Genomic DNA, 55811 nt, shown 5'->3' with positions numbered 1-55811 from the left:
CTCCACATCACCCGTAGGTAGGCGATCGCCTGGTACTCTAGCTAGTTGGCATGATTCTGGCTTACCCCCGCTGTCTCAGGAAGAACGAGAGCATTTACAGACCCGTGCGGCAATCCCCTATCGCGATCCTCAATTATCTGATTCAGCAGAGATAATTTGTCAAAGACGAGGGCAAGAACAACAAACCAGTTGCTTAGAACCCACTTCCCGCTGGCGCAAGCGAAGAAGTAGAGACGTTTAGCAAGTCAGTGACCAACTACCAACTACCAATTACCAATTACCAACTACCAACTACCACTCCCTAACTTGATAAAATCTAGACTATAAACCATAGTTAAAGTTAATTGTGACTGTTAAGCCAGAGTGGTTACGGGTAAAAGCGCCGCAGTGGCAGCGCGTCGGTAAAGTTAAAGACATTTTGCGGGATTTAGCCCTCAATACTGTCTGCGAAGAAGCCTCATGTCCTAATATTGGCGAGTGTTTCAATGCAGGTACGGCAACATTTTTGATTATGGGACCAGCTTGTACCCGTGCTTGTCCTTACTGCGATATTGATTTTGAGAAAAAACCTAAACCCCTAGACCCCACAGAACCACAACGCCTAGCTGAAGCAGTTCGGCGGCTGCGGCTCAATCATGTCGTGATCACTTCCGTAAATAGAGACGATTTATCGGATGGGGGTGCATCTCAGTTCGTCGGCTGTATTCAAGCGATTCGTGAGGTATCGCCCCAAACTACGATTGAGGTCTTGATTCCCGATTTATGTGCGAATTGGGAAGCTTTGGCGACGATTTTACAGGCGCAACCAGAAGTCTTAAATCACAATACAGAAACCGTTCCCCGCCTGTATCGGCGAGTACGTCCCCAAGGAGACTACGATCGCTCCTTAGAATTGTTAGAGCGATCGCGTACTTTAGCTCCTTCTGTCTACACCAAATCTGGTTTGATGGTAGGACTGGGAGAAACCGATGCTGAAATTCGCCAAGTGATGCAAGATCTACGGGCTGTAAATTGCGATATTCTCACACTAGGACAATATCTTCAACCCAGCCAAAAGCATTTAAAAATAGATAGTTTTATTGCTCCAGAACAATTTGATGCTTGGCGAGAGTATGGTGAATCGTTGGGTTTCCTGCAAGTGGTTTCTTCACCCCTCACCCGTAGTTCTTATCACGCCGAACAAGTACGGGAGTTGATGCAGCGTTATCCTCGCTAAAAAACGGATCGCTTAGTGATATTGCGAAGAATTGAGTCAGGTGGCGATCGCTTGGTTGGCTTCTAGGATTAATCCATTAACCAGATTCTAAGAGCTTTTACTCTCAGCAGTAGCAGCAATAATTAGAGAACTGGTAACCGATCGCCGATCTAACGCTATGGCTAGAATCCGAAGTCAAAAGAAGCCTCTCGCCCTAATTGCCATTATTATCTATAAAAGCTTAACTGCTTTGATACTAGCGATCGCTTCTATCGCCATCTTTTTAGCTTTAGACAAGTACCAAAGTTTATTGACGTTTGCCGATGATTATATTTTGACAGGCAAGAGGGAGATCGTTAAGTTTCTCTTAGAAAAACTCCTCGCTCTCAATCCTAAAACTTTAGAGTTTAGCGGTGTTGTCACGGGAGTATACGCCATAGTGACTATAATTGAAGCAGTTGGCTTATGGTACGAAAAAGCTTGGGCAACGATTTTAGTCCTGATATTAGTTGGAATTAGCTTGCCAGTAGAAATCTTTGAACTTATTCGAGGTGTATCTGCCATTAAACTTATAGTTTTTGCGATTAATGTAGCTTTATTTTGGTATTTACTACGCGAATTCTTGGATCGCAAACACGATCGTTATTTGTAGGGGCGCATGACAGGCACTTCTACCAATAAAAACCAGAAATAAAAAACCCTCCCGTCGTGGTGCGGAAGGGTTGCCTTGAAGTGTGGTGTGAGGAGCAGACATAGAGTCTACTTACAAACATACTAATGAGTGAATGTGACACAAAAGTGACAGGTAGATAGCGATCGCATGGAAAAAAATTATGACATCTATAGGGGCAAGCTGGGTTAAATTGGCAAGCGATTAATGTCCTTATTACAACCAATAACAACCATAGCAGAACCCTTCTCTAAGCGTTTTCTAGGATCGGGGTTGATTTCAAATTTGCCATCATGACTCACCGCTAGCAAGTTTAAACCATAGCGGTTGCGAATTTGTAGATCGCCGATTGTTTTGCCATGAAATTCGTCAGGTACGATGACTTCAACGATGCTATTATCTGGATCGAGATCGAAGCGATCGAGAATAGCTGGTTTGGTGAGCGATCGCGCTAACTCGCATCCTGCTTCATACTCAGGAAAGACAACGTGATCCGCGCCAACGCGATGTAACAATTTGCAATGAACTGCTGAAGATGCTTTTGCCACAATATGCGGTACGCCACCTTCTTTCAAGTTCAGCGTCGTAATAATACTTTCTTGTATATAGTTACCAATTGCAACAATGACCGTATCAAACTCGTAAATTCCCGCTTCTTTTAACGCTACAGAGTCAGTAGAATCAAGTTGTACGGCGTGAGCTGCAATATGTTCGCTCATGACCTGATTGACGTTTTTCTCATCAATGTCCGTAGCTAATACCTCATAACCCAACCGATGTAAAGTAGAGCAGACAGCACGCCCAAACCGTCCTAAACCAATGACCGCAAATTGGTGGTTATCTTTGCGGAGACTGCGAAAAAAACCTAAAGACGACAGATTCACACGCTTATACCTTTGCTTCAATCGGCTTTACTTCTTCTGTGAAGTAAAGTTGCTAAATCGTTCCAATTCAAATATATACCTTTACAACTCAAAAACAGCAGGTTTGCCTAGATCTTCCGATATAACTTGTTTCTAGCGATTTAACCTACAAGTAAATTTTCTTCGGGATAGTGGATAGCAGTAGGGCGAGGATCTCCTAGTACGGCTCCTATGAGTAACAAAATACCTACCCGTCCGATAAACATGGTGGCGATTAAGACTAACTTAGCCGCCGCAGAAATGTTAGCAGTAATTCCCGTCGAAAGTCCTACAGTACCAAAAGCAGAAACGACTTCAAACAAGATTTGAATAAAATCTATGTTCGGGTCAGTCAAGGAAATTAAAATAGTCGCTAATATTACAGTGGCGATCGAACCAACTAGTACGCCAACAGCTTTTAAAATCAGGTTAAGTGGAATTTGACGCTCGTAGAGTAGCACGTCCTCTTTCCCTTGTAGAATTGCCTTGGTACAACTAGTTAGCACTCGCAAAGTTGTCGTTTTTATACCTCCACCCGTACCACCTGGACTTGCACCAACAAACATAAAAGCAATAGTAAGAAATAAGCCAGCATTAGTCATTTTGCCAATATCAATTGTGTTAAATCCAGCCGTTCTCGGAGTCACAGACTGAAACCAAGCAGCTAATATTTTATTTTGCCAACTGAGATTACCAAAAGTATTAGGGTTTCTTGACTCGATTAAAAAGAAAGCAAGTGTACCTCCGATCAATAAAACCAAACTCGTGCTAATTGCCACTTTCAGATCGAGGGAAAACACAACTCTTTCTGGCTTATGTTGGAGGCGATCGCGCAGATAGATATAAAGTTGAAAAAGGACTCCATAACCAATACCGCCAAAGATAATCAATCCCGTGACGACTAAATTTAATAAAATTGACGATTGAAAACCGATAAAACTATCTTTGAATAAACTGAAACCAGCATTATTCCAAGAATTCACGCTGTGAAAAATAGATAGCCACAGGGCGCGATCGAGTCCATATTGAGGTGTAAAAACTGGTAGAAGTAGAAAAACTCCCGTAATTTCAAAAATCAACGTTACGCCAATAATCGAACGGATTAAATCGGCACTATTAGATAAACCTGTTCGGTCGAGTGCTTGTTGGATTGCGACTTTATCGCGCAGCCCAAATTTCACTCCAATCAAAACTAACAAAAAAGTGGTAGCTGTCATGTAACCCAAACCACCAATTTGTACCAAAGCAACTAAAACTACCTGTCCAAAAAACGAGAAATAAGTCCCCACATCTACTACAGATAGCCCAGTGACACAAACAGCAGAAGTAGACGTAAACAGCGCCACAATTGGGTTAGTCCAATCACCGCTACTAGAAGAAAAAGGCATCATCAATAGCAGAGTTCCAACAGCGATCACCGCTAAAAATCCTAAAGAAATAGTTCGAGGAACAGTCATTATTTTTGGTAAGTGGTAATTAGTAATTGTTAGTTAGTAGTTAGCAAGAGGAATTAATTCCGAATTCCGAATTCCGAATTCCGAATTCTTTATGGTAGGCTAATTGCGGGTTGCGTTAATACTGAGTTGTGATGAGTGCAACACTTTACGAGCGGATTGGGCAATTTTACGATTCCTCCTCTAGTTTGTGGGAACAGATGTGGGGGGAACACATGCATCATGGCTACTATGGCACAGATGGAAAACAGAGAAAAGAGCGGCGACAGGCACAAATCGATTTGATTGAAGAACTGCTGCAATGGGCAGACGTAGAGCAAGCACAGCATATCCTCGATGTCGGCTGCGGTATAGGTGGTAGTTCGCTGTATCTTGCCCAAAAATACAATGCCCAAGCCACGGGGATTACTCTCAGTCCATTTCAAGCGAATAGAGCGACTCAACGCGCTCAAACTATGGGTTTGAGTCAAAAAACCGAATTTTTAGTTGCAAATGCTCAGAATATGCCTTTTACAGACAACAGCTTTGACTTTGTGTGGGCATTAGAAAGCGGCGAACATATGCCCGATAAAGTTAAGTTCATGCAAGAGTGCTACCGCGTGCTGCAACCTGGGGGAAAACTGATAATGGTAACTTGGTGTCATCGCCCTACGGATGCTAAGTCAGGAGGCATTCTGACAGCAGACGAGCAAAAACATCTAAACGAGATTTACGAGGTATATCATTTACCTTACACGATCGCCTTACCGGAATATGAAGCGATCGCCCGCAATCTTAATTTAAACAGCATCCGTACCGCAGATTGGTCAACTGCCGTAGCGCCATTTTGGGATGTAGTCATCGATTCTGCTCTTAATCCCACGGCAATATTAGGTTTAATTTTATCTGGGTGGGAAACAATTCAAGCAGCACTATCTCTGGGGTTGATGCAGCGGGGCTACCAGCGTGGTTTAATTCGATTTGGCTTGTTATGTGGGATTAAGTAATGAAACGTACCGTCAAGACGCAGAGAACGCCGAAAGTAAAGCGATTAAATTTGGCTGAGTGGCTTTACGCTTTTTGGAAGTTCTCGCGTCCCCACACAATTATCGGTACGAGTTTAAGCGTCTTAGGAATGTATTTAATTGCCTTTGATGCGCAGATCGATCTTTCCCCACACCCGACTTTTGTACGGGCGGGTTTTGCCGATAGTTCTCTTATCGAACGCATAATTCAACTCTCGACTCCTGTACGGGCGGGTTTTGCCGATAGTTCTCTTATCGAACGCATAATTCATTGGCTAAACCCGCCCCTACACCCCTTCTTATTGGCGTGGATTGCTTGTCTGTGCGGTAATATTTACATTGTTGGCTTGAATCAACTAGAAGATGTTGAAATTGACAAAATTAATAAACCCCATTTACCAATAGCATCTGGTGAGTTTTCACGGCGTACAGGTCAAATTTTAATAGCCATAACGGGAATTTTGGCGCTGGTATTAGCTGGGACTGCTGGATGGTATTTATTTGGCATGGTAGCAATAAGTTTAGCAATTGGAACAGCTTATTCTTTACCACCAATCCGTTTAAAAAGATTTCCTTTTTGGGCAGCTTTATGCATTTTTTCTGTTAGAGGAGCAATAGTTAATTTAGGATTATTTCTACATTTCAACTGGTTATGGCAAGGAATTTTAGGAATTCCTAGCTCGGTTTGGACGCTAACTTTATTTATTGTGGTATTTACCTTTGCGATCGCAATTTTTAAGGACATTCCCGATTTGGAAGGCGATCGCCAGTATCACATCACAACTTTCACCATCGCTTTAGGGAAAGAAAAAGTTTTTAACCTAGCACTTTGGGTAATAGCTACATGTTATGTAGGTATAATAATTGCAGACATTCGAGGACTTCCCTCAGTTAACTCAACTTTTCTCATCAGTACCCACTTATTACTCTTAGCTTTGCTATGGTGGCGCAGCCGTCAAGTAAACTTACAAGATAAAAGCGCGATCGCCAGTTGCTATCAATTCATTTGGAAGCTATTTTTTTTAGAATATCTGCTGTTTCCAGTAGCTTGTTTGTTGGGAAGCTAATCGGTAATTGGTAATTGGTGGTTGATAACTGGTCGCTGGTCGCTGGTCACCGATCGCTGTTTGCTGCTTCTTTCCTGGGGAGGATGGAAATGGTACTCTGTTTATATAGGGTCTAAACAGTAGTATTAGCAATTTGAGGAAATTATGACTATGCAAATATTAATGCAAGCAGCAGCAGATGCGGCAGTAAATCAGCCCCACTTTCCAATCTCTGCAACTCTAGTATATGTAGTTGGTTTTATTGCTGCTGCGACAATTGGTTCAGTTGCTTGGTACAATTCCAAGCGTCCTGTAGGTTGGGAAGATAAAGAGCGTCCCGGCGTAGTACCAGAAGTGAAAAAAGAAGAAACTCCAGGAGTTGGCGAACCAAAGTAACAATGAAGTCAGAAGTCAGTGTAGAGACGTTACATGTAACGTCTGTTATCAGTTATTAGCGATTGGTGACTGGTGGGGAGTAAATTGATGAAAAATTCAGCCGCTAACCACTAATTACTAGCCACTAGCTAAGCACCACTCACTCATGACAAATGACCAATGACTAATGACTAATTTTGAGTCTCTACCCAACGACGGTAGAGATTTTGGATTGCGTGAATTGCGGAATTGTGGATGGAATGATGCTCTGTTTCTTCTGAATAAGAAGACTCTATTTTGTTAAGCAATTGAGCTTCTTCTAGGGCAACATTGCCATCACTATAAATTAAGCCGCCAATAGCTTCAATCAAACTTTGGTAAGCTGTTTCATTAGGGCGATCGCCTAAATATGCTTGAATCCATTCATAACATTCTGTAGGCTGTACTGTTCGGAGTTCGTTGAGTAAAGGTCGAATCTCTGGATCGTCAGCCAAATTTTTTGCTTGAGCGACTTGCTGAAGATATTTCCTTTCCTCCGGTTGAATTTTGCCGTCCAACCAAGCAGCACCGATCAAGATTTTCATTAAACTTTTGGTATTAGAATTATTAGTCATTTTTGGTAATTGGTATTGGTTGACAGTTGACAGTTGTTGCTCCTCTGCTCCCTCAGCTCCCCCAGCAGGGCGACTCTCCCTCAGCTCTCGTCCCCCTGCTCCCTGCTCCCTGCCCTCTGCTCCCTTCTCTTCAATCGAACCATAAAAAAGCCATCCATTTGATGCTGATGGGGGAATAACTTCAGCCAGCCAGCGGCGGTGAAAAATGGAGTTGCAGGAGAATTGGGTGGAAGAGGATCGATTTGCCATTGGGGATGGCTTGATAAAAACCATTCCACTGCTCTTTCATTTTCTAAAGGATGAAGAGTGCAAGTGGCGTAGACAAGAATACCATCAGGTTTAACCCAGGTAGCCGTGCGATCGAGTAGTTCTTTTTGTAGGTTAGCAAGTTCTTGTACCGATGCGGGTGTTTGTCGCCAACGAGCATCGGCGTGGCGGTGCAAAGTTCCCAATCCAGAACAGGGAGCATCGAGCAACACGCGATCGGCTATATTCGTAAATTGAGGCAAAGAACGGCTATCGCCGGGACAAATTTTTATCGATCGCAATTGTAAGCGTTCGGCATTTGTTTTAAGTTTATTCAAACGAGATGTCGTGCGATCGCAAGCCCAAATTGTCCCACGATCTTGCATTAATTCGGCTATGTGAGTTGTCTTACCTCCAGGTGCAGCACAAGCATCAATGACAACTTCTCCTGCTTGCGGATCGAGTACGTGACTCACAAGTTGAGCGCTACTATCTTGTACAGTCCACCATCCCGCACTAAATCCAGGTAAGTTCTGAATTGCACCAATACTTCCAGTCAACCTCAAAGCTTGGGGTAGATGAGGAAGCCGAGTGACAGACATCCCTGCTGCTTGCAACTGCGTTTCTACTTCTTCGATAGAAGTTTGTAAAGTATTAACTCGTAGATCGATCGCTGGCGGTTGATTAAACCATTCGCACAGTTGTTCTGTTTCTACCAAACCCAACTGTTCCAACCACAATTCAATCATCCAATTAGGGTAACTGTGTAGAATTCCCAGTCTTTCAACTGGATCTTCTGGTAATGGGTAATAGGTAGTTGGTAGTTGGTAGTTGGTAGTTGGTTGTTTTTCCCCCTTATCCCCCTTGTCTCTCCCCTCTCCCTTGTCCCCCGACTCCCGACTCCCGTACGGACGGGTTTGGAAACCCGCCCCTACCGACTCCCGAATAAATTGACGCAAAATCCCATTGACAAACCCCTTCAATCCAGATAAACCATTAGTTTTCGCCAATTCTACTGTCGTGTTGACAGCAGCAGAGGAGGGAATTTGAGTGAGGTAGCACAGCTGGTATAAGCCGAGATGGAGGATAGTGCGTAAGTCAGGGGGTTGCTGGTGAGATTTTTTTTTGGCTAAGCGATCGATTAAAGCATCGAGCGATCGCATTCTCCTAACGCTACCGTAAACTAATTCTGTTACCAAACGGCGATCGATGGCGGTTAAATTCGATTGACTGAGTACCCGATCTAAAGCGACATCTGCATAAGCATCGCGATGTACTGCCTTGAGAGCGATAAAAGCTAGTTGGCGAGGATTTTCCATGCCCGATTGTAAGTTGGATCGATCGAATACACCAACTCATTTAAGTATAGATACTAGTATGCAGCGACTTGGCGATCGGAGAAAAATTTACTGCTTTCTTCCTTTAGTCAACCCGCAGCACGATTTTACCCCGCGTCCGTCCGCTTTGGCTTAACTGGTGTGCTTGTGCGGCTTCGCTCAAGGGTAGTACGGTTTCGACATACGGTTTAACTTGCCCTGAGTCGATGAAAGTGGTAATTTCATCTAATTGCGCCGCATTTGGTTGTACGTGGGTAATCGCAACTCGCACGCTGGCACTTTCTTGTGATGAGCCGACAATTGAAACGAGTATCCCATCTGGTTTGAGAACTTTGAGCGATCGCGATCGCGTTTCACCACCAATTGTATCTAGAACCACATCGAGATCGCGCACGACATCTTCAAAAGGTGTTGCCTGATAATCTATTGCTTCGTCTACTCCCAATTTGCGGATCAATTCAGTATTACGAGCAGAAGCCGTACCAATAACACGCGCACCCTTGGCTTTTGCTAATTGCACGGCGATCGATCCGACTCCACCAGATGCAGCATGAATCAGAATTTTTTGTCCTGCCTCTAAGTACGCCGTATCAAACATTGCCTGCCAGGATGTCAGCGCTGCCACTGGTAAAGCTGCTGCTTGAATAAAGTCGATACTTTCGGGTTTTAGCGTGACTTCCGATTCTTTAGCAGCGATGTATTCAGCATACGTACCTTCCCGCCGCAAGCTAGCGTAGCCGTACACTTCATCTCCTGGCTTCAGTCGCTGCACGGCATCACCGACAGACTCCACAACTCCCGCAACATCAGCACCGAGAATATGGGGTAAATTGAAGGTTTTGCCCACATATCCCTCGCGAATCTTCCAATCTACAGGATTTACTCCTGCTGCATAAATCCGAATTAAAACTTCATCTGCTGCGGGTAGAGGTAGCGGTGCGTCTTCGTACTTCAAGACATCTGCGCCACCATAAGCGTGCATCCGAATTGCTTTCATGAATTGTATGGGTATGGAGTGGATATAGAAGTTAACCTCCAATCGCGCCGACAGCTGCCCCTTCATAAGCCGTATTCACGGCTACGTCTTTCCAAGCCTCCATCTCTGCCTTGACTGATTCTAGTTTTGTTTCAATTGCACCCACGGCATCTGCACCTAAAGCGAGTCGTAAAGGTGGGTTATCGCTATTTACGGCTTGAATCATTGCCTCGGCTGCTTTGACGGGATCGCCCGGTTGCTTGCCATCCATATCTTGCAGCCACTGACGGAAACCACCAACTATAGGTTCGTAGTCTGCGATTTGCGTATCAGCTAGGACGAGCGATCGCCCGTTAAAATCCGTCCTAAACGCCCCTGGTTCGACGATGATAATTTTAATCCCTAACGACTCTACTTCCTTGACAAGTGCTTCAGACAAGGCTTCTAGAGCAAACTTAGTCGCACAGTAAATTCCAGCACCAGGAAAAGACACAAAACCACCCACCGAAGAAAGGTTGAGAATGTATCCACTGCGGTGCTGTCGCATTGAGGGTAGCACTGCTCGCATCATGTTCAGCGCCCCAAAAACATTCGTTTCAAACTGGCGGCGAGTTGCTTCATCGCTGAGTTCTTCCAACGCCCCCATCGTACCGTAGCCAGCATTATTTACCAGTACGTCAATGCATCCGAATTTAGCGATCGCCGTTTCTACTGCTGCCTTGACTTGTTCTGGCTGAGTCACGTCTAGCTGCACTGCTAGAGCGCGATCGGGATATTTTGTCTGAATATCTTCAACATTTTGGGGATTTCGTGCTGTTACCACGACTTTCTCACCCCGATCTAATACTGCTTGAGCGATCGCTCTCCCGAAACCACTGGAACTACCTGTAATCAACCACACACGAGAATTTTGCACAGATGTCATAAAACTTTCCAATTGCTGAATTGGTTTACTCTATTGCGCGATCGAATTGTTAGTTGTACGTTTTGGTTTGAAATTTTTAACCAAACTCAATTTGGTGCGATACAGCTAGCTGAGAACAAGAAAAGTATCGCTTAATTCTTACACTCGCTACTTTCTTAATTTCTGCTTTGTATTTTCAACGAGCGATAGTTCCTCATGCATATTTCAAGGTAGAACAATGAGAGCTATATTGTCAACTCAATTGCCGACCTATCGATCGTCAACTCGATTAAATCATGTATTGATAAATCCCAATTAAGTTTCCATCAGGATCGCGTAGATAAGCAGTTTTGAGATCGTAACTAGGATTAGCCATTGGCTCTCTAGTCAATTTAATTCCCTTTTGTTTTAATTCGTGACAAACTGTTTCTACATCGGCAACTACAAAAACTAATACGGCGCGATCTTGGCATTCTGCATGAAGTGGGAGGCGATCGCTACCGATTATTCCTGCCATTTCTTGCCGCTGCGATATTGCTAATTTCATATCTCCAGCCGCAAACTCAGCATATCCTTCCTGACTCGCATCTACTATTACCTTAAATTCCAAAATATCCCGATAGAAAGCAAAGCAAGCTTTCAAATCGGTAACTAAAAGTCTAGTGTAAGAATTACGAACTTGCATGATTTAGTTATCAGTTGTCAGTTATCAGTTGTCAGTGTATGGACGTTACATCTAACGTCTATTCAAAGTTATCAGTATCAGATGTTAGCCGTTATACGAAGTTTTGACTTTTAACTTTTGACTTTTGACTTTTGTTCCTTGGGTTCGGTAAAAACAACTCAGTTACAGCAATCCTCAATCGATCGCACCTTCGGTTACAGTCAGCTTTTTACACTGATAACTGTCAACTGTCAACCAACTACCAATTGACGCGCCTCTATCGGTTCTCCTGTCAAACTGAAAGCCCGTACTTCGGTAATTTTGACTGTAACTAAATTCCCTTTAAGCTGGATAATATCGCCATCAAAGAACGTCAAACGATTTCCTCGCGTCCTCCCCATCACTTGCTGGGGGTTTTTGGGGTTTTGGTCTTCGACTAAAACTTCCTCAACTCTACCTAAATAACGTTGCGATCGCGCTTGAGCTGTGGTGGCGACTAAATGATTTAATCTTTGTAGGCGATCGCTCTTGACTTCTTCACTTAATTGTGCATCCCACAAAGCAGCGGGAGTTCCGGGACGCGGAGAATAAGCAGCTGTATTCAAATGGTCGAAACTAATATCTGCCACTAATTTGAGCGTGTTTTCAAACTGCGCCTCAGTTTCTCCAGGAAAGCCGACAATCGCATCAGCACTAATTGAAGCATCGGGCATCAATTGCCGAATTTTATCGATAATCCGCCGATATTTTTCGTGAGTGTACCCCCGTGACATCCTTTTGAGGACTTCATTATCTCCCGATTGGAAGGGAATATGAAAATGTTCGCATACTTTGGGTAACTCCGCACAAGCACGAATTAATCGTTCGGTGAAATAACGCGGGTGGCTGGTAGCAAAACGGAGGCGATCGACCCCTGGTACGTCGTGGACGTAGTAGAGTAAATCTGTCAGCGTGTGTAAGTGTCTGCCTTCTGGGGTTGTTCCTGGTAAGTCGCGCCCATAAGCATCGATATTTTGACCGAGTAAGGTAATTTCTTTATATCCCTGCTTGCCCAACTCTACCATCTCGGCTTTAATCGCCTCCGGCGTGCGAGACTGTTCTACACCACGCACGTTGGGAACCACACAATAAGTACAGCGTTCGTTGCAACCGTAGATAACATTTACCCAAGCCGTTACGGTACTATCGCGGCGCGGTTTCGTAATATCTTCGACAATTTGAATTGGTTCTGTCGCTACAACTTGATTGCCGTCGAATACTTGCTCTAACAATTCTTCTAAACGATTGGCATGTTGGGGTCCCATGACGAGATCGATTTCCGGTACTCGTCGCAGCAGTGTTTCGCCTTCCTGCTGTGCCACGCAACCAGCGACAACTATTGTCAAGTCTGCTTGTTCCTGCTTGCGCTTCGCCTGTCTGCCCAGGTAAGAATAAACTTTTTGCTCGGCGTTGTCCCGAATCGTGCAAGTATTGTAGAGGAGTAAACTTGCTTCATTTGGGTCTTCTGACCACTCGAAGCCCATATCCTCAAGGATGCCAGCCATGCGTTCGGAGTCAGCCTTGTTCATCTGGCAGCCAAAAGTCGTTATGTGATAGCGGCGGTTAGGAGCGATCATTACGTGCAGACAAGTTCTGGTTTAGCTTTACATTCACCCATTATAGATTTTTGCACGAATTTTTACGGTTCTAGCTCGACTCGGAGCTGAGCTATCAGCCATTTAGTCAAAAATATTACTGTAAGAAAGTTTTTCTTACGCAACATTACCGTATGATAAATGTTACTACCCCTGAAATGGGTGCAAATATTAAAGATGACAAAAGTTTCTGTTATTGTTCTGGTTTACAAGAGTGAACCATATATTGCAGCGACAATTCATTCCGTGTTAGTACAAACTTACAAAAACTTTGAAATTCTAGTCATTGATGACGGTTCGCCCGATCGCAGTGTAGAAATTTGTCAGCAATTTGACGATCCGAGAATTAGAATTATTCGTCAAGAAAATCGCGGCGTACCAGCGGCGAGAAACACGGGAATTCGTCACGCAAAAGGAGAATACATTGCCTTTTTAGATGGAGACGATTTGTGGTTGCCAGAAAAATTAGAAAAACAAATTGTGCATTTAGAATCATCTCCTTTTGTTGGCATGAGTTTTTGTCGTTCTAGTTTTATTGATGAACATGGTAAGTGTTTAGGAACTTATCAAATGCCAAAACTAAAAGGAATTAATTTATCATATCTACTTCGTTGTAATCCAATTGGAAATGGTTCGGCAGGAGTCATACGTCGCAAGGTATTAGAAGACATCAAATTCACGCATCAGCAGTATGGCAATTTTGAAGACTGTTATTTTGACGAACAATTCAGGATATCGGGAGGAGAAACCGATTTTTTACTACGGATTCTGATTCAAACTCAGTGGAAAATTGAAGGTATTCCCGCAGCTTTAACGCTATATAGAGTCAATTCTGGAGGGATGACGGCAAACTTACTGAAGCGGTTAGAATCTGCCAGCCAAGAAGTTGAAAAAACTCGTTTATACGCCCCAGAATTAAACTTGCGTTGGCGCGGAGTAATAAAATCTTATTACATCAGGTATTTAGCCCGCAGTGCCGTTCGGTTTCGGAAAGGAAAAACAGCTGTTAAATTAATTCATCTAGCTTTAGCTAATTATTGGAAATTAATATTTGAGGAACCCTATCGAACTCTCTCAACCCTAATAGCTGCTCACTTGCTCCTGCTACTACCACAAAAATTATATAATCGAATTGAGCCTTTAGTTGTCAAAGCGATCGGCACTATCCAAGAACGAAAAATTAGGCGGGATACTTTTATCAGTGACCAGTTACCAGTTACCAGTTACCAGTTACCAATTACCGATTTCCAATCCAAAATCCGTGCATCTAAAATCTAAAAGTATCAGATGAATACTAAAGAGCAAATTTTACAAGAAATCGATTCTCTGAGCGAAACTCAATTGCAAACACTTTTGGCAATGATTCACTCAATGAAGCCAAAGCCAGAAGTAACAACTCAAAGTCAGGCAGTTCAAGGTTTCTTAGCCTCTCTTGAAGAACGTCATGAGGTTTATCGTCGCCTTGCAGACTCCTGAATTTTTAGAAATAAATGATATTCTTACGATCCACCAAATTTTACTAGAAGAGTTTGGTGGTATGCCTGGTATCAGAGATAAAGGCTTACTGGAATCTGCCATCTTCCAACCAAAAGCAACTTTCTTTGGTGAGTTACTGCATCCTACGATTTACGCACAAGCAGCTGCTTATCTCTATCATATTGCCAAAAATCATCCATTTCTAGATGGCAATAAGCGTACTGCTTTTGGTGCAATGGAAGCGTTTTTGCGTTTAAATGGCTGCAATTTAAGTTTTTCTGATGAGCAAGCCTACCAAATAGTACTACAAGTAGCTCAAGGTGAAATTAGTAAGGAAGAACTTACCTTACTATTGAAACAACACATACAGCCACAGTAAGCGATCGCCAGATATTTCTCGCTCGATTTGTCATATTTTCTCATAATTATAAATAATAGTGGGAGGTGCGATCGCAGACAAACAGACAACCACTCACCACTCACTACTCACTTTCCATATGAGAAATTTGCGGGGATTCATCAAACTTCTAGAAGAAAGAGGACAATTGCGGCGAATTACCGCATTAGTCGATCCCGATTTAGAAATTGCCGAGATTTCTAACCGAATGTTACAACAAGGTGGTCCTGGGTTACTGTTCGAGAACGTTAAAGGTTCGCCCCATCCCGTAGCAGTCAACTTGATGGGGACGGTAGAAAGGATTTGTTGGGCGATGAACATGCAGACACCCCAAGAATTAGAAGAACTGGGGAAAAAGCTGAGTATGCTGCAACAGCCAAAACCGCCAAAAAAGATTTCTCAAGCGGTAGAATTTGGCAAGGTGTTATTTGATGTCGTCAAAGCCAAACCAGGAAGAGACTTTTTTCCCGCTTGTCAGCAAGTCGTGATTCAAGGCGACGAACTAGATTTAAACAAACTTCCCCTGATTCGTCCTTATCCAGGGGATGCAGGCAAAATTATCACGCTGGGTTTAGTCATTACTAGAGATTGCGAGACAGGTACGCCTAACGTCGGCGTGTATCGCTTACAACTACAATCGCGTAACACGATGACCGTACATTGGTTATCGGTACGCGGTGGGGCAAGACATTTGCGTAAAGCCGCAGAACGGGGTAAGAAATTAGAAGTTGCGATCGCCCTTGGTGTAGATCCTTTAATTATCATGGCGGCGGCTACGCCTATCCCCGTGGATTTATCAGAATGGCTGTTTGCCGGACTTTATAGCGGTTCTGGCGTAAACTTAGCCAAGTGCAAAACGGTAGATTTAGAAGTTCCCGCCGACTCCGAATTTGTCTTAGAAGGAACCATTACCCCAGGAGAAGTATTACCCGATGGTCCTTTTGGCGATCATATGGGTTATTACGGTGGATTGGAAGATTCTCCCCTCATCCGCTTCCACTGTATGACTCATCGCCAAAACCCAATTTATTTGACCACATTTAGCGGTCGTCCGCCAAAAGAAGAAGCAATGATGGCGATCGCCCTCAATCGGATCTATACTCCTATTTTGCGGCAACAAGTTTCCGAAATTGTCGATTTCTTCCTCCCAATGGAAGCTTTAAGCTACAAAGCCGCAATTATCTCCATTGATAAAGCTTATCCTGGGCAAGCGCGGCGGGCAGCTCTAGCTTTTTGGAGTGCCTTACCTCAATTCACTTATACTAAGTTTGTGATTGTGGTAGATAAAGACATTAACATCCGCGATCCGCGTCAGGTAGTATGGGCAATTAGTTCTAAAGTTGACCCTACTAGAGATGTGTTTATTTTGCCAAATACCCCCTTCGATACCCTCGACTTTGCTAGCGAGAAAATTGGTTTAGGGGGACGGATGGGAATTGATGCAACCACCAAAATTCCCCCCGAAACAGAACACGAATGGGGCGCACCTTTAGAATCCGATCCTAATGTAGCGGCGATGGTAGAAAGGCGTTGGAGTGAGTATGGTTTGGCAGATTTGCAACTAGGAGAAGTCGATCCAAATTTGTTTGGTTACGATATGCGTTAAATCGGTTTCGTAGGGGCGCACAGCTGTGCGCCCCTACGAATTATGGTACAGATTGCGATCGCTAAATTGAATTCAATCAAAATTTTTATTGGAAAAAGCGATCGTAATCACAACTGGTCATAATCTAGAGATTGTGCTAGCCCTTCGGTAATTTCTTGTTTAGAACGTCTAGCAGCAGCAATCAATTTGAGTTGAGTTTTCTCGACTAAACTATCCCACTCAAGTTCGTCTTGCAATTCTATAATGTACTCTCGCAAATGCTCAATCACCTTTTCTTGTGCTGTTTCAGGTAAAGATTCTATCATTTGAATGATTGTTGCAATCTTTTCTGAAAACATAAGTAAATTTTCCTATTAAAAATGTTTTCTCGAATTGCGAATTTTCTATTATTTTTGTTAAGTGATAAGCAATTGCTACTCTGAAATAGTATGATTCTACTAAGCTATTAGAAGAATTGTTTAGTGTGCTATCTTTGGTTACTTTATTTAATGCTAACTAGATATTGAGACATTGCGAAACTGAATTCTCATCTCTTTATCACTATTTTCATCATAGGTACTTAACTCAAGCAGCAATAGACGATTTAACTGTGAGGAAACTTTCTTAAAGGTAACACTTCCTTTTAGAGGCACATCACGCACCAATATTTCAGAAACATAGTTATAGTCAGATTTGTTACTGCCCAAACTTCTGTAGATATCTATGAATTGATTACTATATTCATCAATAATCCGATTTGAGTTCATCAACTTAAGCAGTCTGTCGTCCTCCTTATTTGTGACTAAGAACGAACACACAACTAACTCATCCTGCCTCTGACAACCTTGTAAAGCAAACAAAAAGCCTGCTTTTTGCTGAGTTTGTAAAACTTGCGATCGCGATATGGTAGTAGGTGATGCTGTGGTAGTTAGTGGAGGTTGAGGTGGGGATGAAACTTTAGGTTGACCTATCTGGTTAAGTCTAATAGTTCTGGTTGTACTTTGGTCGCTTGTTAGATTAATAGTAAAGTCTTGAGTTGGATAGCCTTCTTTACTTAAGGTAACACGAACATCCCCTTGACTAGGAATTTGAACTTTAGCATAACCATTGCTATCAGTATATTGAATTTCAGGAGCGCCTTTAGCGGCGATGAATTGCATTTTGACACCTGCTAAAGATTCTCCTGTCTGTGTTTGTACATTGAGTTCGACATCTTTTTGGGGGGTTGTGCCTTGCTGGGGTGTAGCACAAGCTTCTGAATACCAGCCGATACGACATCTAAACTCTGGAACAGTCATGACAGTAGCGATAGTTCCAATAATAGCTAAAATCATAGTTAACTTATTGAAGTTATTCCCTACACTACTTCTTTGACTCATGGATGCTTCCTTGTAATGCGATACCCATAGTAAAGGTTTGGTGTTGCTCAAAATACAATTTGTATGTACGCCGTACGGGGAGATTCTGTAATTTCAGCCCTTTCTCCATCTCCCAGCAAACAATCGTTATATCGAAAACTTCAAGACTACGCCTCAATTAAGTGCTTATAGCTACTTAGCGATCGCATCCTAAGTAAAAATCCTGCTTTTACATTTCTGAAGACAAGCTATTAGGATAGTCTAAACTATATTGCACTCTGCGGTCTAGCAATTATGTTTGACAATCTCAGGGATCAATTTGGGCAGATGACAAACGAGGAACTGATTGACTTCGCCTTAGAACACTTAGGCGAAGAACACGACGAAATTCGTAAAGCCGCACTACAAGAACACTATTTGAGAATTAAAAACGATCCTAATACAGTCACCGCTCCACCAGGAGACATCGAAATCTTAAAATCATACCTATCGCAACTACAAGACAAATAAAAAAAAGTTTCCCCACCACTTGCTAGCAACCTGACATAAAACCTGCCACAGTCACTACCAAGAGTGGGGAGACATTTGCTGATATTAAACCAAAACAAACTTGAGCTACTTTTGTAAACTCAAACCTTATGACATCGCCTGAATGATATAGTCAAAATAAGGTGCTGCTTCTGCTGCTTCTTCCGCACTCAATAGAGACAGAGAAGCATTCTTCAGACAGCGAATTGACTCAACCATCCCAGGAACGGGAACGCCCAGAGAATTATACATTTCTCTGACACCGACCAAACCGATCTTTTCAATCGGCTCTTTATCCCCAGCTAGCACGCCATAGGTAATTAGGCGCAGATACCAGCCGTAGTCCCGCAGACACAACGCCCGCTGACGTTCGCCGTAGGCATTTCCACCAGGGGCGATAAAGTCAGGACGTTTTTGCCACAACTTTTTACTTGCTTCCTGAACGATTTTCTTTTCGTTTTCGGCTAGGGTTGCGGCGATGCGCATCCGCCGTATGCCTGTCTGCAAAAAGTTTTTAATGTTTTCGAGTTCGCCAGCACTGGGATAGCGCAACTCGTCATCGGCTTTGAGAATAACTTGGCTTACTACACTCATGATTATAGGTAATGAGTCAGAATATCATTTGTAGTTTAACGATTTCATGTCCCCCAAATAAAGGGATCTTTTCAGTTATGTCTGTTACAAGGGGACAAAATTTACAAAACATGAACGATCGCACTCCCGATCGCTGGCAACAGGGCGACTTGGTAGAAGTAACCATTACCGATCTAAATGATAGTGGTGATGGGGTAGGGCGTGTCAACAGTAGGGTTGTTTTCATTCCCGACACGATCCCAGGCGATCGCGCTATGGTACGCTTGGTGCGTGTTAAGCCGCAATACGCCTACGGTAAACTCCAAGAACTCCTCGAATCTTCTGGCGATCGCATCCGTCCTCGTTGCATCGTAGCCGATAAATGCGGCGGCTGTCAGTGGCAGCATATCGCCTACGAACATCAACTGGAAGCCAAGCGCCATCAAGTTATCCAGACATTAGAACGAATTGGCAGCTTTGTTAATCCTCCTGTCGATGCTGTTTTAACAGGGAATGTCGATCTCGGTTATCGTAACAAAGCTACATATCCCGTGGGAAAATCGGCTACAGGACAAATCCAAGCAGGCTACTACCAAAAAGGCAGCCATCAGTTAATTAACCTAAATCAATGCCCCGTCCAAGATCCTCGCCTCAACCCTCTGCTAGCAGAAGTCAAACAAGACATTCAACAGCGGGGATGGCGAATATATGACGAAAAACACCACAGAGGACAAGTACGCCATTTAGCCTTACGAATCGGTCGCCGTACGGGAGAAATGCTGCTAACTCTGGTAGTAAAAGATTGGGACTTACCTGGAATTGAAACCCAGGCGCAAGAATGGTTAAACAGGTATCCGCAGCTAGTCGGAGTCTCGTTAAATCGCCAAAGCGATCGCACCAACGTTATTTTTGGCAGTGAAACCCGATGTATTGCCGGACACCCGTATCTACTAGAAATTTTTGCAGATTTAAAATTTCATGTGCTACCCGATACATTCTTTCAAGTCTATACGGAGGTGGCTGAGGCACTCTTGCAGGAAATTACCCAACACCTGAATTTACAAGGTGACGAAATCTTAGTAGATGCATACTGCGGCATTGGCACGTTAACCTTACCGCTAGCCCAAAAAGTGCAACAAGCAATCGGTTTAGAAGTCCAATCCGCCGCCGTCGAACAAGCCCAAAACAACGCCCGACTCAACCAGATTACCAACACTACATTTCAAGTCGGAGAAGTCGAAAAACTGCTGCCCCGCCTAGAAACGACTCCAGATATTGTACTGCTCGATCCACCCCGCCAAGGATGCGATCGCGCCGTCATCGAAACCCTGCTGCAAACCCAGCCACAACGCATCGTTTACGTCAGTTGTAAAGCTGCTACCCTTGCTCGCGATTTAAAAATGCTCTGTCAAAATGGCAAATACCACCTTACCAGAGTCCAACCAGCCGACTTTTTCCCCCAAACCGCCCATGTGGAGTGTGCAGCCTTCTTGGAGAGGGAGAGTGGGGTGTAGGGTGTGGGGACAAGGGGGACAAGGGGGACAAGGGAGAAAATTACCAACTACCAATTACCAACTACCAATTACCAATTACCCATTACCAACTCCCCTATTAGGTATAATTACGATAGATCCGCATAAATATGTAGGATAGAAGATAACAAAGATGCTAATATTGATTAAGAGGCAGCTGCCAATTTCAATCTCGGTAAATACAATTCAAGTGAAAATACAGTCAACGCATATATAACGCATATATAAGGTTGACTGTTGTTTTTGAAGGTTGGCAGATATCCAAGGGGCTATATGCTGTTGAGGAAGAAAGGCTGGATTCGCTCGATTGGTTGTCTATATGGAGTGGCGATCGCAGATCGTACGCACAAGTTTTTTACAGCTTCGCAGTAGTTCTTTCAGCTATTGCACGTCAGCAACGTTTGCTTTGAATGCACACAAACGAAGTAAATCGTACCTAGCGTTTGTTAATTCGTTATGTTTGTCGCTCAGCAAGTTCGTGTCATTAATAGCCGGAAGCTACGGAGTTTTTTGTAGTGATTACTATCTCATCGCGTCCAGTTGGGCGTAACTGGAGTACGATTAGCTTTGCCTCTACGCTCTATTTGTGTTCTATCCTCGATTTACTCTTAGCAGAAGTACCGTGTCGGTTGCAAGCAGAACTACGCCTGGGTTTGCAGGAAGCACTAGTTAATGCAGCTAAACATGGGAACAAGCTAGATCCCGGTAAGGTTGTCATCGTCCGATTTTCTTACACAGACGACCATTATTGGTGGATCATTTCCGATCAGGGCTGTGGTTTTGACCGTCCGTGCGATTGCAACCCAGATCCAGAAGCATATTTGCCCTCAGTAGAATCGGAGAACGGTCGCGGTACTTGTATTTTATACAAAATATTCGATCGCGTAATTTGGAACGCAGCCGGAACAGAACTGAGACTTGGTAAGCAGATGGGTAGCCGTTTCCGTTTACCTCTGCTTAATTAGGGAGGCGAGAGTCGGAATTAACCGATTGCTGATAACTGATAACTGTTCACTGATTATGTCCGTGTGTAGGACATGGTGGGGCTGAAATTGAGCGGTCTAACCAGCCAACTGCCTGTTGTAACCTTGGTAATGCTTCTTCTGGTTGGTCTTTAAGTAAAAAGACGATCGCCGCCGCTGCTTGTTCGTTAGCTCTGGCTTTACGATTAGACTTAAGCTTGTGCCACTCATCAGGCGAGATCGACAATCTTTCCATCAAAGCTTGGGCTAGTTCCTGCGTGCTAAATTCGCTTAACGATGATTTTCGATCCAACTTGGTAGGTTGAAGCATACTGGTGGGCATATTAGTTTCGATCGCTAATCTAACAAATATCGATGCAACCGCCACAGCCACCAGAATCACCTGCGCCATCAGAGGATGAGTTGGAAAACTCGATCGCAGAAGTTGAGCGATCGCTTGTTGCCCTGAAACAACGCTACGCTCAAGTCAAACAAGACAAACAGCAGCAAGCAGAACTCCAGCAGCAATTAAAACAGGTTAAGCGAGACATCGAGCGATCGCGATCGCCACACTCAAAAGTACAGTTAAAGGCAGAACTAAAGCAAATTCAAGCACAACTAGAAACCATAGAAGTCAACCTCGAAAGCCAATTATTTTCTTGGGGAAGCCTGAAAGCCCCCTTCTGGCAAGCTGTCCGCTTCGGTGGGTTAGGAGTTATTGTAGGCTGGATATTAAAGTCTTTTACTGGGTAATGGGTAATGGGAAATTGGTAATCGAGAAAAACTAGCTTTTTCTTCTTCTACTCCCTACTCCCTACTCCCTACTCCCTACTCCCTAAAATGATGAAGCGACGCATTATTGAAATTTTACGCAACGGACAGCCAAATGAGTCTGTGACAGTTCAGGGTTGGGTACGCACCAAACGCGATTTAAAAGGGTTTGCGTTTGTAGAAGTGAACGATGGATCGTCCCTGGCAAGTTTGCAAGCGGTACTGAAGGCGGAAATGCCAGACTACGAAGCAACTCTGAAGCAGATTAATACAGGCGCTTCGGTGGAAATTAGCGGCGTACTCGTGCCTTCGCAAGGTAAAGGGCAAAGAATTGAATTGCAAGCCGAAACCGTAAAAGTGTTCGGTGATGCCGATCCCGAAACATACCCATTGCAGAAAAAACGCCACTCATTTGAATTTTTGCGGACAATCGGACATTTGCGATCGCGTACCAATTCGTTAGGGGCAGTTTTTCGCGTCCGTAACGCCTGTGCGACGGCAATCCATCAGTTCTTTCAAGAACGGAGTTTCTTGTGGGTTCACACCCCTGTGATTACCCGTAACGATTGCGAAGGCGCGGGGGAACTATTTACAGTTACGAGTTTAGATCTGAAAAAGATTCCGCAGACTGAAAACGGCAAAATCGATTACAGCCAAGATTTTTTTGGCGGACAAGCTTTTTTAACTGTCAGCGGACAATTAGAAGCTGAAGTCATGGCGATGGCGTTTAGCAACGTCTATACATTTGGTCCCACATTTCGAGCCGAAAATTCTAATACTTCCCGACATTTAGCAGAATTTTGGATGGTTGAGCCAGAAATGGCTTTTTGCGATTTAGTTGGGAATATGGATTTAGCAGAAGCGTTTTTGAAGCATATTTTCAAATATGTTTTAGAAACTTGTCCAGAAGATATGGAATTTTTCAACCAGCGAATTGATGATTCTGTGTTGGCAACGGCTGATAATATTATCAACAATCAATTTGAACGAATTACTTATACAGAGGCGATCGCGCAGTTAGAAAAAGCAACAAAAACCTTTGAATATCCGATTGAGTGGGGATTGGATTTACAATCAGAACACGAACGCTACTTAGCGGAAGAGTTATTTAAAAAACCAGTTATCGTTACCGATTATCCAAAGCAGATTAAAGCCTTTTATATGCGGGTAAACGACGACGACAAAACCGTTCGCGCTATGGACGTTCTCGCACCTAAGATTGGTGAGATTATTGGCGGTTCTCAACGGGAAGAACGGTTAGAAATTTTAGAAAAACGGATGCAGGCTCAAGATATCAATCCTGACGATTTGTGGTGGTATTTAGACTTGCGCCGTTACGGTACTGTGCCTCATGCTGGCTTTGGTTTGGGATTTGAACGTTTGGTTCAGTTTATGACGGGTATGGGTAATATTCGCGATGTCATTCCCTTCCCCCGTGCGCCCTTGAGTGCTGAGTTTTAAAGTCAGGTGGGCATTGCCCACCCTACAGCTAAGCTGTCTATAAACATGATTGAGGTTGAGCGAGTAGTTAGTGGCTACCGAGATTTAGATACATTGTTTGAGTAAAATAAATGCTGACAAAATATATTGAAACTGCAATGCATCGAGCAACATATGAGTTGCTAGAAGATGGAACTTTCTACGGTAGAATTCCTGATTGTCAAGGCGTGTGGGCTAATGCAGAAACTTTAGAAGCTTGCCGAGACGAGCTACAAGAAGTTTTAGAAGGCTGGATTCTTTTAGGGCTACAGCTTGGACATCAGCTTCCCATGCTAGATAATATCGATCTTTCTTTTAAAAAAGAAGCTGCTTGATGCCTCCTTTTGGACCAATTAGCCGCCAAGACTTAATTACCTGCTTGCGTGCTTTAGGTTTTGATGAACCTTATTCAGGCAAAAAACACCAGTTCATGATAAAAGGAACCCTGCGCCTACGACTACCTAACCCTCATAGAGGTGACATTAGTAAAGGGTTGCTGGCTCAGATTTTAGCTGAAGCAGGTATTAGTCGCGAGGAATGGGAGAGTATTTAGGATTCAAAATAGAAGTAAGCAGCGTTACCAACTTAGCGACTGCGATCGGGCAAAATAGCAACAGGGATGGCAGAATAGCAGAATGCCGCGATCGCACCTCAAATTAGAAAAACAGTAAGTAAAACGCACGATGCAGTTTCAGCCACCTCTCATTGGCATCACCACATCGGGACAGATGCTTACAGGCAATTTCTCTCTATCTAAATTCTATGTAGAAGCAGTACGCTCAGCAGGAGGCGTACCGATACTAATTCCAGCAGGAGAACCTAACCTAGCCGCCGTGTTTGCTCAGTTAGATGGTTTGGTTTTCTCTGGTGGAGGTGATATCGATCCCGACATGTATAATGGGGTGTGTCATCCTACGATTTACAATATCGACCCAGAACGCGATCGCTCAGAAATTTCTCTAGCACAATTGGCTTTGGCTACTGAAATACCAATTTTGGGTATTTGTCGCGGCTTAGAAATACTAGTGGTAGCTACTGGTGGCAGCCTGATTCCTCACTTACCCGATGAGTTTGGCGAAGTTATAGCCCATCGAGCTGACCAAACGCTTTCTACCGAGCATACTGTAAAAATTGCTCCAGATACTCACCTAGCTCAAATTGTTGGTACGTTAGAAGTACCTGTCGTTTCTTGGCATCATCAAGCAGTTGGTACTATTCCCTCTGAGTGGCGGATTGCGGCAAAAGCACCAGATGGAGTCATCGAAGCCTTAGAACACGAAAATCATCCTTGGGCGCTCGCGCTACAATGGCATCCTGAAATGTCTATTCAAGATTCATCCCAATATCGGATCTTTCACGCTTTTGTAACTGCGGCAAGAACGAGAATGGGAATGTGGAGAACCGCTTAATTAGGGAGTCGGAAGCAACTAATAACTGGTCACTGGTCACTGGTTAGCGGCGGCGCTGTTGGAGTTTGCGGTAAACGTCTTTCAAATCGACGTGGTGATGTGCTAGGGCGACTAAAGTATGGTATAGCAAATCTGCTACTTCCCCCGCGATCGCATCTGGTTCGTCGTCTTTAAATGCCATCACCACCTCAGCCGACTCCTCGCCAATTTTCTTTAAAATTTTATTGTCTCCCCCTGCCAAGAGCTTACAAGTGTAAGAACCTTCTTGAGGATTGTCGCGGCGATCGCTAATGATGGCAAACAATTGAGACAGAGTGTCTGCTGATGGTGGAACAATCTGTCCGTCTTCGCGGTGAAAACAACTCCGTTCCCCCGTATGGCAAGCAATATCACCGATTTGTTCGGCACTGATGAGAATTGCATCGCTATCGCAATCATAACGGAGCGATCGCACTTTTTGAAGGTGTCCTGATGTTGCTCCTTTATGCCATAGTTCTGTACGCGAACGACTCCAAAACCAAGTTTCCCCCGTGTCTAAAGTTTTTTGCAACGACTCGCGATTCATCCACGCCAGCATTAACACCGTACCATCCAAATAATCTTGGACGATGGCTGGTACTAACCCCCGCTCGTCGTAGCGAATTTCATCCAGCGGAATAGCTTGAGCAAAAGAATTTAATTCTGGATTGGAGGACATAAAGAGAGTGAGTAGGGAGTAGTGAAGAGGAGTTAGTGGTTGAGTAACTAATTAATTATCTCTTACCGATGACCTCTTACCTCTTACCCCTTGCCTCTGGCTTCTTACCATTGCTTGCTACTTGCTACTCACTTCTAAACTCTAAACACTTGTGACTAAATTTCTGGCAGAATAGATCTTTACGGCAGTTAGAGCTGCTTTATGAGCTTGTGTTGTTTCTCCATACCATTGGATGGTTGAATTGTAAGCAGCTCGATACAAATCTTGTGCTGCTTCAGATAAGCGATCGCGGATTTCCGCAGGTAAATCTTGATTGGTTCGGTATAACATAATTTTATTCTTTTTTTATCGTGTAATTTATTACATTAGGTGTTTTGAATTGAGCGCACAAACCCCAAAAGACAGAGTTTTAATATTCAACTTAGGAGAGAACCTTGGTTAATACCAGCATTAAAACCACCAAATCAGAAGAGATTTTTGCCGCTGCTCAGAAACTCATGCCTGGGGGCGTTAGTTCTCCAGTCCGAGCTTTTAAATCTGTAGGCGGACAGCCAATCGTATTCGATCGCGTTGAGGGAGCATACATTTGGGATGTAGATGGCAATAAATACATCGATTACGTCGGGACTTGGGGTCCCGCCATTTGCGGACACGCTCATCCAGAGGTGATCGCTGCTTTACACGCCGCCTTAGAAAAAGGTACGAGCTTCGGTGCGCCTTCTGCTTTGGAAAACGTGCTAGCGGAGATGGTGATTGATGCCGTCCCTAGCATTGAAATGGTACGCTTCGTCAACTCCGGTACGGAAGCTTGTATGGCAGTTCTGCGCTTGATGCGGGCTTTTACAGGACGAGATAAGATTATCAAGTTTGAAGGCTGCTATCACGGTCATGCCGATATGTTTCTGGTGAAAGCTGGTTCTGGGGTTGCTACCCTCGGCTTACCAGATTCCCCTGGAGTGCCTAAATCTGCTACCAGCAACACTCTGACTGCGCCTTACAACGATCTAGAAACAGTCAAAGCTTTATTTGAAGAAAATCCCGATGAAATTGCTGGTGTCATTTTAGAGCCAGTTGTCGGTAATGCTGGCTTTATTTCTCCCGACGCGGGCTTTTTGGAAGGATTGCGAGAAATTACCCGCGATCGCGGTGCATTGCTCGTGTTTGATGAAGTCATGACCGGCTTTCGGATTGCCTACGGTGGCGCTCAAGAGAGATTTGGCATCACTCCTGACTTAACTACTCTGGGTAAGATTATCGGTGGCGGTTTACCCGTAGGCGCTTACGGCGGACGCAAAGATATCATGTCCATGATTGCCCCAGCGGGTCCCGTCTATCAAGCTGGAACCCTCTCTGGTAATCCCCTAGCAATGACAGCAGGAATTAAAACTTTGGAATTGCTGCAAAAGCCTGGGACATACGAAGCGCTCGATCGCATCACGAAAAAGTTAGCTGATGGAATGCTGCAAGTTGCCAAAGAAACAGGACACGCCGCTTGTGGCGGGCAAATTAGCGGGATGTTTGGTTTCTTCTTCACCGAAGGACCAGTACATAATTACGAAGATGCTAAAAAGGCAGATTTAATCAAATTCAGTCGTTTCTATCGCGGGATGTTAGAGCGGGGAGTTTATCTCGCGCCTTCTCAATTTGAAGCTGGCTTTACCTCTTTAGCTCACACCGATGCAGATGTAGACCAGACTTTAGCCGCTGCTAGGGAAGTGCTAACATCAGTTACCAGTTACCAGTTACCAGTGATTAGTGACTCCTGAGTACTAGCCACTCGCTTTCACAATTTAACTTGTTGTAACGAAAGCCCACCTTTTCCTTTCTTCGCCGCGATCGCCCAGCGCCTTCGCGGTTTGTTTTCGTACTTTTATTTAGTACATATGTATTAAGATAAAAAACAGAGAGTTCAAGAACTGCAACTCGCTCCCTGCTCCCTGCTCCCTATTCTTTCGGCAACATCGCCCAAATTTGTTCGACAAACTGCTGGTGATCCACGACTGGTTTTGAAATGTAACCGTCTGCACCGCTTTGGCGCAGAAAGTTTTCGCGATCGCCTTCCATGACGTGGGCTGTGACGAGGATAATTGGTAATTTAGCAGTTTGCGGATTTGCCTTCAGCATTTGGGTAATCTTGATCCCATCCACTGCTTTACCCTGATAAACGCTGCGCGAAAGAGAAACATCCATCAAAATAATATCGACTTGTCCAGATGTCGCAATCTCCATGACCTCTTCTACATTTTCCGTATGCTTTGTCTCCAAGCCACCACGTTTTGTCAAAATTTTGGCAAAAACGCGAGCATTTATAGGGTCATCCTCTACAATCAAAACGGTTTTCATCATAACTTTGTTACAGGAGATTGCATATTAAATTGACAGCGGACGTAAGCTATGACAGCATTCTCTGGCTGTTGTTAAGGTACGAATCAAATTTTCCTTTAGTAGAATTGCATACTTAAAGCGAAAAAACAGGAGTGGGTAAATTGAAATCTAAGCGCGATCGTCGCTAATCCAGAATAATACTGGGAATTACTCATCGGCTACTATTAGTATCTTTTTGTAAGCAAATAAATTAGGATGCTGAGGGTAAGCTTTGTAAAGATACTATTAAATTTTTGGCGTTTGTCGTTATCAACTAGGAAACATCACTCATGGCAAAACAATTAAACCTTCTCCCAGCGGGACAGGTGATTCCCACAGCCCTGCATATAGAAATGCAACGGTCTTATCTGGAATATGCCATGAGCGTAATTGTAGGGCGGGCATTACCAGACGTGCGTGATGGCTTAAAACCAGTTCACAGGCGAATTTTATATGCCATGCATGAATTGGGTTTAACTCCCGATCGCCCTTATCGTAAATGCGCCAGGGTAGTAGGTGACGTACTAGGTAAATACCATCCCCATGGCGACCAAGCGGTATACGATGCTTTAGTCCGTCTCGTACAAGACTTTTCCAGCCGCTATCCCTTGCTGGCGGGACACGGTAACTTCGGTTCGGTAGATAACGACCCACCAGCAGCAATGCGTTATACCGAGACTCGCCTCGCACCAGTTGGGAATGAGGCGATGCTGACTGAAATTGGCGAAGAAACAGTTGATTTTATCGGTAATTTCGACAATTCCCAACAAGAGCCAGTCGTATTACCAGCCCAACTACCGTTTTTATTGCTCAACGGTGCGTCGGGAATTGCTGTAGGGATGGCGACAAATATTCCTCCCCATAATTTGGGAGAAATCATCGATGGTTTAGTTACCCTGATCGACCAACCAGAGTTATCAGACGACAAGCTATTTGAGTTAATCCCTGGACCCGACTTTCCCACTGGAGGCGAAATTATTGGCAGTACGGGAATTCGCGAAGCTTACACCACTGGACGGGGTAGTATTACCATCAGAGGGATTGCTCAAATTGAAGAAATTCAAACTGGAGTCAAGCGATCGCGCCGCACGACAGCAATCGTCGTGACAGAATTACCCTATCAAGTTAATAAAGCAGGTTGGATCGAAAAAGTCGCGGAATTAGTCAACCAGGGTAGGATTGAGGGCATTGGCGACTTGCGAGATGAAAGCGATCGCCAAGGGATGCGGGTGGTGATAGAACTCAAACGAGATGCCGATCCGCAGGTTGTTCTGCGCCAGTTGTACCATCACACTTCCCTGCAAACAAATTTTGGGGCAATTTTCCTTGCTTTAGTAGATCAACAACCGCGTCAACTTTCCTTAAGACAGCTATTACAGGAATTTTTAAATTTCCGCGAACAAACTCTGATTCGGCGCTACACTCACGACTTAAATCGAGCCGAAAGTCGCGTGCATTTGGTAGAAGGGTTGCTGACAGCTTTATCCCACTTGGATGAAGTTATTACAATTTTGCGGCAGGCAAGCGATGGTAGTACGGCTAAAATTACCCTGCAAAATGAGTTGCAATTGAGCGAAGCCCAAGCCGATGCAATCTTAGCAATGCCCATGCGCCGCCTGACGGGTTTGGAACAAAAGAACCTGCAAACTGAATTTGAATCTCTCAGCGAACAGATTCAAACTTTGCGACGGTTGTTAAGCGATCGCCACGAGTTATTAAAAGCATTGAAAAAAGATTTGCGATCGCTCAGACGTAAATTTGCTGACTCTCGCCGGACTCGCATTGGCACTCAAGAAGCAGAAGAACAGAGCAAGAAAAGCTCGTCAATTCCGAATTCTGAATTCCGAATTCCGAATTCTGAAGAAGTTGCTTTGGAGTTTACCCAAAAAGGGTATGTCAGAAGGTTAGCTGTTAATGGTAATAAGCCAGGAAGGAAGCCGAAGTCAGACAACGGTTTGATGGAAAATGACTTTGTGATTCAAACCGCAGCCACGAAGACAGATGAGAATTTAGTCGTGTTTACCAGTGGTGGAAAGGTTTACCCGTTGCAGGTGGGCGATATTCCTCCTAGTAGCGGGCGATCGCTACGGGGTACGCCATTGATTAGTTTGCTGCCAGGATCGGCTGCTAACGGTACGGAAAGTATTGTGACTCAACTGCTATTACCCGCAGAAACAGAAAACATCCAAGCGCTGTTCATGACTCAATTAGGACGAGTGAAGCGCTTAGCTGCATCGGAGTTACAAAATCTGACCAATCGCGGTTTGACGGTGGTAAAGTTCAAGGATGAAGACCGCTTGTTAGGCGTGCAACCGATTGAGCCGGGACAATTTTTGATCCTTGCTTCCGCCGGAGGTAGGCTGTTAAGGTTTGGTATAGATGACGAGCAGTTGCCAATTCTAGGACGCACGGCAATGGGAATGCAAGGCTTGCGGCTGCGAAAACAAGAAGAAATGATTGGTGGAGTGGCAATAGACGATCTCAAAACTAATTTGTTACTTGTCACCCAAGAAGGCTATGCGAAGCGAATACCCGCCCATGTATTGCGTCAAGGCAATCGCGGTGATATTCCAACTCAAGCTTTAGCTTTTAGCAGCAAATCAGATCGGCTGGCAGGAATTGTATCGGCAACGGTAAGCGAGGTTGCTCTGCTCACCAGCAATCAGCGGATCGTGCGCCTACCTGTAGATAAAATAGGCAAGTGGGGCAAAGAAGGTACGGGCGATCGCCTCCGCGAAATTAAGGATAATGAGAAAATTATCTCTGTTATTGCCATTCCAGCTACCAATTCATCAAGTGTAGAGTAATACGATAAGCTATTGACAATTAACATCTAGCGTGATTCAGGTTGCTTTAGAAAACGTTAGTAAGATTTACGGCAAAGTCCAAGCCGTGCAGTCTGTCAGTCTCGACGTGCAGCAAGGAGAATTTTTCACGCTGCTGGGGGCTTCTGGTTCGGGAAAAACAACTTTATTGCGGCTGATTGGCGGTTTTGAAACCCCCGATACTGGCTGTATTTACATTGGGGGCAAAGATGTGAGTCGTCTGCCTGCCTATAAACGCAACGTCCATACGGTGTTTCAGGACTACGCCTTGTTTCCCCACCTATCGGTATTTGAGAATGTAGGTTATGCTTTGCAGGCAAAGCGATCGCCTGTGGCAGAAATTAGCCAACGAGTTACGGAAGCTTTGAAACTCGTCCAACTCGCAGAAATGGCGCAGAGGCTACCTTCTCAACTTTCCGGCGGACAAAAACAACGGGTAGCTTTAGCAAGGGCAATTGTCGATCGCCCTGATGTATTACTTTTAGACGAACCGCTTTCAGCTTTGGATGCCAAAATTCGGATGGAACTGCGGCAGGAATTGAAACAACTCCAACGTCAGACGGGAATTAGCTTTATTTATATCACCCACGACCAAGAAGAAGCCCTAGCGTTGAGCGATCGCATAGCAATTTTGAAATCTGGCAAGCTATTACAAGTCGGCACGCCTTTAGAAGTCTACGAACAGCCTGCCGATTTATACGTGGCTGAATTTATCGGACGGGCAAATTTTCTCGATGGCGTGTTGTTAAGTATAGATGGGCAGCGAGGAAGAGTGCAAATTGGTGAGACAGCAATTGTTGAAGGAACAGTTGTGGAAAGAACAACCGCCGCAATTTCTCCTGGGAATGCAGTACGATTAGTCGTGCGTCCAGAAAATATTTGCCTAAATCACGCCAATATCGGTTATGCAGCCACAATTATTCAAAGTCAATACCTTGGTTATGCTACGAGTTATTTAGTTCAGGCGATCGGACTCAATTTTCATGTCATGGAACTGCGGCGACGCGGCACTAGCCCCTACAAAGAGGGAGAACGAGTTTTTATTTCTTGGGAATGGATGGAAGCATTGATTTTTTCTACAAACTAAGATGCCAAAACTCAGTATTATCATACCGACACGCGATCGCCCGCAACTATTACCGCGTGCAGTGCAAAGTGCTTTATCGCAAACAATGGCAGATCTCGAAGTGATTGTCGTTGACGATGCTTCGACTCAACCGGTGGATTTACCAGCAGATCCGCGTTTGCGAATCATTCGTCTATCTACCCCTCGTGGGGGTGCGGGGGCGCGGAATGTAGGTACGGAAGCGGCGCAAGGGCGCTGGATTGCCTATTTAGATGACGATGACTGTCTTTTACCCCATATGGCAGATGTCTCCTTAGAGGCGATCGCTAAAGCAACTTTACCTCCACCTGTCGGCGTTATTTCTGGGATCGACGTGGTAGATGATGCAGGGAAAACTCTAGAAACTCGCCTCCCGCCTCCCAGTCGTCCCCGTGGCTGTCATTTTGCTCTAGAAGTTTTGGAACCAGGCAAATCTTACAACACCAAACAAACTTTAGTGGTGGAACGGGATGCGATTTTACAGATAGGAGGCTGGGATGAAACGTTTCGTTCCCGCGTCCATACCGAACTTTTTCTGCGGCTAAATCCTGTCTGTTCGATCTTGGGTTTACCTATTGTTACCTATCAACTTTACGAGCATCCAGGGGCGCGAGTGTCGCGCAATACGAATTTGCGTCAGGAAAGTTTTCAACGTTTGATTGACAAGCATCAGGCAGTTTTTCGCGCCCACCCGCAGATGTTTGCGAATTTTGTCTACGATCACGCCCTAATGTCCTATCGGATGGGGCAAAAATCTCAAGCCTTATCCAGTGTTATTTGGGCAATACAGATCGATCCGTTACGGACGATGAAAAAGACGATAAAAAAACTAGTATCAAGTATTAAGTCTGGGTGAATAGAATTTGCGGCGACACAATCGAAGTCCACCTGCGTAGACTTGCAGTTGAACCTGCGCAGGCAGGTTTTGTCTGTGTAGTTGCGACTTGCAGTCGCCCCAAGATCTCAAGTCTCGTTACTTCTCCTCGATCGCTCCTTCTGCTTGATGGGCGATCGCTCGCAACTTATCTATAATCTCTGGTGTCACTTGCCACAAGCCTCGCTGCTTGGCTTCAATTAACCTTTCTGCCATATCTCGCAATGCCCAAGGATTTTTTTGCTGCACGAAGTCTTGGACGGCTGGATCGAATAAATAAGCTTCGGCAATGCCTTGATACATATAATCTTCCACGCAATTCGCCGTAGCATCGTAGGCAAATAAATAATCTACTGTTGCTGCCATTTCAAAAGCCCCTTTATAACCGTGACGCATCACCCCAGCAATCCATTTCGGATTAACGACGCGGGAACGATATACTTTAGCAATTTCTTCTTTTAAATGACGAACGCGAGGGTTTGCCGGAATAGAATTGTCACCAAAATATGTCTGAGGATTTTTACCGCGAACGGCGCGCACGGCAACAGTTAAACCACCTTGAAATTGATAGTAATCGTCAGAATCGAGCAGATCGTGTTCGCGATTGTCTTGGTTGTGCAAGACAATTTGCATTTCACTCAAACGTTGCTCGAACGCTTCTGGGGCAGCTCGTCCTTCTGAGTTACGGGAATAAGCGTAGCAACTCCAATTAATATAAGCATGAGCTAAATCGCGATCGCCCGTCCAATTTTGCGCTTCAATTAATCCTTGTAACCCAGCTCCATAAGCCCCTGGTTTAGAACCAAAAACACGGTAAAGCGATCGCTCTTTTGCCTGTTCGGGTGTCAATCCCGCCGAGTACCAAAACTGGGTTTCGTGTTTCACTTTGGCAGCAAGGGGATTTTGCTCTGCTGGTTCGTCCAACTGCGACACGGCAACAACGGCACTATCAAACAAATCGATTAAATTAGGAAAAGCATCGCGGAAAAAACCAGAAATTCTTAAGGTCACATCCACGCGAGGACGCGCCAACACCGATAGAGGCACAATTTCAAAATTCACCACCCGCCGAGAAACTCCATCCCATACCGGACGCACTCCCAACAAAGCCAGCGCCTCGGCAATGTCATCTCCCCCAGTCCGCATGGTAGAAGTTCCCCAAATCGACAAACCAAGAGTTTTAGGATATTCTCCGTTTTCCTGCGTGTAGCGTTCGATTAAAGCTTCAGCTGCTTTACGTCCGATGTCCCAAGCTGTTTCTGTCGGAATGGCACGGATATCCACAGAGTAAAAATTTTTTCCCGTTGGTAATACTTCTGGACGACCTCTCGTCGGCGCACCCGATGCACCACTGGGGACGTATCGCCCATCTAAACCGCGTAATAAATTGGTAATTTCCTGTTGAGTTTGTGCTAAAGCGGGTAAGAGGCGATCGCGAATCCAATTTATTGTATTGGTAATTGGTAATGGGTAATTGGTAGTTGGTAATTGGTAATGGGTAATTGGTAATTGGGTTTTTTCTCCCTCAGCTCCCGAGAGCCTCCCCAGCTCAAGAGCAGCTCTTTTCTCCGACTTCCGACTCCCGACTCCCGCTTCCCCAATTAGCTGTTCCACCAACTCAGACGCATACTGTTCTAACACTTCGATCGCATCGCCGATTGTATGACAGGGTGTTTGAGTTTTTGCTGATAAAATTCGAGCGCTTGTCTCTGAAAGTTGAGTGCTGAAATCTGCCGTGAGGGGATCGAAATCTAGTTCCCAGGCTTGAGCAATTGCGCGGGCGATCCCTGGCTGGTAGGAATTAGGTTGACGAGCGATCGCCACAATTAAATCTCGCAATTGTTCTCCTTGCGGGCATTGTCCAAATATATGCAAACCATCGCGAATTTGAGCTTCTTTGAGTTCGCATAAATAACCGTCGAGTTGGTTAATTGGTAATGGGTAGTTGGTAGTTGGTAATTGGGTTTTTTCTCCCTCAGCTCCCCCAGCTCTTTTCTCCGACTCCTGTACGGGCGGGTTTAATTGCAGAACTGTTTGTTTTTCACAAGGAGCTTCAACAAAACCCGCCCTTACGACTCCTGACTCTCGATCCATGCCCAAGTCTAAGTGTAAATTTTCCTGAACAATTAATTGCCAAATGCGATCGCTAATGGCTGGTAATCGAGTCGGATCTAGGCTTTGAGCTTCGTAATACTCGTCAACTAAACTTTCTAATTGGTGCAGCCCTCCGTAGAGTTCTGCCCGCGTCATCGGAGGCGTTAAATGGTCGATAATCACTGCTTGGGCGCGGCGTTTTGCTTGCGAACCTTCCCCAGGATCGTTGACGATAAACGGGTAGAAATGGGGCATAGCACCCAAAGCAATTTCAGGATAACACTGACTTGATAGCGCCACACTTTTACCTGGCAGCCATTCCAAATTACCGTGCTTGCCTACATGTACGATCGCATCAGCACCAAAATGCTGTCGCAGCCAATAGTAAAAAGCCAAATAAGTATGCGGTGGTTCTAAGTCAGGCGCGTGGTAATTTAACGCCGGATCGCGATCGTATCCCCGTGCTGGTTGAATGCCCACGAAGACGTTACCGAGTTGAATGCCTGGAATTGGTAATTGGTAGTTGGTAGTTGGTAGTTGGTAGTTGGTTGTTACTCCCTCAGCTCCCCCAGCTTCCTCAGCTCTCTTCTCCCACCGACTCACAATCTCCTGCTGCACTGCTTCAGGCAGGGTGGCAAAATATTCTTGATACTCTTGCCAACTTAATTGCTGTGGGAGCGATCGCCACTGACTATCAGGATCGTTTGTGACTCCAGATGTCAGGCGTTGGATCAGTTCGTCTCCAGTTTGCGGTAGATTTTCTAGTTGATATCCCGCTTGTTGTAAAGATTTGAGAATTTCTATACAACTAGCAGGAGTATCTAACCCGACTCCGTTTGCCAAACGTCCGTCACGATTGGGGTAGTTTGCCAAAATGAGAGCGATTTTGCGTGCTGCTGGCGGACGAGAACGCAGCTGCACCCAACGCTGAGTTAGTTCAGCAACAAATTCAAGGCGATCGCGCACCGACTCGTAAACGATTACATTCGTCTCTAGAGCTGTATTCCAGCTCTGTACTGCTTTAAACGACACAGCACGGCTAATAATGCGCCCATCCACTTCTGGTAGTGCCACATTCATGCCGATATCCCGTGGCGATAGCCCTTGAGAACTTGTCTCCCAGGTTGAAATTGAACTGCTACTAAAAATAACTTGCAGTATTGGTATATCTAGTTGTTGCCACAAGTTAGGGGGAGTCGGTAGGGGTGGGTTTGGAAACCCGCCCGTACGGGAATCTGGAGTCGGGGAAATACGTCCTAGAGAAAAACTTGTTGTATTTAATAAGACTTGAATTTTTGCCTCATCTTTAGGCTGGAAGTAAGATAGGACATCTGCTTGCACTTGTGGATCGCGCAGCGAAGAAACGAAAACTGGTACTGGTAATAGATTTATAGCTACTAATGCTTGACAAAGATCGTCAATTACACCCGTATTACCTGCTAAATAGTGAGCGCGGTAGAATAGAATGCCAATTTTTGGTAACTGGTAATTGGTAATTGGTAATTGGTAATTGACTGTTGATTGTTGATTGTTGACGGTTGATGCTCCTCTGCCCCTCTGCCCCTCTGCTCCCTCAGCTCTCTTCTCTCCGACTCCCTTCCACCCATATAGCCCCACACGCGGAACCACCTGTGGAGGTTGAGGATTGTATGAAGTATGAAGGCAGAAATCGGCAGTGAATAGCAGCGCATTGACGGCATTTTCTACTCCACCTTCTAGAAAGTATCGCCACAGTCGATCTCCCACTGCTAACGGAACAGTCGAATGTGCGATTAAATCGGGGTCGATCGCATCGTCTCCTGGTATGACTATTAATGCTGCACCAGTCCGCCGTGCTGTTTCCCGCAACACTTCTAAACCATAAGACCAATACGATCGTCCCCCCAAAAGCCGTAGTATAATAGCTTGAGCTTTTTCTAAAACGTCTTCTGCATAAGTATCTATAACAATCTGTTGCTGCAATTGCAGCAAATTAGCAACTCGAAAAGTAGGAAAGCCCATCGGTAATTTAGTCGCTGCTGCTGCCAAAGTTTGAATATCGGTATCGGTAGCAGTAAGCAATACCAAAGGAGCTGGAGTTTGGGCAAACAAAACGACACCATCAACTTGAGGATTCCAATCTCCAGGGGTGGTACTGATACGATGCATATAACTCTCTGTTCGGCTTAGACTAGTGGTTAAGCTGCATGAGAAAACTTTCTTAGCCTATCATCCAAATCTTATCTATCTCAATCTGCGAAAATGTCTAGTTCTCAGGACTTGAGCTTCCATCAACTTTTGCCCCTGACAATTTTTCAGCAATTAGGGCAACTTCTTCAACAGATGGCTCAAGAATTGGGAAATGAGGCTTTGATAGTTACAGAAGAAGCACTGGTTTCAACTCCCACACAACCTGAAGCAACAGATAAGTTTACATTAGTCGTGTCACAACAATTTAGCGCGTTGCTAGTAGCAGAAAGAACGCAGGAGACAGGAGATAGGAGACAGCAAGAAGAACTTACACTGAAAGGGTCAATAATTTTAAACTCAGTCAATTCAGAATTTGATACAGAAGCTTACGTTACACTGCAAGAGCGAAACTCCGAATTACTCAACGCCAAATTAACATTTGAGCCAGCAGCGATCGCCCAATTTTTGCAATACCTAAACGGCTGCTTAGAAGACAATTCTCTTGCCCGCGCTACTCTAGCTCGATACAGCCAAGTCATTCAACCCAACAACACTACCCTTCAAGGGAAATTTACGTTAATGTTGCTATCCGTGCTAGCCCCAAGCTCGCACCAAAATGACGCACAAGAGTCGATTTACCCTTTTGTTTCGGTCTGCCAACCTGTAGAAGAGGCTTTGCACCAACAAATTGCCCACGAGCGTTTGCTCAACCAAGTGACGACTCAGATCCGTCAAAGCTTGGAATTACCGATCATCATCTCAAATGTAGTAGAACGAGTACGAGAGTTTTTGCAAGTCGATCGCCTAGTAGTTTATCAATTCGAGCAACAAGAATCAGCGATCGGGGAGCAGTTACCAGTTATCAGGGAGCAGGGAATCTTCAATTCCGAATTCCGTCAGCCGAAGGCGAAGCGAAGCGTTATTCCGAATTCCGAATTCTCCACTCACGGCTGTGTCATCTACGAAGCCCGTGCTAGCGCGTCAATCGCTTCCGTACTCAATTATCGAGAAGAAAATTGCTTCGTTCCCGCTTCTGGGTGTTGGGAGAAATATCGCCAAGGTTTTACGCTGGCGATCGCAGATGTTGACAAAGCTTATGTTTTATCGTCTTGCTTGCTTGCCTTTTTGCAGAAAATTCAGGTACGAGCCAAGCTAATCGCTCCAATTGTATTTCAGCAACAACTTTGGGGTTTACTCATCGCACACCAATGCTACGAACCGCGCTCTTGGCAGGAAAATGAGAAAAATTTACTGCGGCGAATAGCGGAACAACTGGCGATTGCAATCTATCAAGAAGAGTTAATGCGATCGTTGAAGCTGGAAAAACAAACCCTAGAACAAAGAGTGATCGAGCGGACACAAGCATTGCATGATGCTCTACTTGCAGCTCAAGCAGCTAGCCGCGCTAAAAGTGAATTTCTGGCTACGATGAGCCATGAATTACGCACTCCCCTCACTAGTGTCATCGGGATGTCATCTACCTTACTACGTTGGCCCTTAGGAGAAATGAGTCAGCGCCAACGTCAGTTCCTGCAAACAATTCACGATAGTGGCGAACATCTTCTAGCACTCATCAACGACATTTTAGAACTGACGCAGTTCGAGTCAGGTAAGGCAGTTTTAAATTTAAGCGAATTTGCTCTAGCTCAACTAGCGGAAGCTAGCTTGCGATCGCTCAGCGATCGAGCAACGCGCCAAGCAGTTAATATCATGCTCGATCTCAAAATCTCTCCCGACTATCGGCTGTTTGCCGATCCCCAACGAGTTAGTCAAATCTTATGGAATCTACTCAGTAACGCAATTAAATTTACTCCCGAAGGAGGAGAGGCAATTTTAAGGATTTGGAGCGAAAACGACTTTGCCGTAATTCAAGTAGAAGATACGGGAATTGGCATTGCTGAAGAACATTTACCTCTGATTTTTGAAAAATTCCAACAACTCGATTCTCCTTACCAGCGTCATCACGATGGGACGGGACTGGGTTTAGCCTTAACCAAACAACTCGTCGAACTCCACCAAGGTCGGATTGAAGTTGAATCGACTTTAGGTAAGGGTTCTATTTTTACTGTTTGGTTGCCTAATAACAGGGAGCAGGGAGCAGGGAGCAGAGAGCAGGGAAAAGAGAGCTGAGGGAGCGCAAGGTTGCTGAGGGAGAGAATACTACAAACTCCACACCCCACACCCTATACCCTTGCTTCACGTACCACGCGCCACTAAATATAAGCAATCAGACGACCGCAAACGATCGCCACAGCCCAGAGCAAGAGGGAGAAGATCGCAATCGCTCTCACTCCGACTGGCGATCGAATACCTCGATTCCACCGCTGAATTGACCTGGAGTAGTATAGGTGAAACATAGCTGCATTAACACCAGCAAGGGCGATCGCTCCTAGTTTCACGCGAAAAGCAGGATTAGCCGCGATCGCTTCCGCGTCAGATGCAAATAAGAGGAAACCTGTCAAGAGGGCGGAGCCAAAACCGATGTAAGTCCAGGGTAAAAGATGCCCTGCCATGTCAGTCACTAGCAAATGGCGGGAAAAGCCTAGCAACCGCAGGTCGAACATGGCGATCGCTCCCACTAGAATGGCAAAACTGATAATATGCCCGATTTCGACTGCTGGATAGAGCCACGCCCACTGTCGCATTGCCGCAGACAAGGCACTCTCTTGCAGCCAAGTCAACCAGCTTTGATGCTCAAGCATACCGTTTAGCGCAGTGGTATGGTTTTGTCACCTACTGTAATTTGCTCTGCTCGCATCTCATTTTTTTCGCTACGGTGAGGATAGCCTACGACATTAACCGTTTCCCCAACTTGCAATTGTTTCGGTGGTAATCCTCGGTTTTGCAGTCGCGAGGGTGGAGCAAGGACGGCTTCCCATAACTGCTCTTTGGTTCGCAGTTGTAAGACAACATGTGGGTTATCGTAGCCTATTGCTTGAATTTTTCCTGACAGGTTGAGTGTTTTGCTGTTATCGTATTCGCTCCATCCGTGATGTGCCATTGCCGTGCTTGTCCAAGTAGCCATGAAGATTGCTACACAACAAGCCGTGATTATCATCCGCATCATTTTCGTTTTCAGCATTTCTCTAGCCTCCGACAAGCGTAAGGTACTAGCGGATAATTTTGCGATCGCATTAGGGTCTAGTATGACGAACAAATATGACATGGATGTGTCAGCTTCAATTCGCAATTTGCAATTGAATCAAATTGAATAATCAGTTAGACAAAAAATGTAACTTCTCTAAAACCATTAAGTGGTGAGCATCAACACCAACGGCTTTCAACCGCCAGCAGCATTTGAGTTGTTAACCTACTCCCTCAAATGGGAGTAGAGCAATAATATATTAATTTCGCTCTTCATCTTGAAGGTCATTCTCATCTATCTCAATCAGCTCATCAATTGCGGTGTCTAAAGAGAGTTGTTCCGTTTCTGTAGGTAATCTATACTTAGCTAGAAATTTCTGAAGCTTAGGGTATGGTATCCTTTTCAACTTGCCAAAGTTTGTATCTTCGTTAAAATCCTTACCTTCCGATTCTTTTCGACCGTATGCACTCATATCTAGAGGCAAACCTTTATTCACTTTCTCCTGTCCAATTTTACTTAAAATGGTTGGTGTTTCATAGTTTCCAAACCACCTGCCACCACCATCAGTCATGCGCCGATCGCGTGCTTCAACAAGCTCAATCATGGAGAATAATTCCAGGTCAATGATACGAGGAACTGTTGCATCTGGATTTAGATCGTCTACCTCTATTCGATAAGCTATTAGAAGCATTGCATCTAAGGCAGGGTCAACATTTTTTACAGTGACTTTTTGGGTAAGGCGAGCTGATGGTTCACGTGGTGTAGGTGGTTTTTTCATTTTAAGATCGGGATTGTCTACATAAAGCAGCTTTAGTTCTAGTCTCTTGCCAGACTCATGCTTGTAATCGGGATAACCCTCTCTGTCTCCCAAGATACCTTCATGCTTTTCAAGTCCAAGACCTTTTATATCAAGGTGAGGAATCAGTGCATCCATTAAAGCACCTACGATTGTGCCTATTTGAGATGGTTCAAATGCAGCAATTGCCACTACTGGCAAACTCAAACTCCGAAATCGTTGTCCTATCAAAGGCTTAAGTTGCTCTTTCAATTTAGCCAAATCCTCACTCGATATACGATTACTCACAACTATTCCTCTTCCTTCTGATTTTTCTTACTTATTTCGGAAGGGAGGACATCCTCTAAGCGAAGATCTAAGGCGGCGCACCACCTAGCTGCTTCAATCACGTCAATTCTTCTTTCACATGTTTCCACCTTTGAGATGAAGGTTTGATCCTTACCTAGCTTTTCTCCAAGTTGCTGCTGGGAGAGATTTTGCCTCTTACGTGCATTTCGAAGGCAAGCAATGAATTCAATATAAAGAGGATCGCGAGCGCTTGACATGAAACCAGAAATATGCGAATTCAGGGTATACGCGGAAAGTAGGGGATGTCATCTGCTTCTAACCTGAATCGTCTATTCATGTGACAAATACACCAAAACCGCATATTTACAGACTCATGTCCGACATCTTGACGGAGATATCATTTCAAGCCATACTCAGGATGACTTTAAGAAAGGTTATGGCTAAAAGACATCACAATCAAAAAGGAAATCTTCAATCATTATTCCTCCGTATAGAGGAACTTGTTCTTGCAAATTCTGGAGAAGACGAATTTGAAGAGGTTTTTAAGTTGCTTATAGCAAAACTATGGGACGAACGAAGCCAGCAATCAAAATTTCATCGTTACAGCACTGATGAAGCTACATTTGAAGCCATTACTAAACTCATGCAGCAAGCTGAGAAGGAATGGTCTGGAGTTCTTGATGAAGTTAAGTCTAAACTCACGCCTGAACATCTTTCCATATGTGTAGATGCTATTTCAAAGCACACCATTTCAAATGATAGTTTTGATGTTATTGATAGTTTTTTTGAATTTATAGTTTCCAAGTCTGCCAAAGGATCGAAAGGGCAATACTTTACCCCAAGACACGTAGTTGAACTATGTGTACGAATTTTGCAACCAGCTTCATATGAAACGGTTCTCGATCCAGCTTGTGGTTCAGGCGGATTCCTTCTTCATACACTAAGTTTTGTGAGAAAAAATGAGGGACTGGATAGTGTAGAAGAACTCCAGCGGTTTTGTAGTGAAAAATTATGGGGGTTTGATATTGATGCTAGAGCTACACGAGTTGCTAAGGCTTTAATGCTACTTGCAGGAGATGGAAGTAGTAACATTATTCGACTTAATAGTTTATTAAAATCTGATATGGTTGGATTATTTAATCATACAGACGAGCCAAATCTGACTATAGAAGATGTATGTCGCTGTCGAATGAAACGTCACAAAGGTTTTGATGTTATTCTTACAAATCCTCCTTTCGCTGGTGAAATTCGAGAAAAGCATTTTTTGAATTGTTATACTGTTGCAAACAAAAAGCATCGAGTTGAAAGAGATATATTATTTATTGAACGTTGTCTTGAACTTTTGAAACCTGGTGGACGTTTGGCTATAGTCTTGCCGCATAATAAATTCGCAGGTAATTCGTTTGAATTTTTACGAGAATGGATTTTAAAAAAAGCAAGAGTTCTTGCTGTTATAGGATTAGGAAGGCATACTTTTCTTCCTCATACCCATCAGAAAGCTAGTATCTTATTTCTTCAAAAAAATCGTCTTTCAACAAAGATTACAGTAGATTATAATATATTCTTTGCAATTAGTGAAAAGGATGGAAAAAACTCCAAAGGACAATTTATTTTACGTGAAACTTCTTCGGATATGGATAGTGTTTGGGATGCAGTAAATCATGATTTTTCAGAGATAGCTGAAAATTTTGCAAGATTCTTAATACAAGAAAATATTAAGTTTGGGGAAGAGAAATGGCTGTAATTTCAATTAAGTCAAGAGCGCGTCTTGCTTCACCAGTAATTCTTGCTCCAGAAAGATACGATCCGAGAAGAAAACTTGATACCAAGGGAGATGAGGTAATCGAGCTTGGTGAAATCGTTATTTCCGCTAGGAAAATGGTTCAGTCTTCTACTGACGTTGGACAATGCTTTGTACTTGATACATCCGATGTTCGAGAAGGTATTGTAATTGCTAGAAAGCAACCAGTAGTGACTACAGAAATTGGGAGTGCTAAGAAGGAAGTAATATCTGGAGACGTTATTATTTCTCGACTTAGACCCTACCTACGTCAAGTAGCATTTATTGATGAAGAGATACCTAACGTTCAAAATGCTCGAATTTTATGCTCTACCGAATTTTTTGTTTTACGTCCAATCGATGACCTCTCTATAGCATTTTTAGTACCATTCCTTCTCTCTAGAAAGATTCAGGAGGTGCTTAAAGTATCGCAAGAAGGTGGACATCACCCAAGATTCATTGAATCAGCTCTTTTAACACTTCCTATTCCCAAAAAGCTATTATCACAACGTGCAACAATTTCTGAAGTTGTCAAAAACGGCATTCAAATGTATCGAGCTTCGGAGAGAGCAATAGCAGATATGGTAGAAAAATCAGATGATGCTTTGTCTTATGAGTTTACTTAGAAAAATTCCAAGGTTCACAAACATCCAAACAGAAAAGCAGGCAGAACTCGAAGGTTTGGCAGACTAGCAGCACGTTGATAGAATGATCGATTATTAATTATGGATTATCTGAATTAATTACAAATTATCTGAAGGCGCGATCGCCTCATATAAGGCAGAATAATCTGTATCGGCTAAACCTCGATCGATCGCAATTTCTAGTATTTGCCGGACTCCTTCTAGATGGTTTACGTTAAGTCCTTGAGATCGCGCTTCAGAAATAAATAAATTGGTATCTTTGAGTAAATGCTTGGTAGGAAAATTGGGATTGTCGTAATTGCGATCGAGCATTCGCTGTAATTTTTTATCAAATGTGGGTGCGTAAAGAGCGCTTTGACGAAGAATTTGCATGAAAATCTCCACATCAATTCCCTGACGCTCGATTAAACTTAAACTCAAGGCGAAAGCACTGGTGAGAGAGGCTATGAGTTGATTGAGTGCTAGTTTCACAGCCGCTGCACTCCCAACCTCACCGATGTGCAATGGTTCGGAGCCAAAGTTTTGCAGCAAACTTAAGCATCTCTGAAACTGTGCTGGCGAACTCCCTACCATCACGATTAATTTTCCTGTTTGTGCTTCGGGAATACTCCCTAACACGGGTGCTTCGAGATAATCTCCCCCAGCCGCAGTAACTTGTTGCTGAATCTCTTTGCTATCGGTGGGGGTAATAGTTCCCATTTGAATGATGGTGCGTCCCTTTAAGTGTTGCTGCACTGTTGGAGATAGCAGGACATCTCGAATAGCATTAGCATCCGTCAACATCAAAATAATACACTCGCAGGCAGCTAACACCTCATCTGGACGAGTTGCGATCGCCACGCCAGCCGATTTGAGCGGAGCTAATTTTTCTGGGGTACGATTGTAGGCAACTAGCTCTATGTTGGCAGCTATCAACCTTTGTGCCATCGGCAATCCCATCAACCCAGTCCCGAGAAATCCTACCTTCACTACTTTCCCTCCCAATATAGGGATATTACATGTAGAGACGTTACATGTAACGTCTCTACATAATCTACAATCTCAAATCCTCAAGTCCTATCGCCAATAAGGACGACCTTTCCAAAATACCCCAATGACAATAGCGATCAACTGCATTTCGTTGTTGTATATACTGACTAATCTTTCGGGAATAGGTAGAAATGACCTGACTAACAAGCAGAGAGTCAAACACAACACCAAAGCCCACAGCACACCAGTGTTAACAGTTATGTTGGCGAAAAATTTTTCTAGTAGGTAAACTGCTAATGCTCCAACACCGACAACGCCAGCAAATTGTACTATTACACCTAAACTGCCACCATACATTAAGCCGACGATCCGTGCTAATGCTGGCGATAAGTCAGAGCCGACAATAAAGAAGAAATCTATAACGACAACAATCAGCGTTACAAGGATAGAAAGTAGGAATAGCGATCGCCACGGTAAAAATTTTAAGCGTTGGAGGGGATTTGACATAGTTCAGAGCCGTGATTGAGAGTACTTACAATTACCAATTACCAATTACCGATTAGAAACAAAGCGACGATACAAACGGTAGGACTTGCGGACAATATTTAAAATAAAATAAGGCATTCGCAGCCGTAGCGGGCAAAGAATCGGCAGATATAACCAGTAGTAAGCTTTCTTCAAATCCTGCCATGCCGAGCAAGCCTCTTCGTGCAAGAAGTCAGAAACATCGACTACAAATCCCCTGCCTTCCCACATCATAATATTCCGACCGTGGACATCGTGAGGATGCAGTTCGCGCTTGCGGGCGTAATCTAAAGCTGCGTCGATGTCTTTAATGACTTGCTTTGGAATTGCTATTCCTTGGTGCATACAGTCGTAAAGAGTCATGCCATACAACCGCTTCAGAATTAACCAGCCTTCCTCAGCATATAAACATTCCGAGAAAGCAGGATGGGAACCCAAACGGTGGTAAACTTCTAGTTCCTCCGTCCAACCTGGACGATGGGGCGCATAGACTTTCACGACTCGATCTGGCTGGCTGGGGTGATAGAATACTGCGGCATAATTCCCTGTTCCTAGTAATTGCCAAGGGGAAGGAACTTTGCTGACGACTACAGGGTTGTGGGGTTCGATGCTGTCAATCTGTAATCCAGGCAGTAATTCCCGCTCGATCAGCTCGATTAACCAATCCAGATGCGTTTGTTTCATATACAGTTTGCCAGGGATGGCAAGATTGCTCCCATGCTAACTTGGTGCAGTGCGAGTGTTCTTGTTCGATCGCTTGCCACTGCGATCGCAGTTTATTCATCGTTGGGTGGCAATGCGTCCAAAATACCATTTTGTATGACTAATCGAGGGTAAATGAAGAGAAAAAAAGTCATCCAGGTGAGTACGGGTATGGCAACGAGAATCGTCAGCCACCAAGTTTTGAGTAAAAACCAACTACCGCTAATGAGCGTTACACCTGTAAGGAAAATCGACCAAGGCTGGCACCACCAAGGCTTATAATTCCAAACACTGACGGGTTTGCGATCGGGGAGTTGATGCATGATATTAACTTCTGATGGTATTAACTGCTAATGATGAAACTTCTTGTACAGCATAGTAGTGACGGGTTTCCCCTCTCTAAGGTGGCGTTGGGCGATCGCCAAAACTTCATCAGCACGTACCCCGCAATACCAAACCTCTTCTGGCAAAACTAATACCATCGGTCCCATACCGCATTGTCCCAAACAACTACTACTCTTAATTTCCACGCCAGGAACTAACTGCGCTTGAAATGCTGCTAGCACCTTACGCGCACCTTGCTTGCGACAAGTACGGTTTTGACAAACTAAAACTCGCTGACGAAAATTCGCTCCATTCCCCATGAATTTATCTAAATACAACATGTAGGGGCGCAATATGTAGTAGGGGCGCACACCTGTGCGCCCCTACATGAAACCAATTATGATGAAATTTGCCTTCAGCTGCGCAAGAACCAAAATTTCAAATTCCTACAGATGCTTCACTTCCGATACTAACTTCGCTACGGCATCTTTAGCACTACCAAAGAACATCATGGTTTTGTCTTTGTAGAACAACTCGTTATCTACCCCTGCAAAACCCGTACTCATGCCTCGCTTAATCACGATTGTATGCTTTGCCCGATCGACTTCTAAAATCGGCATTCCATAAATCGGACTCGCGGTATCGTGCCGTGCGGCAGGATTGACAACATCGTTTGCACCAATTACCAAAGCCACATCAGTTTGATCGAACTGGGGGTTGATATCATCCATGTCGTACAACTGAGTGTACGGCACGTTTGCTTCTGCTAACAACACGTTCATGTGTCCCGGCATCCGTCCCGCTACAGGATGAATGGCATATTTAACTTCTACACCCAATCTGTCTAACTGATCCGCAAGCTCCCGAACGGTGTGCTGTGCTTGAGCTACTGCCATCCCATAACCAGGAACGATCACTACAGAACGAGCATAACCCAACATCATTGCGGCTTCTTCAGCATCTACAGAACGGGTAGCTTGATCGCCTGCGGCAGCACCACCAACACCACTAGCCGAGCCACCGCCACCAAAAGCACCAAATAAGACGCTAATCAGGGAGCGGTTCATCGCTTTACACATGATCTCCGTCAGGATCAATCCCGAAGCGCCTACCAATGCACCAGAGATGATCAGCACGTTGTTCATCACCACGAAACCAGCCGCACCCGCCGCTAAACCAGAAAAGGAGTTCAACAGCGAAATCACGACAGGCATATCGCCTCCACCGATGGGGATGACAAACATCACCCCTAGAACCAGGGAAACAGCGACTAATCCCAAAAATATAGGGAGATTGGTGGGATCGACCAACAAAAAGCCGCTACCCGCAATGTAGCTAACGAGCAGCAGCGCGTTGATTGGTTGCTGCAACGGAAACGTAATTGGCGAACCGCCGATCAGTCCTTGCAGTTTGGCAAAAGCCAGCATACTACCCGTAAAGGTGATGCCACCAATAAAGACATCGAGCAGCATGGAGATATTAGCATCGAGCGATACTGGTTCGGCAGTTCCCAACAGTCGCCAAAACTCGGCGACAGCCACTAAAGCAGAAGCAGCACCACCCAAACCATTGAGCAAGCCTACCATTTGAGGCATTTCAGTCATTTGGACTTTGTAAGCCCCGATCGCACCTATTGCCGAACCGATCGCTAAAGCTACTACAATCATTTGATAGTTCAACACCTGCCGATCGAGCAGCGTTGCCACGATCGCCAGTAGCATCCCGACTGCGGCTAACAAATTACCGTTACGCGCTGTTGCAGGCGAACTCAGTTTTTTCAAACCAATAATAAATAAAGAGGCAGCGACTAAATAAGTCAGCTGAATCCCAGTTGGCAGAAAATCGCTCACGCTTTTACCTCTTTTTTCTTAAACATTTGCAACATGCGATCGGTGACTAAAAAACCACCGACAACGTTAATCATGGCTAGAATCACGGCAATCAAGCCTAAAATTACTGATAAATTTGATTCCTTGGGACCAGAAACCAGCAAAGCACCGATAACTGCAATTCCTGAAATTGCATTAGAACCAGACATTAAAGGTGTATGCAGCGTTGGCGGGACTTTATTAATCACCTCAAATCCCGCAAACGATGCCAAAACAAACACGAATAAAGCTGCTATTAGTGTTTCTGTCATGAATTAAATCTCCTTGTGGTCATTCGTCATCGGTCATTTGTCAGTAGCTAGTTTTCACTTACGACTTAGGACTTACGACTTATCCATTACCAATTCCCACTAGTGTTGCCAAGGCTTCCTTTACCCGTGAATTGCGAATTTCTCCAGCGTGGGTAATACAGGCTGCTTCGATAATGTCATCTTCAAAATTGAGCTGAAGGCTTTTATCTTCCTTGTTAATCATCAACTGCACCAGTGACAGCAGGTTTTTGGCATACAACTGGCTGGCGTGGATGGGTACGGATGAGGGGAGATCGATCGTGCCAATGATGGTGACACCATTGCGCTGTACGTCTTTTCCTGGCTCCGTGCAAGCACAGTTACCACCTTGTTCTGCGGCTAAATCGACAACTACCGAACCTGGCTTCATCTGCGCTACCATTTCTTCTGTCACGAGGATCGGTGCTTTTCTACCAGGGACTTGTGCGGTGGTAATAACTACATCTGATAGCTTGACGTGTTCCGCGATCGCTTCCTGAGTGCGCTGTTTTGCTATTTCCGAAACTTCCTTTGCATAGCCGCCAGCAGCTACAGTTTCTTCTTCTAACTGCACTTCAACAAACTTGGCTCCCAAGCTTTGGACTTCTTCTTTCACCGCCGGACGAATATCAAAAGCTTCTACAACTGCTCCCAGTCGTCTTGCAGTGGCGATCGCCTGTAATCCTGCTACTCCCGCACCAATTATGAATACTTTGGCTGGGGCGATTGTCCCCGCCGCTGTTGTTAACATGGGAAAGTACTTGGGTAAAGCTGCCGCTCCAATTAGCACTGCTTTGTAACCCGCGATTGAGGCTTGAGAAGACAAAGCATCCATGCTCTGCGCTCTTGTCGTGCGGGGGATCATCTCCATGCTAAAGGCTGAAATTCGCCGTTCTGCTAGCCGCTTGGCGATCGCAGGTTCTCCCAAGGGATTGAGGAAACTAATGAGGACAGCTCCTTCCCGCAACATTTCCACTTCCGAGCGTCCATCTTCGCGTTCTTGAGGGACTCCTACTTTCAGCAGCACGTCTGCTTCCCACCACAGATATCCCGGATCGCTAACGATTTTGGCTCCTGCGGCTTTGTAGGCTGCATCCGAGAAGAAAGCGCGTTCGCCAGCTCCCGCTTCTACCCACACCTCTACACCTTGTTTTACCAATCGGGCAACGACATCTGGTACTAGAGCGACCCGACGCTCTCCAACTTCGATTTCTTTTGCCACCGCTATTTTCATGACTTCTCCGTTAACACAACAGCTAAATTCTTCCTCTCATGCGATCGCAAATCTTTGCTTTATGGGCAGTTTTCTCGCGATCGAGTAATACTTAATCTCCCTACTCCTCTTTTACCAATTGCAATCTATTTTTGGCATCATAAACAATGCAAAAATTGCAGATCTTGCGATCGATCCTCACATTTTTTCGATCTTATGTTGCGCTTCAAAGCTTAGATCTGTCTCTTTAACTTCTTTTATGAATTGCCAGCCGGAGGTGAATGACTACTCGTGCTGACAAGCCTGCTGTCATCTTTTTTCTTCAGCATTTGCGATTGTTTGCCAAAACTGTAATTGTAATAACAACTGATTTAGTCTATATTTTGTTCGGGATTTGCCCAGAACTAAGATAAAGCTATTAAATAAAACTTGCTCAAAAGGTATCTTGATGACTGTAGCGTAGACAACTATCAATTGTGTGACTCAACAACTCAATTTTTATAACAAAAAGTTTATATTTCGTAATTTGTAATTTGTAATTCGTAATTGAGCGAGCAGTTATCAGTGACTAGTGACTAGTAATTTCTCCTCTACTCCTCTACTCCTCTGTTTCCTCAGCTCCCATTCTAGCCTTCGGCAAGCCCTTCGGGCTACGAGAAGGGCTATTCTTCGAGAAGCCGCTTCGCGTCTACGCCCTACAGCTCCCTCAGCTCTGTTCTACCTACTCCCTGCTCCCTGCTCGTGCGATCCCTGACAACTGCAACTAATAACTAACACACAGCGTCTGTAGAGATCGAGCGAGTTCTAGTAAATTAGACTTAGTAACGCACTATTCTTGTTGTGAGGAGTGCGGCTCATTACAATTGTTGTCCGAAGGAGCTTTTATGCGTCGCCTACTTGCCTCGATCGCCGTTTCTGGCTTATTACTAACTGGGTTGCCCCTTGTATCATCCGCTCAGGGTACATCAGGATTTACTCTCTGGAGTGGCGTAAAGCGCGAGAATCAACTCCCCTACAAATTAGACTTTGGCGGACAAACTAGCGGCTGGGATCGCTATCGGTTGAGAATTCCACAGAAAAAGCTGAACTTGGCAGTATCGCAGTTTTCTATTTCCTACCCAGACTATTTTAAAGGTAAATTTGACACCGATCGGATTGAGGTGCGGATTAAGGGTGATAAAGTGCCGTTGCAAGAAGTTGTTTGGGATAAGGAAAATCATAAAGTTGATATTTATCCTAAAGAACCCGTTCCCGCTGGTAGCAGAGTGGAATTGGTCTTCTCGAACGTGAAAAATCCTAGCTCTGGTGGTACTTTCTACTTTAACTGTCAGATTCAAACACCTGGGGACGTACCGCTACTGCGCTATCTGGGAACGTGGATCGTTACTATCAGTTGATTAGGAAGCGACCAGATAGTCGTTGTAGAGACGTTACACGTAACGTCTCTACAACGACTATCTGGTTACGAAGCTTTCATGCTAAAATTGCAGATCGTGACTTTTTTAGCTAAAAATTCCGAATAACTGAGAGAGCAGATTTATGAAACGCACGCTGGAAGGTACTAACCGCAAAAGAAAGAGAACATCTGGGTTTCGCGCTCGGATGCGCACCCCCGACGGACAAAACGTGATTAGAGCGCGCAGAAGAAAAGGTCGTCACCGCCTCACCGTCTAAAGTCCCTAACAGAATTGAATAAATCAGTGAGTAGTGAGTGGTAATTGGTAATTGGCGCTTTTGTAAGAGACAATTAACTATCTGCTGACAACTCTTCCCTACTCCCTGCTCCCTACTCCCTTTCTTCACTGATAACTGGTCATTTGGGTTTGTCAAAAGTAAATCGGCTCTCAAGTAGAGAAGACTTTCGCGCCGTATTTCGAGCTGGAATACGGCGCAATAGCGATCGCATGACTTTGAGGGCTTTGCGAATGCAAAATGCCACAACCTCAGTAGCAGACGGCAAGCTAGCCACAGCTACGCATAAAGTAGGTGCGCCTACACGGATCGGTATTTCCATCAGCACAAAAGTGAGTAAAAAAGCAGTCGTTCGCAATCGGATTAAGCGACAACTGCGGGTCGCCTTTCGCTGTCTATTGCCGCGAATTTCACCCGGATGGTTACTGGTAGTTATCGTTCAACCATCAGCAGCACGACAGGAGTGCGTAACCAAACAATTTCTGCAAGAATTAGAGCAGTTATTGGTAGCAGCCGAGGTGCTTAATGGGAATTCGTGAAGAAGTTTACTACGAAGGTGGTCCTCACGTTGGGGATCTAATTATTAATTTGCTCATCGGGCTGACGCTGATTGGTATCCCCTTGACAGTTGGTGCAATTGTACGGGCGTTGTGGTTGCGCTACCGCATCACAAATCGCCGTATCTCTGTTACAGGCGGCTGGATGGGGCGCGATCGCACCGATATCATTTATGCTGAGATTGTCAAAATTGTAAAAGTACCGCGCGGCTTCGGTTTATGGGGCGATATGGTACTCACTCTAAGAAACGGTAGCCGTTTGGAAATGAGATCGGTTCCCAAATTCCGCGAACTATACGATTATATCAGCGAAAAGGCAGCCGAAAAAAATCCTCAAGTCAAAACCAAAGCTACAACTTGAGAATATTATGTAAGCAATTAGTAGTTCTCTGTTGTTAGTTATCGATCGCTTGTCATTGGTTGGCAAATGACTGATGACAAATGACCGATGACTAAAATCGGATAGATTAGATTCAGACGAATGACAAATTATTTCAGGTTGACTTCAAGATAATGGATTTTGGTATAGGGTTTCTTTCCAACAACGTCATGTTGCCGATCCTAGATTTTTTCTACGGGATCGTGGCGAGCTACGGGTTGGCGATCGTAGCCTTGACACTGGTGATTCGCTTTGCGCTCTATCCGCTGAGTGCCGGATCGATTCGGACGATGCGCCGCACGCGAGTTACTCAACCTTTGATGCAAAAGCGCGTCAAAGAGATTCAAGAGCGTTATAAAGACAATCCTGCCAAAATGCAGGAGGAAATGGGCGCTGTTTACAAAGAATTTGGCAATCCATTGGCAGGATGTTTGCCAGTCTTGCTGCAAATGCCCGTACTGTTCGCCCTATTCGCGACGCTGCGGGGATCGCCGTTTTCGGATATCAACTACAACGTCAACCTGCAAGTCTTTCCCCAAGAACAGATCGAACGCATTCAGCCGCAGGCTTTTACCACTCCGCCGCAAAACATTTACATTACTGATGGCGTTCACGCTCGCGTTGCAGCGATCTTGCCCAGTGGTAATAAATTGTTGGTCGGGGACAAAACTAAAATTGATTTTCAAACTCCAGAGGGTAAGCCTTTCTCAGCTCTAGTAGCAGAGTATCCAGATACCAATCTCGCCCCCAAGTGGAAAGTCACCAAAGGGGAAGAAAGGGTAAAAATTGATGAAAACGGTAATATTGAAGCCCTTCAACCAGGTGATGTGACAATTCAAGCAACAATCCCTGGACTTGCAGCTAACAAGGGCTTTTTATTTATTGATGCCCTCGGTAGAGTCGGCGCTTTTGATGAAGACGGAACGATCCATTGGGATATTGTGGCAATGGTGATTGGTTTTGGTCTAAGTCTCTATCTCAACCAAGTTCTATCCGGTCAGGGTTCTACCTCTAACAATCCCCAACAAGATACAGTCAACAAGATCACCCCAATTATTTTCTCAGGGATGTTTTTGTTCTTTCCGCTACCTGCTGGCGTGTTGATGTACATGCTGATTGCAAATATATTCCAAACACTCCAGACATACATTGTTTCCCGCGAACCCCTACCAGAAAACTTACAAAAGCTTGTCGAAGCAGCAGATGCTAAAGCAGGAGACGATGCAGGTCGTCAGTCGCTTCCTTTTGAACCAGGGCGGAAGAAAAAAGAAAAACCTTCAGGCTAAATCATGAGTGACGAGCAGATCGGGCAGCGGGGTCAGCAATGGCTAGAGCAACTCCTGCAACTGTCAGGAGTCTCTACTCAAGTTACAGCTAAATTGCAAACCCCAAAAACAGCAAACAGCGACCCAGAAGAACACGATAGTTATTGGCTGACAATCGAGCAGACTGATTTACCACCAGAGCAAGTCCAAGCTTTGATTGGTGCGGAAGGTTCGGTTCTAGATGCCATTCAGTATCTTGCTAATGCTACCCTGAATTTAAACCAACCTCAGGAACGGCAAGCCGCTTATATAATTGAGCTGGATGGCTATCGCTTGCGGCGACAAGCGGAAATTCAAGCGATCGCCACCTCAGCCATAGAACAAGTCCGTACCACAGGACAAGAGGTGGAGATCAAATCTCTTTCGTCCGCTGAAAGGAGGCAAATTCATACTTTTTTGAAGGAATTTCCCGATTTAGAAAGTTTCAGTCGTGGCAAAGAACCACATCGTCAGTTGGTGATTCGCACGATCGGTAGTAACTAGACTGAAAATGAATTCGGAATTCGGAATTCGGAATTAAGGATTTGAGATTATTTAATTTATAACTTGGCAAGCCCTATGGAGGCAATTTACATTCCTCATCTGACAACAGCACCGCAAAAAACTAGGGTCATCGAGGTTGATGAGTTCTTACCCGATCTAGACACCCTAACTCCGGTGCGCGGTCAGGTGCGCGTGCAACACGGTGGCAATTACCTAGAGGTTTCAGCTCAGGTAGAAACCATCGTTACCTTGACTTGCCATCGCTGTTTGCAACAATACAACCATCGCCTGAAAGTAGAAGCTTCAGAAATTATTTGGCTAGATCCAGAAGCAGGTAAAGAAGAAACTGCGATCGAGTTAGAAGTCGCATTTGAAGATCTGGTCGAAACTTTACAGCCTACAGGTCATTTCGAGCCTGGGGAGTGGTTGTACCAGCAATTATGTCTAGCCATGCCTCAGCGTCAGTTGTGTGACAGTCTGTGTCAGGGCATTCAACTATCGCCGCAGCCAGAAGAACCTTCAGAACCATCGAGCGATCGCCGCTGGGCATCTTTAGAATCCTTGAAAAATCACTTGTCTAATTAGGGACACCTGATATGAGCTTCCGCGAAGAGTTTGCACTGTTGCTACGCGCCCGCTACCCGATCGTCTATATTCCTACCTATGAGGAAGAACGAGCCGAAGTAGCGATTCGGGAAGAAGCCCGCATCCAAGGAAATCGCGCTGTCTATACTTGGGATTTTGTCGATGGCTACCAAGGTAATCCTAATGATGCTGGATTCGGTCGTCGTAATCCTCTACAATCTCTAGAATTTGTCGAGAAACTGCCTGCTTCGGCTCCGGCAGTTTTTATTTTGCGTGATTTTCATCGCTTTTTAGAAGATGTTTCCGTGTCGCGCAAACTCCGCAACTTAGCGCGGGTACTCAAATCGCAGCCGAAAAATATCGTCTTGCTGTCGCCACGAATCGTCACTACGGAAGAATTGGGTGAAGTTTTAACCATTTTAGAATTTCCCCTACCCGCTGCCGCTGAGATTAAGTTGGAGGTAGAACGCCTTTTGGCAGCCACAGGGCAATCTTTAGAAGCTAAAACGGTAGATGAACTCGTGCGTTCGTGCCAAGGATTATCCATCGAACGGATTCGGCGGGTACTAGCAAGGGCGATCGCCTCTCACGGAGAGATTCAACCGGAAGATGTCGAATTGGTTTTGGAAGAAAAGCGCCAGACCATTCGCCAAACTCAAATTCTTGACTTTTACCCTGCTACTGAAAAAATTTCGGATATTGGCGGTTTAGACAATCTCAAAGATTGGCTGTTACGTCGGGGTGGGGCATTTAGCGAACGCGCTAGGGCATACGGTTTACCCTATCCACGCGGACTGATGTTAGTTGGGATTCAGGGAACGGGTAAATCGCTCACAGCCAAGGCGATCGCCCATCACTGGCACTTACCTTTGTTACGCTTGGACGTGGGACGATTGTTCGGTGGTTTGGTAGGTGAATCAGAATCTCGCACTCGACAAATGATTCAAGTCGCGGAAGCCTTAGCCCCCTGTATTCTCTGGGTAGATGAGATTGATAAAGCTTTTGCCGGGTTGGGAGCAAAAGGCGATGCTGGCACGACTAGCCGCGTCTTTGGAACATTTATCACCTGGTTGGCAGAAAAAACTTC

General features: G+C 44.7%; 63 protein-coding genes (2 of these 63 cut by a window edge). 35 read left to right on the top strand and 28 right to left on the bottom strand.

All coding sequences use genetic code 11. From position 1 onward, the window contains the following. The 3 genes from H6G17_RS13995 to H6G17_RS13985 form a co-directional block, all read left to right on the top strand. Positions 1-241: the final stretch of an MnmC family methyltransferase gene (locus tag H6G17_RS13995; protein WP_242038381.1), read on the top strand. The gene continues 704 nt to the left of window position 1, outside the view; 241 of the gene's 945 nt are visible here — the last part of the coding sequence; the start codon falls outside the window, past its left edge; it ends in the stop codon at positions 239-241. 105 nt (positions 242-346) lie between these two features. After that, positions 347-1216 (top strand): lipoyl synthase, encoded by an 870-nt coding sequence (gene lipA / locus H6G17_RS13990; RefSeq protein ID WP_192158059.1) that lies wholly within the window; start codon positions 347-349, stop codon positions 1214-1216. Between the two features lie 157 nt (positions 1217-1373). Next, positions 1374-1847, top strand: a complete 474-nt coding sequence (locus tag H6G17_RS13985; RefSeq protein ID WP_192158056.1) for a DUF2127 domain-containing protein — start codon at positions 1374-1376, stop codon at positions 1845-1847. Positions 1848-2053: 206 nt separating this feature from the next. Here the strand turns inward: H6G17_RS13985 and H6G17_RS13980 are convergent, their stop codons facing one another. After that, positions 2054-2749 (bottom strand): NAD-binding protein, encoded by a 696-nt coding sequence (locus H6G17_RS13980; RefSeq protein ID WP_192158054.1) that lies wholly within the window; start codon positions 2747-2749, stop codon positions 2054-2056. 140 nt (positions 2750-2889) lie between these two features. Continuing rightward, entirely contained in the window at positions 2890-4224 is a 1335-nt protein-coding gene (locus tag H6G17_RS13975; protein WP_192158052.1) for a TrkH family potassium uptake protein, read from the bottom strand. 131 nt (positions 4225-4355) lie between these two features. Here H6G17_RS13975 and H6G17_RS13970 point away from each other — a divergent pair, with 131 nt between their 5' ends. The 3 genes from H6G17_RS13970 (at position 4356) to H6G17_RS13960 (ending at position 6667) form a co-directional block, all read left to right on the top strand. Then, positions 4356-5207 carry a methyltransferase domain-containing protein gene (locus H6G17_RS13970; RefSeq protein WP_192158050.1) on the top strand — a complete coding sequence of 284 codons (852 nt, stop codon included), beginning with the start codon at positions 4356-4358 and terminating at the stop codon, positions 5205-5207. Next, entirely contained in the window at positions 5207-6292 is a 1086-nt protein-coding gene (locus H6G17_RS13965; protein WP_192158048.1) for a homogentisate phytyltransferase, read from the top strand. Before H6G17_RS13970 ends, H6G17_RS13965 begins: the two co-directional genes overlap by 1 nt. A 150-nt stretch (positions 6293-6442) precedes the next feature. Beyond that, a complete protein-coding gene (locus tag H6G17_RS13960; protein WP_192158134.1) occupies positions 6443-6667 on the top strand; it encodes a hypothetical protein in 225 nt (74 codons plus the stop codon). A 170-nt stretch (positions 6668-6837) separates the two neighbouring features. Here the strand turns inward: H6G17_RS13960 and H6G17_RS13955 are convergent, their stop codons facing one another. From H6G17_RS13955 to miaB, 6 genes are all read right to left on the bottom strand, one after another. After that, positions 6838-7260 carry a TerB family tellurite resistance protein gene (locus tag H6G17_RS13955; protein WP_192158046.1) on the bottom strand — a complete coding sequence of 141 codons (423 nt, stop codon included), beginning with the start codon at positions 7258-7260 and terminating at the stop codon, positions 6838-6840. An 80-nt stretch (positions 7261-7340) separates the two neighbouring features. Further along, complete coding sequence (locus H6G17_RS13950) at positions 7341-8825, bottom strand: 16S rRNA (cytosine(967)-C(5))-methyltransferase (protein WP_192158044.1); 1485 nt, start codon at positions 8823-8825, stop codon at positions 7341-7343. A gap of 103 nt (positions 8826-8928) precedes the next feature. Continuing rightward, complete coding sequence (locus tag H6G17_RS13945; RefSeq protein WP_192158132.1) at positions 8929-9840, bottom strand: NADP-dependent oxidoreductase; 912 nt, start codon at positions 9838-9840, stop codon at positions 8929-8931. A 31-nt stretch (positions 9841-9871) separates the two neighbouring features. Beyond that, the gene (locus H6G17_RS13940; protein WP_192158042.1) at positions 9872-10744 is read right to left on the bottom strand and encodes an oxidoreductase; all 873 of its coding nucleotides are present in this window, start codon (positions 10742-10744) and stop codon (positions 9872-9874) included. A 268-nt stretch (positions 10745-11012) separates the two neighbouring features. After that, positions 11013-11408 carry a VOC family protein gene (locus H6G17_RS13935; RefSeq protein ID WP_192158040.1) on the bottom strand — a complete coding sequence of 132 codons (396 nt, stop codon included), beginning with the start codon at positions 11406-11408 and terminating at the stop codon, positions 11013-11015. A 230-nt stretch (positions 11409-11638) separates the two neighbouring features. After that, positions 11639-13003 carry a tRNA (N6-isopentenyl adenosine(37)-C2)-methylthiotransferase MiaB gene (gene miaB, locus H6G17_RS13930; RefSeq protein WP_192158038.1) on the bottom strand — a complete coding sequence of 455 codons (1365 nt, stop codon included), beginning with the start codon at positions 13001-13003 and terminating at the stop codon, positions 11639-11641. 195 nt (positions 13004-13198) lie between these two features. Here miaB and H6G17_RS13925 point away from each other — a divergent pair, with 195 nt between their 5' ends. The 4 genes from H6G17_RS13925 (at position 13199) to H6G17_RS13910 (ending at position 16500) form a co-directional block, all read left to right on the top strand. Further along, positions 13199-14299 (top strand): glycosyltransferase family 2 protein, encoded by a 1101-nt coding sequence (locus tag H6G17_RS13925; RefSeq protein WP_242038380.1) that lies wholly within the window; start codon positions 13199-13201, stop codon positions 14297-14299. Positions 14300-14308: 9 nt separating this feature from the next. After that, complete coding sequence (locus H6G17_RS13920; RefSeq protein WP_192158036.1) at positions 14309-14497, top strand: DUF2281 domain-containing protein; 189 nt, start codon at positions 14309-14311, stop codon at positions 14495-14497. Beyond that, a complete protein-coding gene (locus tag H6G17_RS13915; RefSeq protein ID WP_192158130.1) occupies positions 14484-14876 on the top strand; it encodes a type II toxin-antitoxin system death-on-curing family toxin in 393 nt (130 codons plus the stop codon). The genes H6G17_RS13920 and H6G17_RS13915 overlap by 14 nt, the downstream gene beginning before the upstream one ends. Before the next feature lie 118 nt (positions 14877-14994). Beyond that, the gene (locus tag H6G17_RS13910; RefSeq protein ID WP_192158034.1) at positions 14995-16500 is read left to right on the top strand and encodes a UbiD family decarboxylase; all 1506 of its coding nucleotides are present in this window, start codon (positions 14995-14997) and stop codon (positions 16498-16500) included. A 107-nt stretch (positions 16501-16607) separates the two neighbouring features. Here H6G17_RS13910 and H6G17_RS13905 read toward each other — a convergent pair whose 3' ends face one another. Together H6G17_RS13905 and H6G17_RS13900 are read right to left on the bottom strand one after the other, a co-directional pair. Further along, positions 16608-16838 carry a hypothetical protein gene (locus H6G17_RS13905; RefSeq protein ID WP_192158032.1) on the bottom strand — a complete coding sequence of 77 codons (231 nt, stop codon included), beginning with the start codon at positions 16836-16838 and terminating at the stop codon, positions 16608-16610. A gap of 153 nt (positions 16839-16991) precedes the next feature. Next, positions 16992-17858, bottom strand: a complete 867-nt coding sequence (locus tag H6G17_RS13900) for a hypothetical protein (RefSeq protein WP_192158030.1) — start codon at positions 17856-17858, stop codon at positions 16992-16994. A gap of 306 nt (positions 17859-18164) precedes the next feature. Between H6G17_RS13900 and H6G17_RS13895 the strand changes: the two genes are divergently transcribed. Next, positions 18165-18347 (top strand): hypothetical protein, encoded by a 183-nt coding sequence (locus tag H6G17_RS13895; RefSeq protein ID WP_242038378.1) that lies wholly within the window; start codon positions 18165-18167, stop codon positions 18345-18347. A gap of 126 nt (positions 18348-18473) precedes the next feature. Here the strand turns inward: H6G17_RS13895 and apcD are convergent, their stop codons facing one another. Further along, positions 18474-18959, bottom strand: a complete 486-nt coding sequence (apcD, locus tag H6G17_RS13890) for an allophycocyanin subunit alpha-B (protein WP_192158026.1) — start codon at positions 18957-18959, stop codon at positions 18474-18476. A gap of 77 nt (positions 18960-19036) precedes the next feature. Here apcD and rlmD point away from each other — a divergent pair, with 77 nt between their 5' ends. From rlmD to H6G17_RS13875, 3 genes are all read left to right on the top strand, one after another. After that, complete coding sequence (gene rlmD / locus H6G17_RS13885) at positions 19037-20452, top strand: 23S rRNA (uracil(1939)-C(5))-methyltransferase RlmD (protein WP_192158024.1); 1416 nt, start codon at positions 19037-19039, stop codon at positions 20450-20452. Further along, positions 20442-20591: a hypothetical protein gene (locus H6G17_RS13880; RefSeq protein WP_192158022.1), complete on the top strand. Its 150-nt coding sequence runs from the start codon at positions 20442-20444 to the stop codon at positions 20589-20591. Before rlmD ends, H6G17_RS13880 begins: the two co-directional genes overlap by 11 nt. Before the next feature lie 394 nt (positions 20592-20985). Continuing rightward, a complete protein-coding gene (locus tag H6G17_RS13875; protein WP_106547036.1) occupies positions 20986-21435 on the top strand; it encodes an anti-sigma regulatory factor in 450 nt (149 codons plus the stop codon). 46 nt (positions 21436-21481) lie between these two features. Here the strand turns inward: H6G17_RS13875 and H6G17_RS13870 are convergent, their stop codons facing one another. Beyond that, positions 21482-21763, bottom strand: coding sequence for a DUF6439 family protein (locus tag H6G17_RS13870; RefSeq protein WP_192158128.1), 282 nt, complete (start codon positions 21761-21763; stop codon positions 21482-21484). A 44-nt stretch (positions 21764-21807) separates the two neighbouring features. Between H6G17_RS13870 and H6G17_RS13865 the strand changes: the two genes are divergently transcribed. From H6G17_RS13865 to H6G17_RS13845, 5 genes are all read left to right on the top strand, one after another. Then, a complete protein-coding gene (locus H6G17_RS13865; protein WP_192158020.1) occupies positions 21808-22185 on the top strand; it encodes a DUF2203 domain-containing protein in 378 nt (125 codons plus the stop codon). Positions 22186-22272: 87 nt separating this feature from the next. Further along, the gene (gene asnS, locus H6G17_RS13860) at positions 22273-23664 is read left to right on the top strand and encodes an asparagine--tRNA ligase (RefSeq protein WP_192158018.1); all 1392 of its coding nucleotides are present in this window, start codon (positions 22273-22275) and stop codon (positions 23662-23664) included. Between the two features lie 110 nt (positions 23665-23774). Continuing rightward, positions 23775-24017, top strand: a complete 243-nt coding sequence (locus H6G17_RS13855) for a type II toxin-antitoxin system HicB family antitoxin (RefSeq protein ID WP_192158016.1) — start codon at positions 23775-23777, stop codon at positions 24015-24017. Next, positions 24017-24235: a type II toxin-antitoxin system HicA family toxin gene (locus tag H6G17_RS13850; RefSeq protein ID WP_192158014.1), complete on the top strand. Its 219-nt coding sequence runs from the start codon at positions 24017-24019 to the stop codon at positions 24233-24235. The genes H6G17_RS13855 and H6G17_RS13850 overlap by 1 nt, the downstream gene beginning before the upstream one ends. 130 nt (positions 24236-24365) lie before the next feature. Beyond that, positions 24366-25091, top strand: coding sequence for a gamma-glutamyl-gamma-aminobutyrate hydrolase family protein (locus H6G17_RS13845; protein WP_192158012.1), 726 nt, complete (start codon positions 24366-24368; stop codon positions 25089-25091). Between the two features lie 43 nt (positions 25092-25134). Here the strand turns inward: H6G17_RS13845 and hisIE are convergent, their stop codons facing one another. Further along, positions 25135-25788, bottom strand: a complete 654-nt coding sequence (gene hisIE, locus H6G17_RS13840; RefSeq protein WP_192158010.1) for a bifunctional phosphoribosyl-AMP cyclohydrolase/phosphoribosyl-ATP diphosphatase HisIE — start codon at positions 25786-25788, stop codon at positions 25135-25137. 141 nt (positions 25789-25929) lie between these two features. After that, positions 25930-26118: a ChaB family protein gene (locus tag H6G17_RS13835; RefSeq protein WP_192158008.1), complete on the bottom strand. Its 189-nt coding sequence runs from the start codon at positions 26116-26118 to the stop codon at positions 25930-25932. Positions 26119-26222: 104 nt separating this feature from the next. On the opposite strand from H6G17_RS13835, the gene hemL reads away from it, so the two are divergent. Continuing rightward, entirely contained in the window at positions 26223-27554 is a 1332-nt protein-coding gene (gene hemL, locus H6G17_RS13830; protein ID WP_192158006.1) for a glutamate-1-semialdehyde 2,1-aminomutase, read from the top strand. 178 nt (positions 27555-27732) lie between these two features. On the opposite strand, the gene H6G17_RS13825 is transcribed toward hemL, so the two are convergent. After that, positions 27733-28131 (bottom strand): response regulator, encoded by a 399-nt coding sequence (locus H6G17_RS13825; RefSeq protein WP_039717305.1) that lies wholly within the window; start codon positions 28129-28131, stop codon positions 27733-27735. Between the two features lie 311 nt (positions 28132-28442). Here H6G17_RS13825 and gyrA point away from each other — a divergent pair, with 311 nt between their 5' ends. From gyrA to H6G17_RS13810, 3 genes are read left to right on the top strand one after another with little or no spacing between them, the layout of a single operon-like run. Further along, on the top strand, positions 28443-30959 hold the full coding sequence (gyrA, locus tag H6G17_RS13820) for a DNA gyrase subunit A (RefSeq protein WP_192158004.1): 2517 nt from the start codon (positions 28443-28445) through the stop codon (positions 30957-30959). 31 nt (positions 30960-30990) lie between these two features. Further along, positions 30991-32064 (top strand): ATP-binding cassette domain-containing protein, encoded by a 1074-nt coding sequence (locus tag H6G17_RS34645; protein ID WP_192158002.1) that lies wholly within the window; start codon positions 30991-30993, stop codon positions 32062-32064. Position 32065: 1 nt separating this feature from the next. Further along, complete coding sequence (locus H6G17_RS13810; protein ID WP_192158000.1) at positions 32066-32938, top strand: glycosyltransferase family 2 protein; 873 nt, start codon at positions 32066-32068, stop codon at positions 32936-32938. A 117-nt stretch (positions 32939-33055) separates the two neighbouring features. Here the strand turns inward: H6G17_RS13810 and cobN are convergent, their stop codons facing one another. Continuing rightward, positions 33056-37198, bottom strand: a complete 4143-nt coding sequence (gene cobN / locus H6G17_RS13805; protein ID WP_192157998.1) for a cobaltochelatase subunit CobN — start codon at positions 37196-37198, stop codon at positions 33056-33058. A 93-nt stretch (positions 37199-37291) separates the two neighbouring features. Between cobN and H6G17_RS13800 the strand changes: the two genes are divergently transcribed. Beyond that, complete coding sequence (locus H6G17_RS13800; RefSeq protein WP_192157996.1) at positions 37292-39349, top strand: GAF domain-containing sensor histidine kinase; 2058 nt, start codon at positions 37292-37294, stop codon at positions 39347-39349. 83 nt (positions 39350-39432) lie between these two features. On the opposite strand, the gene H6G17_RS13795 is transcribed toward H6G17_RS13800, so the two are convergent. Continuing rightward, entirely contained in the window at positions 39433-39921 is a 489-nt protein-coding gene (locus H6G17_RS13795; RefSeq protein ID WP_192157994.1) for a hypothetical protein, read from the bottom strand. A 5-nt stretch (positions 39922-39926) separates the two neighbouring features. Continuing rightward, entirely contained in the window at positions 39927-40244 is a 318-nt protein-coding gene (locus H6G17_RS13790; protein WP_242038377.1) for a DUF6152 family protein, read from the bottom strand. Between H6G17_RS13790 and H6G17_RS13785 the strand changes: the two genes are divergently transcribed. Then, the gene (locus H6G17_RS13785; RefSeq protein WP_192158138.1) at positions 40243-40434 is read left to right on the top strand and encodes a hypothetical protein; all 192 of its coding nucleotides are present in this window, start codon (positions 40243-40245) and stop codon (positions 40432-40434) included. The two genes, H6G17_RS13790 and H6G17_RS13785, sit on opposite strands and share 2 nt — an antisense overlap. A 129-nt stretch (positions 40435-40563) precedes the next feature. Here the strand turns inward: H6G17_RS13785 and H6G17_RS13780 are convergent, their stop codons facing one another. Both H6G17_RS13780 and H6G17_RS13775 read right to left on the bottom strand, forming a co-directional pair. Next, positions 40564-41388: a hypothetical protein gene (locus tag H6G17_RS13780; RefSeq protein ID WP_192157992.1), complete on the bottom strand. Its 825-nt coding sequence runs from the start codon at positions 41386-41388 to the stop codon at positions 40564-40566. Positions 41389-41390: 2 nt separating this feature from the next. Then, the gene (locus H6G17_RS13775) at positions 41391-41645 is read right to left on the bottom strand and encodes a helix-turn-helix transcriptional regulator (RefSeq protein WP_192157990.1); all 255 of its coding nucleotides are present in this window, start codon (positions 41643-41645) and stop codon (positions 41391-41393) included. Positions 41646-41824: 179 nt separating this feature from the next. Between H6G17_RS13775 and H6G17_RS13770 the strand changes: the two genes are divergently transcribed. Both H6G17_RS13770 and H6G17_RS13765 read left to right on the top strand, forming a co-directional pair. Next, the gene (locus H6G17_RS13770) at positions 41825-43132 is read left to right on the top strand and encodes an N-6 DNA methylase (RefSeq protein ID WP_192157988.1); all 1308 of its coding nucleotides are present in this window, start codon (positions 41825-41827) and stop codon (positions 43130-43132) included. After that, positions 43123-43794 (top strand): hypothetical protein, encoded by a 672-nt coding sequence (locus tag H6G17_RS13765; RefSeq protein ID WP_192157986.1) that lies wholly within the window; start codon positions 43123-43125, stop codon positions 43792-43794. The genes H6G17_RS13770 and H6G17_RS13765 overlap by 10 nt, the downstream gene beginning before the upstream one ends. Before the next feature lie 117 nt (positions 43795-43911). Here H6G17_RS13765 and H6G17_RS13760 read toward each other — a convergent pair whose 3' ends face one another. The 8 genes from H6G17_RS13760 to H6G17_RS13725 all read right to left on the bottom strand — a co-directional run bounded on the left by H6G17_RS13760 (position 43912) and on the right by H6G17_RS13725 (position 49724). Further along, the gene (locus H6G17_RS13760) at positions 43912-44781 is read right to left on the bottom strand and encodes an NAD(P)-binding domain-containing protein (RefSeq protein WP_192157984.1); all 870 of its coding nucleotides are present in this window, start codon (positions 44779-44781) and stop codon (positions 43912-43914) included. 87 nt (positions 44782-44868) lie between these two features. After that, positions 44869-45288 carry a peptide chain release factor 1 gene (locus H6G17_RS13755; protein WP_192157982.1) on the bottom strand — a complete coding sequence of 140 codons (420 nt, stop codon included), beginning with the start codon at positions 45286-45288 and terminating at the stop codon, positions 44869-44871. A 45-nt stretch (positions 45289-45333) separates the two neighbouring features. Further along, the gene (locus tag H6G17_RS13750) at positions 45334-45990 is read right to left on the bottom strand and encodes a serine/threonine protein kinase (protein ID WP_192157980.1); all 657 of its coding nucleotides are present in this window, start codon (positions 45988-45990) and stop codon (positions 45334-45336) included. Positions 45991-46082: 92 nt separating this feature from the next. Next, positions 46083-46331 carry a DUF6737 family protein gene (locus H6G17_RS13745; RefSeq protein WP_106547021.1) on the bottom strand — a complete coding sequence of 83 codons (249 nt, stop codon included), beginning with the start codon at positions 46329-46331 and terminating at the stop codon, positions 46083-46085. A 27-nt stretch (positions 46332-46358) separates the two neighbouring features. Beyond that, on the bottom strand, positions 46359-46652 hold the full coding sequence (locus H6G17_RS13740; protein ID WP_192158125.1) for a (2Fe-2S) ferredoxin domain-containing protein: 294 nt from the start codon (positions 46650-46652) through the stop codon (positions 46359-46361). Between the two features lie 126 nt (positions 46653-46778). Further along, entirely contained in the window at positions 46779-48182 is a 1404-nt protein-coding gene (locus tag H6G17_RS13735; RefSeq protein ID WP_192157978.1) for an NAD(P)(+) transhydrogenase (Re/Si-specific) subunit beta, read from the bottom strand. Further along, positions 48179-48472, bottom strand: coding sequence for an NAD(P) transhydrogenase subunit alpha (locus H6G17_RS13730; RefSeq protein WP_192157976.1), 294 nt, complete (start codon positions 48470-48472; stop codon positions 48179-48181). The genes H6G17_RS13735 and H6G17_RS13730 overlap by 4 nt, the downstream gene beginning before the upstream one ends. A 79-nt stretch (positions 48473-48551) precedes the next feature. Next, positions 48552-49724, bottom strand: coding sequence for a Re/Si-specific NAD(P)(+) transhydrogenase subunit alpha (locus H6G17_RS13725; RefSeq protein WP_192157973.1), 1173 nt, complete (start codon positions 49722-49724; stop codon positions 48552-48554). 863 nt (positions 49725-50587) lie between these two features. Between H6G17_RS13725 and H6G17_RS13720 the strand changes: the two genes are divergently transcribed. The 8 genes from H6G17_RS13720 to H6G17_RS13685 form a co-directional block, all read left to right on the top strand. After that, on the top strand, positions 50588-51100 hold the full coding sequence (locus H6G17_RS13720; RefSeq protein WP_015152368.1) for a DUF2808 domain-containing protein: 513 nt from the start codon (positions 50588-50590) through the stop codon (positions 51098-51100). A gap of 142 nt (positions 51101-51242) precedes the next feature. Further along, entirely contained in the window at positions 51243-51377 is a 135-nt protein-coding gene (gene rpmH, locus H6G17_RS13715) for a 50S ribosomal protein L34 (RefSeq protein WP_015152367.1), read from the top strand. A 143-nt stretch (positions 51378-51520) separates the two neighbouring features. Continuing rightward, positions 51521-51934 carry a ribonuclease P protein component gene (gene rnpA / locus H6G17_RS13710; RefSeq protein ID WP_192157971.1) on the top strand — a complete coding sequence of 138 codons (414 nt, stop codon included), beginning with the start codon at positions 51521-51523 and terminating at the stop codon, positions 51932-51934. Further along, positions 51921-52313 (top strand): PH domain-containing protein, encoded by a 393-nt coding sequence (locus H6G17_RS13705; protein WP_015152365.1) that lies wholly within the window; start codon positions 51921-51923, stop codon positions 52311-52313. Before rnpA ends, H6G17_RS13705 begins: the two co-directional genes overlap by 14 nt. Before the next feature lie 152 nt (positions 52314-52465). Continuing rightward, the gene (gene yidC, locus H6G17_RS13700; RefSeq protein WP_192157969.1) at positions 52466-53617 is read left to right on the top strand and encodes a membrane protein insertase YidC; all 1152 of its coding nucleotides are present in this window, start codon (positions 52466-52468) and stop codon (positions 53615-53617) included. A 3-nt stretch (positions 53618-53620) separates the two neighbouring features. Next, entirely contained in the window at positions 53621-54139 is a 519-nt protein-coding gene (locus H6G17_RS13695; protein ID WP_192157967.1) for a R3H domain-containing nucleic acid-binding protein, read from the top strand. A gap of 75 nt (positions 54140-54214) precedes the next feature. After that, positions 54215-54724: a YceD family protein gene (locus H6G17_RS13690; protein ID WP_192158123.1), complete on the top strand. Its 510-nt coding sequence runs from the start codon at positions 54215-54217 to the stop codon at positions 54722-54724. Between the two features lie 11 nt (positions 54725-54735). Further along, positions 54736-55811, top strand: partial view of an AAA family ATPase gene (locus H6G17_RS13685; RefSeq protein WP_192157965.1) — the 5' portion only. Its footprint extends 439 nt past the window's final position; only the first 1076 of its 1515 coding nucleotides appear in the window; it begins with the start codon at positions 54736-54738; its stop codon lies beyond the right edge, outside the window.

Source organism: Chroococcidiopsis sp. [FACHB-1243], assembly GCF_014696895.1.
In the GTDB taxonomy this organism is placed as follows: domain Bacteria; phylum Cyanobacteriota; class Cyanobacteriia; order Cyanobacteriales; family Chroococcidiopsidaceae; genus Chroococcidiopsis.
This window is presented reverse-complemented; position numbering and strand designations above follow the sequence as displayed.

What these genes read in the sequence shown, in the direction of transcription:
- H6G17_RS13985 (WP_192158056.1), top strand. Translation starts at nt 1,374, where the DNA reads ATGGCTAGAATCCGAAGTCAAAAGAAGCCTCTCGCCCTAATTGCCATT.
- H6G17_RS13975 (WP_192158052.1), bottom strand. Translation starts at nt 4,224, where the DNA reads ATGACTGTTCCTCGAACTATTTCTTTAGGATTTTTAGCGGTGATCGCT.
- H6G17_RS13970 (WP_192158050.1), top strand. Translation starts at nt 4,356, where the DNA reads ATGAGTGCAACACTTTACGAGCGGATTGGGCAATTTTACGATTCCTCC.
- H6G17_RS13965 (WP_192158048.1), top strand. Translation starts at nt 5,207, where the DNA reads ATGAAACGTACCGTCAAGACGCAGAGAACGCCGAAAGTAAAGCGATTA.
- H6G17_RS13960 (WP_192158134.1), top strand. Translation starts at nt 6,443, where the DNA reads ATGCAAATATTAATGCAAGCAGCAGCAGATGCGGCAGTAAATCAGCCC.
- H6G17_RS13955 (WP_192158046.1), bottom strand. Translation starts at nt 7,260, where the DNA reads ATGACTAATAATTCTAATACCAAAAGTTTAATGAAAATCTTGATCGGT.
- H6G17_RS13950 (WP_192158044.1), bottom strand. Translation starts at nt 8,825, where the DNA reads ATGGAAAATCCTCGCCAACTAGCTTTTATCGCTCTCAAGGCAGTACAT.
- H6G17_RS13945 (WP_192158132.1), bottom strand. Translation starts at nt 9,840, where the DNA reads ATGAAAGCAATTCGGATGCACGCTTATGGTGGCGCAGATGTCTTGAAG.
- H6G17_RS13940 (WP_192158042.1), bottom strand. Translation starts at nt 10,744, where the DNA reads ATGACATCTGTGCAAAATTCTCGTGTGTGGTTGATTACAGGTAGTTCC.
- H6G17_RS13935 (WP_192158040.1), bottom strand. Translation starts at nt 11,408, where the DNA reads ATGCAAGTTCGTAATTCTTACACTAGACTTTTAGTTACCGATTTGAAA.
- miaB (WP_192158038.1), bottom strand. Translation starts at nt 13,003, where the DNA reads ATGATCGCTCCTAACCGCCGCTATCACATAACGACTTTTGGCTGCCAG.
- H6G17_RS13925 (WP_242038380.1), top strand. Translation starts at nt 13,199, where the DNA reads ATGACAAAAGTTTCTGTTATTGTTCTGGTTTACAAGAGTGAACCATAT.
- H6G17_RS13920 (WP_192158036.1), top strand. Translation starts at nt 14,309, where the DNA reads ATGAATACTAAAGAGCAAATTTTACAAGAAATCGATTCTCTGAGCGAA.
- H6G17_RS13910 (WP_192158034.1), top strand. Translation starts at nt 14,995, where the DNA reads ATGAGAAATTTGCGGGGATTCATCAAACTTCTAGAAGAAAGAGGACAA.
- H6G17_RS13905 (WP_192158032.1), bottom strand. Translation starts at nt 16,838, where the DNA reads ATGTTTTCAGAAAAGATTGCAACAATCATTCAAATGATAGAATCTTTA.
- H6G17_RS13900 (WP_192158030.1), bottom strand. Translation starts at nt 17,858, where the DNA reads ATGAGTCAAAGAAGTAGTGTAGGGAATAACTTCAATAAGTTAACTATG.
- H6G17_RS13895 (WP_242038378.1), top strand. Translation starts at nt 18,165, where the DNA reads ATGACAAACGAGGAACTGATTGACTTCGCCTTAGAACACTTAGGCGAA.
- apcD (WP_192158026.1), bottom strand. Translation starts at nt 18,959, where the DNA reads ATGAGTGTAGTAAGCCAAGTTATTCTCAAAGCCGATGACGAGTTGCGC.
- rlmD (WP_192158024.1), top strand. Translation starts at nt 19,037, where the DNA reads ATGTCTGTTACAAGGGGACAAAATTTACAAAACATGAACGATCGCACT.
- H6G17_RS13870 (WP_192158128.1), bottom strand. Translation starts at nt 21,763, where the DNA reads ATGCTTCAACCTACCAAGTTGGATCGAAAATCATCGTTAAGCGAATTT.
- H6G17_RS13865 (WP_192158020.1), top strand. Translation starts at nt 21,808, where the DNA reads ATGCAACCGCCACAGCCACCAGAATCACCTGCGCCATCAGAGGATGAG.
- asnS (WP_192158018.1), top strand. Translation starts at nt 22,273, where the DNA reads ATGATGAAGCGACGCATTATTGAAATTTTACGCAACGGACAGCCAAAT.
- H6G17_RS13855 (WP_192158016.1), top strand. Translation starts at nt 23,775, where the DNA reads ATGCTGACAAAATATATTGAAACTGCAATGCATCGAGCAACATATGAG.
- H6G17_RS13850 (WP_192158014.1), top strand. Translation starts at nt 24,017, where the DNA reads ATGCCTCCTTTTGGACCAATTAGCCGCCAAGACTTAATTACCTGCTTG.
- H6G17_RS13845 (WP_192158012.1), top strand. Translation starts at nt 24,366, where the DNA reads ATGCAGTTTCAGCCACCTCTCATTGGCATCACCACATCGGGACAGATG.
- hisIE (WP_192158010.1), bottom strand. Translation starts at nt 25,788, where the DNA reads ATGTCCTCCAATCCAGAATTAAATTCTTTTGCTCAAGCTATTCCGCTG.
- H6G17_RS13835 (WP_192158008.1), bottom strand. Translation starts at nt 26,118, where the DNA reads ATGTTATACCGAACCAATCAAGATTTACCTGCGGAAATCCGCGATCGC.
- H6G17_RS13825 (WP_039717305.1), bottom strand. Translation starts at nt 28,131, where the DNA reads ATGAAAACCGTTTTGATTGTAGAGGATGACCCTATAAATGCTCGCGTT.
- gyrA (WP_192158004.1), top strand. Translation starts at nt 28,443, where the DNA reads ATGGCAAAACAATTAAACCTTCTCCCAGCGGGACAGGTGATTCCCACA.
- H6G17_RS13810 (WP_192158000.1), top strand. Translation starts at nt 32,066, where the DNA reads ATGCCAAAACTCAGTATTATCATACCGACACGCGATCGCCCGCAACTA.
- cobN (WP_192157998.1), bottom strand. Translation starts at nt 37,198, where the DNA reads ATGCATCGTATCAGTACCACCCCTGGAGATTGGAATCCTCAAGTTGAT.
- H6G17_RS13800 (WP_192157996.1), top strand. Translation starts at nt 37,292, where the DNA reads ATGTCTAGTTCTCAGGACTTGAGCTTCCATCAACTTTTGCCCCTGACA.
- H6G17_RS13795 (WP_192157994.1), bottom strand. Translation starts at nt 39,921, where the DNA reads ATGCTTGAGCATCAAAGCTGGTTGACTTGGCTGCAAGAGAGTGCCTTG.
- H6G17_RS13785 (WP_192158138.1), top strand. Translation starts at nt 40,243, where the DNA reads ATGAAGATTGCTACACAACAAGCCGTGATTATCATCCGCATCATTTTC.
- H6G17_RS13790 (WP_242038377.1), bottom strand. Translation starts at nt 40,244, where the DNA reads ATGGCTACTTGGACAAGCACGGCAATGGCACATCACGGATGGAGCGAA.
- H6G17_RS13775 (WP_192157990.1), bottom strand. Translation starts at nt 41,645, where the DNA reads ATGTCAAGCGCTCGCGATCCTCTTTATATTGAATTCATTGCTTGCCTT.
- H6G17_RS13770 (WP_192157988.1), top strand. Translation starts at nt 41,825, where the DNA reads ATGGCTAAAAGACATCACAATCAAAAAGGAAATCTTCAATCATTATTC.
- H6G17_RS13765 (WP_192157986.1), top strand. Translation starts at nt 43,123, where the DNA reads ATGGCTGTAATTTCAATTAAGTCAAGAGCGCGTCTTGCTTCACCAGTA.
- H6G17_RS13755 (WP_192157982.1), bottom strand. Translation starts at nt 45,288, where the DNA reads ATGTCAAATCCCCTCCAACGCTTAAAATTTTTACCGTGGCGATCGCTA.
- H6G17_RS13750 (WP_192157980.1), bottom strand. Translation starts at nt 45,990, where the DNA reads ATGAAACAAACGCATCTGGATTGGTTAATCGAGCTGATCGAGCGGGAA.
- H6G17_RS13745 (WP_106547021.1), bottom strand. Translation starts at nt 46,331, where the DNA reads ATGCATCAACTCCCCGATCGCAAACCCGTCAGTGTTTGGAATTATAAG.
- H6G17_RS13740 (WP_192158125.1), bottom strand. Translation starts at nt 46,652, where the DNA reads ATGGGGAATGGAGCGAATTTTCGTCAGCGAGTTTTAGTTTGTCAAAAC.
- H6G17_RS13730 (WP_192157976.1), bottom strand. Translation starts at nt 48,472, where the DNA reads ATGACAGAAACACTAATAGCAGCTTTATTCGTGTTTGTTTTGGCATCG.
- H6G17_RS13725 (WP_192157973.1), bottom strand. Translation starts at nt 49,724, where the DNA reads ATGAAAATAGCGGTGGCAAAAGAAATCGAAGTTGGAGAGCGTCGGGTC.
- H6G17_RS13720 (WP_015152368.1), top strand. Translation starts at nt 50,588, where the DNA reads ATGCGTCGCCTACTTGCCTCGATCGCCGTTTCTGGCTTATTACTAACT.
- rpmH (WP_015152367.1), top strand. Translation starts at nt 51,243, where the DNA reads ATGAAACGCACGCTGGAAGGTACTAACCGCAAAAGAAAGAGAACATCT.
- H6G17_RS13705 (WP_015152365.1), top strand. Translation starts at nt 51,921, where the DNA reads ATGGGAATTCGTGAAGAAGTTTACTACGAAGGTGGTCCTCACGTTGGG.
- yidC (WP_192157969.1), top strand. Translation starts at nt 52,466, where the DNA reads ATGGATTTTGGTATAGGGTTTCTTTCCAACAACGTCATGTTGCCGATC.
- H6G17_RS13695 (WP_192157967.1), top strand. Translation starts at nt 53,621, where the DNA reads ATGAGTGACGAGCAGATCGGGCAGCGGGGTCAGCAATGGCTAGAGCAA.
- H6G17_RS13690 (WP_192158123.1), top strand. Translation starts at nt 54,215, where the DNA reads ATGGAGGCAATTTACATTCCTCATCTGACAACAGCACCGCAAAAAACT.